Source organism: Cyanobium sp. Cruz-8D1 (assembly GCF_024345975.1).
Lineage (GTDB): Bacteria > Cyanobacteriota > Cyanobacteriia > PCC-6307 > Cyanobiaceae > Cyanobium.
The window spans coordinates 1-53,157 of the sequence record NZ_JAGQCD010000023.1 but is presented as its reverse complement, the minus strand read 5'-3'; the positions used below and the strand labels follow the sequence as shown (position 1 = coordinate 53,157).

Genomic DNA, 53,157 nt, shown 5'->3' with positions numbered 1-53,157 from the left:
AGGTCGTGTCCCACGGCCCGGAAGCGGGGATGGGGCGCCAGCCGGATCACCAGATAGAGATCGCCGGGGGGACCGCCGGCGATGCCGTCGCCGCCCTTACCTGGAACCCGCAGCCGCTCCCCCTCCACCACTCCGCGGGGCACCCGGATGCGGCCGCTGCGGGTCTGCGTCTCGACTCGGCCATCGGCCCGCAGGGCCGGAACGCTGAGCGAGAACGACACCTCGGTGCCGCGGGCCGCCTGCTCGAGGCTGAGTTCGGTGGCCACCTCCACGTCCTGGCCGCGGATCGGGAAGTCCGCCGCCTGGCGCCGGGGTCCGCCGGTGCCGCCACCGAAGCCGCCGAAGCCCATCCGCTCGAACAGATCGGCCAGGTCGACCTCCTGCTGGCCGCCGCCGCGTGAGAAGCGGGTCTCCCATTCCGGGGAGGGATGGAACTCCTCGCCGGGGCCATGGCGGCCGAGGTCGTCATAGGCCTGGCGCTTCTCCGGATCGCAGAGGGTCTGGTAGGCCTCGCTGATCTCCTTGAATCGCTCCTCCGCCCCCTCCTGTTTGGCGACGTCGGGGTGATACTGGCGCGCCAGTTTTCGGTAGGCCTTTTTGATCTCCTCGCCCGTGGCGTCGCGCTCAACTCCCAGGCTGGCGTAGTAGTCCTTGAACTTCATTCCAGCATCCCCGCCCGGCTCCCGAGATCCGCGGCCATCCTCCTATGCCCCTGCTGATCGCCCTGGCGGCGGTGGCCCTTCTCTATGCCTCGGTGGGCCACGCCGGTGCCTCCGGCTACATCGCTGTGCTGGCCCTGGCGGGTGTACCGGCGGCCGAGATCCGCGCGATCGCCCTGGTGCTCAACGTGCTGGTGGCCAGCGTCGGCACGCTGCAGTTCATCGCCGCCGGCCACTTCCGCCGTGATGTCTTTGTGCCGCTGGCCCTGGTGTCGGTGCCCGCGGCCCTGGTTGGCGGCGCCATCACCCTGCCGGCCGTTCTGCTGCGCCAGTTGATCGGGGTGGTGCTGCTGTTTTCCGCCTGGCGGTTGGCCGCCCATAGGACGCCGAGCGATCCGGAGGCGATGCGGCTGCCCCGCCGCCGGGTCGTGGCCCTCACCGGCGCAACCCTGGGGCTGCTGGCCGGCCTCACCGGCACCGGTGGCGGCATCTTTCTGACGCCCTGGATGATCCTGCGCTCCTGGCTGTTGCCGAAGCAGGCGGCGGCGGTGTCGGTGGCCTTCATCCTGGTGAACTCGATCGCCGGCCTGGCCGGCCTGCTGCTGCGCCAGGGCGTCGCTGCCCTGCCGGACCCTGGGGCTCTCGCGCCGCTGGCGGGGGTGGTGCTGGTCGGCGGCACGTTGGGTGCCTACGGCGGCAGCCGCCGCTTACCGTCGCCCTGGATCCGCCGGCTGCTGGCGCTGGTGCTGCTGATCGCCGCCTGGAAACTGCTCAGCGTCGGCGCCTGAAGCGCTCTCTCGGTGCAGCCAGCTCTGCCTGCCAGGTGTGCCTCAGCCGGCCTCCGCCACCTGCCGGAGCCGCTGCACCGCGTCGGCGACGGGCAGCAAGGAAACGTTCTCCACCGACATCGCCTGGGAGGACCCGAAAGGGTTGTCGAGATCGGTGATCAGCAGCAGCAGCTTGATCAGCAGGAAGCAGATCACGCCGATGAAAAAGAGGGATTCGGCGAAGGGCTCGATTCTCGAGAGCACAAGCCCGATGGTGAGAACCCCCGTGCCGATGTAGGCCATGCCGTAGACGGAAGGGACGAACGTCGTGCTGCGAATCACGTCGATGCGCTGCACGCCTCGGCGGATCTGGGCCAGTTCGAGCAACAGGCGTGCCTGCAGCGGTGCCGGATACAGGCAGCCGAGCTGCTCAATCGCTAACTGCAGTTCGTTGAGCCGCTCCAGCAGCGCCAGGGTCGGCCCGGCCTCCTGCATCCAGGCCAGGAGGGCTCCGCTGAAATCCGCCAGCAGCGCCAGGCTCCCCTTCACCTCGGCATTCGGCTGCAGCAACGGCAGGCCTTGCACCTCCAGGGCGATGCACTCCAGGGCGGCGGCCAGCTCACCCGGCAGCTTCTCCCCTTCCTTGTAATCGGTCAGAACCCCATTCAGGAGGAAGCCCAGCAGGAACACCTCGGAGGCCACCAGGGCCGAGAACAGGGGATTCGGGGTCAGCACCTCCCAGTGCTGCCGGTGCACCAGAACCCTGCAGGCTTCGATGCCCAGCAGCAGCAGGCTCACCCGGCCGAAGAACCAGACGCGCCTCAGCTGAGGCATGGCACTGGAGTTCATCGACGCCTGGCGAACCGCTGCCAGTCTGGGCGGTCACCCCGGCGGTTGGATCAGTCCTTGATCTTGGCCACCTCCTCCTTGGCCCGCTTCAGCACGTCGCCGGTGAGGGGAACGAAGCCCAGTTCGGCGGCCTGCTGCTGGGGACCTTCCTCCAGAGCCCAAAGCAGGAAGGTGCGCACGGCTTCGGCCTTCTTCTCCCCCTGCCCGCCCTGGTAAGCCAGGATCCAGGTGAAGGCCACGATCGGGAAGCTTTCGGCTCCTTTTGGATTGCAGCCTTCCCCACCCAGGCGCTCATCGAGGGTGATGTTGTTCAGCGCCGCCGCTCCGGTCTTGGAGTCAGCAAGCACAAATTGCCCGTCCTTGTTTTGCAGCGCCGCCGGCTTCACATCACCGCGCAGGAAGGCCTGGTTCACATAGCCGAGAGAGCCGGGGGTGTTCTGGATCAGGCCGGCCACGCCTTCGTTCCCCCTGGCGCCCAGCCCCACGGGCCATTGCACCGCCTTGCCGACGCCCACCCGCTGTTTCCACTCCGGCGAGAAGCAGGCCAGCGAATTGGTGAAGTTGAAGGTGGTGCCGGAGCCATCGGAGCGGTGCACCACTTTGAGGGGTCTGGACGGACAACCCAGGGCGCTCCAGTTGGTGATCTTGCCGAGGAAGATGTCGGCCAGCTGGGTCTGGGTCAGCTTGAGATCGGGGCAGTTGGGATTGTTATAGGCCGGGCTGATCGTGCCGCCCAGCATCGGGATCTGCACGGCGCCGCGCTGGCCGGCCATGCCCTCTTTGAAATTCGCGTCGCTGAGCTGTTCGTCAGTGGCGCCGAAATCAACCGAGCCGGCCAGGAACGAGCGCACCCCCTGCCCGGAACCCACCGACTGATAGTTCACCAGGTAGCCCTTGGCGGCCTTGTAGTCGGCCGCCCAGCGCTGGTAGGCCGGAGCGGGGAAGGAGGCTCCGGCGCCGTTGAGCGACGGCAGCCGGCGACCACCGCCGCAGGCACCGATGCTGAGCGTCAAAGCGACGAGCCCGATCGGCAGCGACGCTCGACGCAGATGGGCGACGGTCAGCTGGGGGGGAATGGACAAGGGATTCACAACGTGTATATGGGTACATCTAACCCGAGACTGGGTGGGCTTTTGGTTAAGGCGTGGCGACGAGGTAACGAAAGCGACAGCGCCATGGCCGCCAAGGGCTCACTGGTCCCGCTAGGGCGCCTGCTCCTCCTCGTCTTCACGCGGCAGCGGTGGCAGGGGCGGGGGGGGCACCGGCAGCACCTCCAGCTCGGGGGGATTTGGCGGGGTGTCCGGTCCGATCAGGTCCACGGCGGTGCGTTGCACCACCAGCCGGAAGCGCAGGGGCGCCTGGGTTTTGTTGATGAAGTCCTGGACGCCGGCGACTTGCCGGGCCGTGGGCAGGGTCGGATCGGTCACGCGCACCCGGGCCCGGATCAGCGGTGGGTTCTGCTGCCAGTTGATGGAAATGCCCACCAGATCGATGGCGGGATCGCCCCCGAGGGTGATCGTGCTGCTGCGCAGCCGTTGCTCGATCACCGCCTCCAGCTTCTGGGCCTGGTTTTCCCGCTGGGATCGGCTCACCAGGGCGAAGAAACTGCTGCCCAGGGGGATCACCAGCAGGGCGGTGAGGGCCACGCTGGTGAGGCCCAGCCGGCTGTGGAACAGCCGGCGGCGGTACACCTTCTCAAGAATCCCCAGGGCTGCCATCGCCCCCACCATGATCCCGAGAAGGTTTGTGGCGAACAGCAGCAGCGCTCCGTAGGCCTGCGCCCAGAACGAGGAGGCCAGCAGGATCCCCACCACGCACATCGGTGGCACCAGGGCCACCGCAATCGCCAGACCGGCCAGGGCCGAGATGGCCTCCTTGCGCAGCTTGGCGTACATCGCTACGGCTCCGGCCACCAGCGCCACCCCCAGATCCAGCAGGTTGGGGCTGGTGCGGTTCATCACCTCGCGGCCGAAGCTGGAGAAGGCCACCAGACGGCCCACCGCCATCGCCAGCAGCACACAGATCACCACCCCCAGCATCAGGGTGCACAGGGCCCGCAGGAACATCGGCAGCCGCCCCCGCAGGATCTCGAAGGCCATCGCCTGCAGCGGCATGATCCAGGGGGCCACCACCATGGCGCCGATCACCACCCCCGTGCTGTTGGCCAGCAGGCCCAGGGTGGCGATCAAGGTGGCGCCCACGGTGAGCACCACGAACACCTGGTTGAAGCTGGCGTCGTGTTCGAACTCCTGCCTCAGCGCGTCAAGCCGTCCCTCTTCCGAGATGGTGGTGGGGGAGTTCATGGCCGGAGCGCTGGCGATGGGTCACCCAGCCTGCTGCGTCTCCGGGATACCTTCAAGCCCCTGCCCAGACCATCACCGTCTCCATGGCACGGCTGAACCCTGCGGTTGCGAGCTTGGTGCTGGCGGCCCTTGTGCCACTCGCCGCCCGGGCGGAGACCTTGCCGTACCAGCGGCTGGTGGACGCGTTCGAGCAGCGCGGCTTCCACGTACTCGGCAGCCACCCCCGCTGCGCCGAGCGCGGTCTGTACGGGCTCTACCTGCGCGAGAGCCGGCGGATCGTGGTCTGCCCCCGTGGCAACCTCAACGACACGCTGCTGCATGAGGGGTGGCACGCGGTGCAGTCGCGGTGTCTGCGGGGGGAGCCGCTGCTGGGCGAGGAGGAACTGCGCCGGGGCCTGAGCCGTCGCGACCAGCACGACCTGGCCCGGCTCTACGGCGAAGGCCGCTGGCAGCGGGAAGCGGAAGCCCGGGTCATGGCTCGCCGCGATCCTGCGTCCTACTTCCGCCTTGTGGACGAGCTCTGTGGCCCACCAGCTGCCCCACCAGCCGCGGCGCCGCCCCTGAGCGCGCCTCAGGGCCAGGCCGTGAAACGCACCGGCTCGTAGCGGGCGATCGACACCGTCCAGCCCCGGATCGCCAGGGTGCTCAGCTCGGCATGGAAGTCGGCGGTGGCGCCGCCGCCGACCCAGCGGGCCTTGAGCCGGGGCAGCTGTTCCTGCAGCGCTTCCAGCGGCAGCTCCACCAGCAGCAGGCTGGGCTCCCCGGCGGCCCGCCGCAGGGCGCCGGCCTCGCTGCGCTGCCAGAGGCGCAACAGCAGTTCCAGCACCAGGGTGCGGCCGTCGTCGCCGGGATCGGGCGCCTCGGCCGCCGTTACGGGCAACGACTTGCCATTCAGCGGCAAGGCCCGCTGGCCCTCCTGTTCCAGCAGGGCCAGCGCCACCAGATAGGGAGCTTCCGCCAATGATCATCGCCTGCACAGACTCCCCAGCCTGCAAGATCGACAACGGCCTGGCGACTGGCGAGCATGGCGGTTCGTGGGCTCGCCCCACGCCACCCGCCCCGGATCCATGGACAGCTTCGACGGCAAGATCATCGTGGGCAGCGAGGAGTGGTGCAGCTTCCCCGACGCCGGGCTGCCGGCGATCAAGGCCCGGGTGGATTCCGGTGCGGCCACCTCCGCCCTCCATGCCACCAACATCGTTCCCTTCGACCGCGATGGCCGTCCCTGGGTGAGCTTTGAGGTGCACCCGCTCCAGGACGATCGGGTGGTGGTGGTGCGCCACGAGGCCCCCGTGGTGGCCAAGCGGGAGGTGCGCAACACCAGCGGCGTCCCGGAGAGCCGCTACGTGATCCGGGAGCGCCTAGTGCTCGGTGAGCAGAGTTGGGAGGTGGAGCTGACCCTCGCCAACCGTGATGCCATGGGCTACCGGATGCTGCTCGGCCGCCAGGCCATGGTGGGCCGGATCCTGGTGGACCCGGAGGGCAGCCACCACCTGCGATCCCTCAGCGCCGAGGAGAGCCGCGCCCTCTATTGTCATGTCCGCAAGCGCGACGACGGCCTGCGGATCGTGCTGCTGGCCAGCAACCCCGATCTCTACAGCAACCGCCGCCTGATCGAGGCCGGCGAGGAACGCGGCCACCACATGCAGTTCCTCAACATCCGCCAGTGCTACATCCGCCTGGATCCCCGCAATCCCGAGGTCCACTACCGCGGCGGCGACGTGCTCGGCACGGTGGACGCCGTCATCCCGCGCATCCGCCCCAGCGTCACCTTCTACGGCTGCGCCGTGACGCGGCAATTCGAATCGATGGGGGTGCCGTCCCTCAACAGCGCCCACGCCATCACCGTCTCCCGCGACAAGCTCTTCGCCTCCCAGGAGTTCGTCCGCGCCGGGCTCAACACGCCCATCACGGGTTTCGCCGATTCCCCCCTCGACACCGTGGACCTGATCCGCATGGTGGGCGGTGCCCCCCTGATCGTGAAGTTGCTCGAAGGGGCCCAGGGCAAGGGCGTCGTGCTCGCCGAGACCCAGAAGGCGGCGGAAAGTGTCATCAATGCGCTCCAGAGCCTCGACGCCAACCTGCTGGTGCAGGAGTTCATCAAGGAGGCCGGGGGCACGGATCTGCGCTGCTTCGTGGTCGGCGGCAAGGTGGTGGCCGCCATCGAACGCCGGGCTGCCGAGGGGGAGTTCCGGGCCAACCTGCACCAGGGGGGATCGGCCCGGACCGTGCAGCTCGACGCCCCTGAAAAGCAGATGGCCATCAAGGCCTGCAAGGCCCTGGGGCTTGATGTGGCCGGTGTCGACATCCTTCGCTCCCACCGCGGGCCCCTGCTGCTGGAGGTGAACTCCAGCCCTGGACTCGAGGGGATCGAAGCGGCCACCGGCCTGGATCTGGCCGGCAAGATGATCCAGAAGCTGGAACGCAAGCTCGGCTGGGGGCGTCCTGCGGCCCAGGAGGCCGCCGTCGACGTGAGGTCGTGATCGAAGCTGCTGGTGCCATCCCCTACCTGGAGCTGGAGGCCGTCGAGGCCTGGCTGGGCCCCCGCCGCGTCTTCGAGGATCTCTGCCTGCGGCTGCACCACGGCGAGCACACCGTGGTGCTCGGCCCCAACGGCTCCGGCAAGAGCTCGCTGGTGAAGCTGCTCAGCCGTGAGCTCTATCCCGTGGTCAAGCCCGGCTCCCTGCTGCGGATTTTCGGCAGCGCAACGGTGAATCTCTGGGAGCTGCGCGGCCGCATCGGCCTGGTGTCCCAGGACCTGCAGGCCGCCTACGGGGGCCGGGTGCCTGCCGCTGCTGTGGTGCTCTCCGGCTTCTTCGGCTCGGTGGGACTCGGCCGCAGCCAGGTGGCCACCGAGACGCAACGCCGGCGCGTGGTGGCGCTGATGGAGCAGCTGGGGCTGGCCGAGCTGGCCGAGCGCCCCTACGGCCAGCTCTCCGACGGCCAGCGGCGGCGCCTGCTCCTGGCCCGGGCCCTGGTGCACGGCCCTGAGGTGCTGGTGCTGGATGAGCCCACCAACGGCCTCGATCTCAAGGCGAAACACCAGCTGCTGGCGATCCTGCGTGACCTGGCCCGCGCCGGCACCACCCTGCTGTTGGTGACCCACCAGATCGAGGCGATCCTGCCGGAGATCAGCCGTTGCGTGCTGCTGCGTGAGGGGAAAGTGGTGGGCGACGGCCCCAGCGACGCCCTGCTGCAGGACGCCCCCCTCAGTGCCCTGTTCGCCACACCCCTGCGGGTGTGCGAGGCCAACGGCTACCGCCAGGTGCTGCCGGCGGCTTGAGCCGCCATCATTCGGGACATGTGCCGTGGCTTCCGGGTGCCCCGTCTGATCCGACTGCTGCTGGCCTTCCTGATCGCCTGCCTGCTGCCGCTGATGGGCCTGTCAACGGCGGCGCTCTGGGCTGCGCCGGCGGCCGCTCCCCCCGCCACGGGCCGGCCGTCCTATGTGCCCCTGGAGAGCCAAGCGTTCCACGGCCAGCTGCTGGAACTGCAGCAGCAATGGATCGATGCCCCCCTCAACCAGGTGGTGGGAGACAGCCCGCGGGCCACCTTGCTCAATTTCTACGTGGTGATGGCCCAGGTGAGCCGCGACATCGCGCGGATCGAGGCCAAGGCCATGACGACACCCGGGCTGTTCTGGTCGAGCGCGGTGCAGAGCGAACTGGAGCTGATCACCAGCTATTTCGATGAGGCGGTGAAAGCCCTGGATGTGTCGGAGATCCCGCAGAGCATCCGGGCGGATTTCGCCGATGAGTATGCCCTCAAGCTCAAGGTGATTCTCGATTATGTCTTTACCCACAGCCGCAAGCCTTTCGAGATCCCTGATGCGGCCGGGATGAAGGCCTTGAACGAGGGGCGGGTGAATCCGACGGCCAGTTGGACCATCCCAGGCACGTCCATCACCCTGACGGATGTGGGGGATGAAGGGGGGCGAGATCGAGGCTTTCTGTTCTCGACCTACACAGTGGCCCAGATCCCCAGCCTCTATGAGGAGATCAAGGATCGGCTGAGGCCATCCGACAGCAGCTCCACGTTGCTGACGCCAGCGATCTATGACGCTTTCAGCCTCAGGCCCGGCCATATCCTGCCGCCCAAGTGGTACCTGATGCTGCCCAGGGGCTTCCGGCAACGGGTGCTGCAGTCCCAACTCTGGGACCAGACCCTCTTCCAGGTTGTGGTTGGCCTGCTGGCCCTGGCGACCTACGCCGCCGTTCAGCTTCGCTTGGTGCTGGCCCTGCTCGGCACCTATCGGCTGACCCAGAGGGACGCCAGGGAACTCCTTACAGCCATGGAAGTCTGGAAACTCGACAACATCGCCTGGCATCGGGTGCTGCTGGCGGGGGTGGCCTTGCCCCTGACCCGTCTGGTGGAACTGCTGCTCGATCACTACGTCAACATCACTGGCCTGCCCCTGCAGGTGCTGGTGTATCTGCTTTACACGATCTATTTCTGCTGGGCGGGATTATTCAGCTTCTTCCTGATGGAGGCCCTGGGCCGCAGCCTGGCGGAATGGATCACGATGCTGCGGGGCCGCCGCAACGCTCTGCAACTGAGCCGTGTCAGCAATCTGGTGATGCCCGTGTGCCGGGTGCTGGGGGCCATCATCGGCATCTCCCTGATCTATCGGCTGCTGATCCTGCTGGGGTTGCCGGCCTCCACCGTGCTGGCCTTTTCCGCCGTGCCCGGCCTGGCCATCGGCCTGGGGGCCTCGAAGCTGCTGGGCAATCTGTTCGCCGGTTTGTCCATTCAAACCGACCGCCCCCTGCGGGTGGGTGAGTTCTGCCGCATTGGCGCCAATCTGGGTTACGTCACCAAAATCGGGCTGCGCTCCTTGGAGCTGCAGACCCATGAAAGTCGCATCACCATTCCCAATTCGATCGTCGACGAGGAGACGATCGTCAACTACTCCCTGCGATCGGTTCTGGCGCAGGATGCGGTGCTCCATGTGTTTGAGTTACACCTCCCGTTGCCAACCGATCTCACCCCCGATCAGCTGGACGACCTGTTGCATTACAGCCGCTTATTCCTCAGTGAGCTGCCGGATTTTTCCGCCACCCAGGTGTTCCTCGATCAGACGGCACAGGACGGGGAGTTGCTGCTCCGTTGCTGCGGGCAGATCCAAGCCCCCAACTGGACCGATTACCTCACCTTGCGGGAAGCGGTGCTGCTGCGATTGCGGCAGCTCCTGGATCAGGTGACCCGCTCCCGCATGGTGATCGGCGTGGCCTACAACACCACCCAGGAGCAGCTGCAGCGCATCCCGGAGCTGATTGCCGGTCTGTTCGATCGCGAACCCCTGGCGGCCTTCCGTGCCTGTCGCCTGATGGCCATCAGCGACTTCAGCTACGACTTCACCTACGACTACCGCTCCTCCCAGCCCACCTATGCGGCGTTCAAAGATGAGGTGGCCCGGCTCAACCGGGCCCTGCTGGCCCTGTTCGCCGCCGAAGGGATCGAGATCCCCTATCCCACCCAGGCGGAGGTCCAGCTCGATGAATGAACGGACACTCCACACCCTGGCGGGCTGCGGCCTGGTGATCGGTGCCTATCCCCGCTTCCGCTACGACGCCCGTGGCGGTGGCGGCGTGGGGCGGCTCACCGGGCGGGACGACAACGGTTTGCAGGCGCTCCGTTTCGAGCCCACTGCCTTGCAGATCCCGCCGCTCCACTGGCGCACCACCCGTTTCCTGGGCCTGCCGTTGCCCCCGGGGCTGGTGATCACGATTCACCCCCAGCGGCTTGAGGGGAGCCTGGATGGGGCCACCGGAGCAATGGCGCTGCGGTTCTGCGCCCGTTTCCGCTTCGCCATCGGTTCGCTCTATCGGGCTGCCGATCTGATCGTCGACACGACGCTCAGCACCGGCCCGGTGCAGGGCCGCCGCCACAGCGCCAGCGGCCAGCCCCTTGATGGCAATGGCCTGGCGCAGCTGGTGGGCGTGGCCACCATCGCCCCCAGCGGTGATCCGTTCCTCGACCGGTTCCTGGGCCTGCCCGATGAGGCCTTGGCGCTGCTGCGCTGCCGGTTTGGACCGCTGGCGCCGGCGGGCCAAGACTTACCTTGACCCCCTCAGCGCCCGATCCCGCCATGCATCCCCTGCCGTTGCATCTCGGAGCGGGCAGCGATCTGCGCGCCAGCCTCGAGCAGCTGGGGACCCAAGCCGGCGCCGCCGGGTTCGTGCTGGGTGTGGTGGGCGACCTCTCCCAGGCGGCCTTCCAGTGCCCGGGCCAGGCCGAGCCCACTGTGCTGGAGGGCCACCTGGAGATCATCACCCTGCAGGGCACCGTGGCGCCCCAGGGCGTGCACCTGCACCTGAGCCTGTCCGATGGCGAGTGCCAGGTCTGGGGCGGCCACCTCGAGCACGGCAGCCTGGTGCTCAGGGGCGCCGACCTGCTGGTGGGCTTCCTGCCCCCCGGCGCGCCCCAGGAGCCCGCAGCGGCCAGCCCTAGCCAGCCACGGGTGGAGATCGCCGTGCTCAGCGGTTGCCCCTTTTCGGCCCGGGCCCTGCGCATGCTGCGCACCCTTGGCATCCCCCATGGGGTGCAGCTGGCCGACGACGAGCACATCCGTCAGGAGGTTGCTGAACGCAGTGGCAGCGGTTCGATGCCCCAGGTGTTCATCGACGGCCAGCCCATCGGTGGCTACGACGCCCTGGCCGATCTGCACGGCCGCGGCGCCCTTGACCATCTGCGCTGAGGGGGCGCCCCTACCGGGATAGGTCAGGCAACTGCGCCTTTAGCCGGGCCAGCTTGGGTTGGTCATGGATGACGACGTAGGGGTGGGCCGGGTTGCGGGCGACGAAGTTCTGGTGGTAGGCCTCGGCGGGAGTGAAGCCCCGCCAGTTCTCCACAGTTGTGGCGATCGGCCGCGGCAGCGCACCGGAGCGGTTCAGCTGGGCGATGTAGGCCGCGGCCACCCGGCCCTGCTCCGGGTCGGTGGGGAAGATCGCCGAGCGGTACTGGAAGCCCACATCCGGCCCCTGGCGGTTCAGCTCGGTGGGGTCGTGGGCGACGGCGAAGAACACCTTCAGCAGCTGGCCGTAGCTCAACCGGGCCGGGTCGTAGCTGATGCGGATGCCCTCGGCGTGGCCGGTGTCGCCGCCACTCACCCGGTCGTAGGCGGCGGTGGCCGGGCTGCCGCCGGTGCAGCCGGTCACCACCTCGGTGACGCCTTTGACGCGCTCGAACACCGCTTCCATGCCCCAGAAGCAACCCCCGGCCAGCACCGCCGTGGCGCGCGGGCCGGCGGCTGTGGTGAGGCGTGGCGACAGTCGCATCGGTGGGGAAGCGGGTGCTGCAAGCACTACCGGCCAGGGCCCCCGGCGGATTCCCCCGTAAGGTCGACCCAAGAGATGGAACCTCCATGGCAGCTCGCCTCGCCATCGGCCCGGTGGACGTGAGTCCCGAGGTGCGCGAGTGGGTGGATGGCGAAACCCTGCAGCGTCTGGTGGCCCGCCACCGTCGCGGCGACTGGGGCGTGGTCGATGCCCGCGATGCTCGCGACAACACCATCGCCGCCTATCGCCAGCAGGGTTCGCTGCGTAGCGTCTTCGATCTCGGCCAGGGCCTGCAGGTCTGGATCCTCACCCATGAACTCGGCACCGACCGGCTGCACACCCTGGTGCTGCTCCCGATCGATGAGTAGGCCCCGGAGTGCGGTGATGGCCGTTCATCGTCCCGCTTGCCCCGACTGTCAGGTCTCTCGAGAGTGCTTAAGATCCATGCCGGCATCGTCCTTATGGTTTCTTTTGTCTGGTTGTGTTGCCGGGCCTCTGCCAGGACGCGGCGAGCTCCGCGACCTCGCTTCAGTTGCCCACGTTCGCGAGCACTCCCATGGCCCGTGCCGGTGTCCAGCATCCCGTGCGTCAGCGCCAGCAAAAGCGCCTCGCCGAAGTCCCTGGCCGCTTGGCATCCTGAGCTTTTTCTTGTCCTTTCTCAATCCTTCGTGGTGAAGGAATGTATGGATCTTTCCCCAGTCACTTCGCGCTGTAACGATCCCAGTTTCTTCGCTCTGAATTCGGTAAGAATCGCTACTTGACATCGTCGGCAGGCATGGCCTTCCGGGGAGCTCTTTTTGTCGTGCTCCTGCATTGATTCCTACCAGAAGCCGCCAGCTCCCCTGCCCATGGCGATGTTCTTCTCTCTGCCCTTTGCGTTGTTTTCCCCATGGCCCTGGTCCAAGCCCCTTCCCTTGGCATCGAGCGTTTCGCGGATGATCGCAACAAGGAGAACTGGTCGAAGGCGTCGCCGCAGGATCGTGACGGCATTATCCGGCTGGTCTATCAGCAGGTGTTGGGCCAGCAGTATGTGATGCAGAATGAGCGCCTTGCCGGTGCCGAATCCCTGTTCCGAAACGGCTATCTCACCGTGCAGGAATTCGTGCGTACCCTCGCGAAAAGCGGACTCTATCGCGCCCGTTTCTTCGAATCCTGCAACCCTTACCGCTTCATCGAGCTCAACCACAAACATCTCCTCGGCCGGGCTCCCCACAACAAGGCCGAGATGCTGCACCACTTCACGATCCTGCAGGAGCAGGGCTAGGACGCCGAGATCGATTCCTACATCGACAGTGCCGAATATCAGGAGCGCTTCGGCTCCGACGTGGTGCCCTATCTGCACGGCTGGGACTATTCCGCCGGCCACCAGGGTCAGCAGTTTTCCTGGCTGATGCAGCTGGCCGGTGGAGCGGCCGCCTCGGTCAAGGGAGACAGCGCTGGCACCCGCTTCAAGCTCGGCCGGGCCCTGCACCAGGATCGGGCCGTGACGGTGTCGGTCAAGAGTCCCCGCTTCAGCGGTGAATCCTTCTTCCAGGCCAACCTGGTCCAGGGGGGCACCAGTGTCGATGGTCCGGTGTCCCGGAGCGGCCAGCTCACCGATCCCTCCCGCGGCCACCGGGCAGAGGCCCTGGTGGTGTCGGCCGGGGTGCGCAGCACCAGCACATCCAGTGGCCGGGTGGCCACCATCACCGCCACCGGGCTGGTGAACAACGCCGTGGTGCGCAGCGGTGCCTATGTGATGCGGGTGCCCTACAGCCGCATGAACGAGGCCCTGCAGCGGGTGCAGCGTCTCGGTGGCCGGGTGGTGCGGGTCAGCGTCAACTGATTCAGAGCCCGGGGGGGTCAGGGCCGCAGGTCCACCCCCCGCCCGGCCAGCAGCTGGCGGCAGGCCATCAGGGCCGAGAGGCTCACCCCGGCGGTGCCCTCGCCGGGGTGGATGGCATCGCCGCACAGCCATAGGCCCGCCAGGGGGGTGCGGCTGGCCAGGCCGAAGGGCCCGAACCGGCTGGGGTGCTGGCCCAGGCCGCCCACATAGCCCCAGGGCCGGCCGGTCCAGCCCGCAAAGCCCCGGGGGGTGGCCAGTTCTCCGTGCAGCCAGTCGGCAGGCCCCACCCCCAGCCGTTGCTGCAGGCCCTCCTGAATCGCGGCCATCGCCCGCTGCTTGCGGGCCTGATAGTCGGCCTCCTCCCCGCCGAACCAGGCCCGGGCCGGGGTGAACACACTGGCGATCACCGTGGCCCGCCCGGCGGGGGCCCGGCCATCGCCGTCCTGGCTCACCGAGACGAACAGGGAGCCCGGTTCAGGGGCCGCCAGCTGCAGATGGCTGGGGCAGCCCGGCGGCAGCTTGTCCCGCTCGACGGCCCCGTAGAACACCAGGGCCCCGCTGGGTTCGTGCAGGGTCTCGAGCCGCCGGCCGTAGCTGGCTGGCAGGCCGTCCCCGAGCAGGGCCGGCAGGGTCTGGGGGGGCAGGGTCACCACCACCTCAGCGGCCGTCAGGTTGAAGTCTGCCTCCGCTGCCCCGGGGTCGCCGGGACGAGCCGATGGGCGCCGGCCCGAGATCTCCCAGCGCTCGTCCGGCCGGGCGGGCGGCCGCAGTCGTTCGACGCGGTGGCGCAGCCGCAGCCGACCGCCATGCAGTGCCAGGGCTTGCTCAAGGCTGTCGCTGAGGGACTGCATCGAGCCCTCCAGATGCCAGAGGCCCAGCGGCTCCTGCACCATGGCCAGCACCGTGGCCCCGTAGAGCGCGGCCGTGCGATTGGCGGGCTCCTGGGAGTAGAGCTTCAGCTGCAGATCCAGGAAGCGCCGCAGCCGGGCGTCGGCGGCGCAGCCGCAGATCCGCAACAGGTCGGCCACCGTGGCGGTGGTGAGCAGGCCGCTGGCCAGCGTCCCTGGCCCCACCGCCCCCAGCAGTTGGCCCAGATCCCACCAGCTGCGGGGCGGCAGCACCGGATCTTGCGAGGCGAAGGCCCAGTTGGCCCGGTGTACGGCGTCGCAAAGGGCCCAGAAGCGGCCACTGCCAGGAAACTGTCTCAGCCGTTCCTGGTGCCAGCGCTCCGGGTCGCGCCAGATCGACACCGGCTCGCGGCCATCACCCAGGTCCACCACGCAGCCGGGATCCAGCGGCACGGCCGCCGGCGGCGCCACCCCCAGATGGCGGAACAGCCGGGCGTGGATGCCGGCGGGGGTGACGCCACCCTCCTCCAGGCCGGCCACCTGGGTGGCCCCGACGTCGAACACGTAGGGCCCGCGCCGAAAGGTGCCGGCGCAGCCGCCGCTCTGGCGGTGGGCCTCCAGTAGCTCCACATCGAGCCCCTGCTTTGCCAGCAGTGCAGCCGCCGTCAGGCCGGCGATCCCGGCGCCCACCACCACCACATCCGCCCTGGACCCGTCGCTGGAGAGCAAAGCTGCTTGGAGGCCTCGATGTCGATGCTGGCAGGGAGGGTTGGTGGGCGTGGGCCCCTTGTGCCCTTGGCGGACGCTGGGCGCCAGGAGTGAAGATGCAGTTAAGAGGCGGATGCGATTCAGATGAGAGGCCAACAAGGTCCGACCCTTCGGTCATTCCATGCATGTTCTGTAATCGTTAAGGCGTTGCCATGGCCGATGGTCGTCTCCGGAGGGCTGGCAAGAGAGCTGCCGCAGCCCCGGATGATCGCTGAGACTCCTTGCCGTGCAGTGGGAGTGATCTGGGGATGCCTGCCTGTGCCCCACCTTGCTCGCCCTGCTGCGGCCGGCCATGGATGCTGCCAGCCCATTACCACCAGGGGCACCCGACTTAACAGAAGCTGTGTTAAGGTGAAGGTTCGCTATAGCCTTTCGGCGAAACCATCCCTCAGCACCCCCCTTCCATGACTCGTCCTCTCACCGGGCTCGGCACTCTGAAGAGCGTTCCGAGTCCCAGGATCCGCACCAAGGCACTCATCGGTGCTGCCGTGGTCACTGCTTTTGCTTCCGTCCTGTCGGCCGGTTCGGCAAATGCCGCCGCACACATAACCACCTGCGCAGACGCCAAAGACCTCACTTTCGGCGACAAGACAGTCAGCGGTATCGTCTGCACTGATGTGGGCGGTCTCACCGAGATTCGACTTGGTTCTTTTGGTGTTACTTACGACTTAGGTAGCACCATCGATCCTCCAACCCAGAAGGGATCCATCGCCTACACAATTAGCATTATTGAGCCCGGGTTTGAATTCGCTAGGGTTGGGCTGGACTCTGGATGCATCAATCCACTTGTTGGAGGCTGTACAGTCACCAAGAATTTTACTTGGACTTCTGGATCGGATTCATTGGTTTCCATTAATGGTTTCCCTGCGCCCATTGAATTTGAGTTTGCAGCAGGGGTCACCCTTCTCAAGGTTGAAGATATTTTCTCCGCGAAGGACGATTCTGCTATCTCGACCGTAAACAACTTCTTTGCCCAAAGGCCCGCTCCGACCCCTGGGGAGCCTGTTCCTGGACCCCTTCCCATCCTTGGAGCTGGTATGGCCTTCGGCTTCAGCCGCAGGCTGAGGTCTCGGATCAAGTCCTCCGCAACAATGGCCTGAGCCGGATTGTAAGTCACCATTTGAAACAAGCCCATCAAGGCAATCCCTGACAATAGTCAGGGATTTTTTATTGGGCATCTTCACAATTGTTACCCTGCTAAGTTTGTGCAGGGTTGGCTCTCTCCTGCCTCTGATGGGGTTCAGGGGAGTAGGGATCGTGGATGACGGAAGACCATCTGGATGTCAAGAGTAATTAAGAAAGTAATCGTTGATCGGCCTGCTTTCTGCTAGCGCAATGTCTTGCGTCAGTTTGTCCATGACGAAACTTGGAGCTAAGCGTGGCATCCATCTGAAAGCATCAGCTGCGCGGCCGATCATCTTCCCAGTCCATCCACTCCTTGGCAATGATGTCACCGTGATGACCGCGACCGCGCTGGGTAGCTTTGCCAAATCTTCTCTGATTGCGCACAAGAAGACTCTCCAATAACGTGGAGTGATCGGGGGATCGGCGGCCGATGGCAGCAAAGCCGAGGAAAAAGATCAGCATCCTCAGGGTGTTTGCGAGCGCCAACCCCAAGGAGCGTTGCCAAAGTGAGGACATTTTGTTGCCGAGCTCATACTCGGCACGTTTTGTGTTGGCACTGATGCCCTCTGCCAACCTTTCCCTGATGACGGGGAAAGGTTGGGGCAACTGCTCGGGCAGAGCTGGCTTGTTGCCAGGGATCTGCTCGTAAGCCCTGCGTAGTTCCGCCGGGGTGGTGGCTTTCCTGATTGCCTCAACAGAACTGGCTGCCTGGGCGATGAGTTGGCTGGATTCCTGCTTCCTTGCCTGAAGCAGCTTCACACCTGAATAGATTTGAACGGGGATCAGAAGCAGATATCCCATCGCTACCCAACTGGCCAGGCGCCGCAGCAGCGTTGCGCGGCTAGCCAATTGCTTGGAATGGGGATTGAGAACGGATGCACCCGCCACTAAGATGGCTCCAGTGAGCGGCGTGATGCCTCGGCTCACGAGAAAGCCGATCATTTTGTCCAGCCAGGCCGGCTGCAGGAGGGCCACGGGCCAGGCTTGAAAGATGAGTTCGACCAGGAAGTAGGCCAGGATGGCTACTCCCGCCGAATGCATCACCGAGGCGAATTCAACGTGCAGCTGAGGGGATGATTCTCGGGAGTCCCGGGGACTAGTGGTCGGGGACATCCTTGCCGTTCCTGTCTGTAATGATGATATTAGTATGGTATCGATTCAACAGCTTGGTCAAGGGTCTTTCCCGTGATTTTGGTGGACGGGGTGCTTGATGGTTGGATGGATGGATGTGGTCTGGTTGATGCCTTGCACGTGATGGGCTGAGGTGGGCCTTTTGGGACAGGCTGGAATCACCCATGGCCGCTTCCATGCCCCATCCCGATACCCTCCCCTCCTGGCTCGCCGAGCACCTCGGCGTGGATCTGGTGGGCTGCACTCCGGTGGGCGGCGGCTGCATCCACAGCGCCTGGCGTCTGGATCTGGCCGATGGCAGCCGGCTGTTCGCCAAGACCAACGGGGCCGCCTCCTTGCCGCTCCTGGAAGCGGAAGCTGAGGGCCTGCAGGCCCTGAGGACGGCGACGGGGCAGGAGGGGCTGCAGGTGCCTGTCCCCCTGATTTGCGCAGTGGCGGGCCCATCGGCCGTGCTGGTGCTCTCCTGGCTTGCGCTGGAGAGCGGTCGTTCCGCAGCAGATGCGCTGCCCTGGCGCCACTTGGGGGCTGCCCTGGCTGGCTTGCATCAGCGCAGCCTCACGCTCCACTGCGTCGCAGCGGATCGGGTCGGGTCGGCCTTCGGCTGGCCCCGGGACAACGTCATCGGCGCCTTCCCCCAGCGCAACGGCTGGGACGCGGACTGGGGCCGCTTCTTCGTGCAACGGCGTCTGGCGCCCCAGCTGGAGCACCTGGCCCGCCGCGGCACCCCCCTAGGGCAGGCCCAGTTGCTGTTGGAGCGTGCCGGCCAGTGGCTGGCGGAGCATCAGCCCGAGCCGTGCCTGGTGCACGGCGACCTCTGGAGCGGCAACGCCGCCATCTGTGCCGACGGCCAGGGGGCGATCTTCGATCCGGCGGTCTACCGGGGCGATCGGGAGGTGGACCTGGCCATGGCGCGGCTGTTCGGGGGCTTTCCCGAGGCATTCTTCGCTAGCTACGAGGGTGCCTGGCCCCTGCCGCCAGGCCATCGCTTCCGCCGTGATCTCTACAACCTTTATCACCTGCTCAACCACGCCAACCTGTTCGGCGGCAGCTACCTGGGCCAATCCCAGGCCCGCATCGATGCCCTCTTGGCCCCAGGGGCGGACCGGGAAAGGGGGTGATGCTGCGGGGGCGTCAGCTCAGGTATTCCTTGCGCAGGGTCTGGAGCTTGGCCATCACGGCCGAGCGCTTGTCACCCGTGGTGAGGTTCTTCCAGCTCCAGCGGCCCACCACCACCAGTCCGAGCAGTTCCAGCAGGCCCGGCACGATCGGCAGCAGGTTGATGGTGTCCAGCACCCCCTTGATCAGGATCTGGGCCACGATCACGGCCAGCAGGACGCCGGAAGCCTTGCCGATGCGGCCCACCTGGCTCCAGTCCACCTTGTCAAGGGTTTCGTTGACCTTGCTAATCACCTCGCTATAGCGCTCGGTGAAATCCACCTCGGCGGCGCTGGTGGTGGTGTCGTCCTGCATGGTCTCCTTCTCCTCGGTCGTGCTGTCGATCATGGAAGGAGAGGCCTCCTGACGGAATGATGCATAACGTACCGGTGTGAACCCACAGACGCCAGCGGAACTGTGCATCGGTCGTCAGGCGCTGACGCTGCTGGAGGCCGTCCTGGTGGCGGCGGCCCCCGAAGAGGGCTGTGCCCTGCTGCTCGGGGGCCGGGATCCCTGGTGTGTTCGCCGCGTCTGGCCCTGCCTCAACGTCTGGGAGCCGGCCGCCGACCGCTGTCGTCGCTTCGCCCTCGATCCGCGCGAGCAGCTGCTGGCGCAGAAGTGGGCCCGCACCAGGGGGCTGAGCGTGCTGGGATCGGCCCACAGCCATCCGCTCTCGGAGCCCGTGCCCTCGGCCCTCGACCGGTCCCTGGCCTTCACGCCCACCCTGATGCTGATCCTGGGGCAGGGGCCCGTCGCCGGGGGGGCGCGTTCCCTGGCCTGCTGGTGGTTGCCGGAGCAGGGTCGCCCCCGGCGGTTGACATGGAGAATGGACGATTAGTGCGTCGTCGGTCTCCACCGCCATGCTTCCTCCCGACACCAGCGCCGTCCAACTCAGCCCCGATGAGGTGGTGCGCTTCTCCCGCCACCTGATCCTGCCGGAGATCGGCATGGAGGGGCAGAAGCGGCTCAAGGCGGCCTCGGTGCTGTGTGTCGGCACCGGCGGCCTCGGTTCGCCCTTGCTGCTCTATCTGGCCGCCGCCGGCGTGGGCCGGCTCGGCATCGTCGATTTCGATGTGGTGGATCACAGCAACCTGCAGCGCCAGGTGATCCATGGCACCAGCTGGGTGGGCAAGCCCAAGATCGAATCGGCCAAAGCCCGGATCCATGAGATCAATCCCCACTGCCAGGTGGATCTCTACGAAACAGCCCTCACCAGCGAGAACGCCCTCGCGATCATCGCCGGCTACGACATCGTCTGCGATGGCACCGACAACTTCCCCACCCGCTACCTGGTCAACGACGCCTGCGTGCTGCTGGGCAAGCCCAACGTCTACGGCTCCATCTTCCGCTTCGAGGGCCAGGCCACGGTCTTCAACTTCGAGGGCGGCCCCAACTACCGGGATCTCTTCCCCGAACCGCCTCCGCCGGGGATGGTGCCCTCCTGCGCCGAAGGGGGTGTGGTGGGGGTGCTGCCCGGAATCATCGGCGTGATCCAGGCCACCGAAACGGTCAAGCTGATCACCGGCATCGGCACCAGCCTCAGCGGCCGGCTGCTGCTGTTCGATGCCCTCAAGATGAGCTTCCGGGAGCTGAAGCTGCGCCCCAATCCGGAGCGTCCCGTGATCGAGGCGCTGATCGACTATCAGGAGTTCTGCGGCGTGGGCGGCTCGGCCCCCGGCCAGGAGGAGGCGGGCAGCGTGCCCACCATCAGCGTGATCGAACTCAAGACACTCCTCGATGGCCCGGACGACGACCTGCTCCTGCTCGACGTCCGCAATCCTCCGGAGACCGAGATCGCGGTGATCCCCGGCGCGGTGCTGGTTCCCCTCGATCGCATCGAGAGTGGCGATGCGATTGAGGAGGTGCGCCGCCTGGCGAACGGCAAGCGGCTCTATGTCCATTGCAAGCTGGGCGGCCGTTCCGCCAAGGCCCTGATCGCCCTCGGCCGCCACGGCATCGAGGGGGTGAACGTGCAGGGTGGCATCGACGCCTGGAGCCAGGAGGTGGATCCTGACGTCCCGCGCTACTGAGCCCCCCACCCCGGCCAGGCGGCGCTGGCTGGAGCGGCGGCGTCAGGAAGCCCGGCGCCTGATCGCCCTCGAGAAGCGCTTCCTGCCGCTGCTGCTCTCGGCCCTGCTGCCGATCCTGGTGATGCCGTTCACGGCCACGCGGGCCTGGCCGGCCAACCTTCTCCTGGCCCTGGTCTTCAATCTGCTGATCCTGCAGTCGATTCTCACCCTGCCGGTGATCGCCGGGGTGACCTATGCCCGGCTGCGACAGGAGATCTTCCGCTGGGTCGGGATGGTGGGCGGCCTGGGGCTCTGGGTGCCGGTGCTCACCGGCACCTGGCCCGGCGGTCTGTTCCGTGCCGTGGAGATGGTGCTGCTGAGCCTCTTCTTCCTGGCCACCTCGATGCGGCTGGTGCGCCTGCTGGCCCGGGTGCCCCGGGTCAATGGGCAGGTGATGGCCGGTGCGGCGGCGGGCTATCTGCACCTGGGCCTCACCGGCGGGGTGCTCGCCACCGCCACCCAGGTGCTCGTGCCCGGCAGCTTCAGCCTCGGGGCTGCCGCCAGCCACCAGTTGCTGCTCGACCGGCTCACCTACTTCAGCTTCGTCACCATCGCCGGCGTCGGTTATGGCGACGTGCTGCCGGCCAATGCGGTGGGGGAGCGCTTCGTGATCCTCCTCAGCATCGCCAGCACCCTGTATGTGGCCCTGCTGGTGGGCCTGCTGCTGGGGCGGTTCATCGCCTCGGAGGAGGTGGAGATGCTCGAGGAGGACGAACTGGAGCTCGATCAGGTCGATGGATCCGGGCAGCCCTGATCGGCAGCCCCCTGATCGCCAGGTTCAGTAGTCGACGCCGCGTTTGAGATCCACGCCCCGCTCGGCGTAGTGCTTGTGGCACACCATCTCGGAGTGGACGCTGGCCAGATCGAAGTAGGCCGGCCGGCTCTTGCAGCGCCCCGTGATGATCACTTCGGTTTCGGTGGGCTTGCGCAGCAGGGTCTGGACGATCGGCTCCACCGGCAGCAGTTCCAGATCCACCGTGGGGTTGAGTTCGTCGAGGATCACTGTCTTGTAGAGGCCGCTGGCGATCGCGGCCCGGGCGATCTCCCAGGCCCGTTCCGCCTCCACGTAGTCGATCGGCTGCTGCTGGCCGCGCCAGACGATGGCGTCGCGGCCCGAGCGCAGGTGATCCACCAGATGGGGGTAGCTCTCCCGCAGGGCGGCGATCGCCGCGTCCTCGGTGTAGCCCGCCCCGCCCTTGAGCCACTGCAGGATCAGCACCCGGTGACTCTTGTCCTGGCTGATGCCGCGGCCGATGGCCTGCAGGCCCTTGCCCAAAGCACTGGTGGATTTGCCTTTGCCCTCTCCGGTGTAGATCTCCAGGCCTTCCAGCCCCTGCTGGGGCCCGCTGTGGGCCCGCATCTCCGAGTGCAGATCGGCCAGCTGTACCAGCGGCCTGGGGGCGCCCCGGCCGGTGCAGATCATTTCCATGCCCGCCGGCTTGGTGGCCAGGGTGCGCACCACCTCCTCGGTGTCGAGCAGGCCCAGGTCGAGCACGGGGTTGAGTTCGTCGAGCACCACCACCGAATAGAGGTTGCTGGCGATCGCCCCCTTGGCGATGTCCCAGCCCCGCTGGGCCTCCTGGTGGTCGAAGCGGGTGGCCTCCGCGGCGCCGAAGTAATCCCCCCGGCCAGTGCGCACCTGGTCGATCAGGTGGGGAAAGCCCTGCTGCAGGGCCTCGATGGCGCTGTCCTCGTCGTAGGCGCGGCCGGGACCCTTGAGAAACCGCAGCAGCAGCACCCGGGTGCGCTTCTGCTCGCAGATGCCGAGCCCGATGGTGCGCAGCACCACCCCCAGGGCCGCCTGGCTCTTGCCCTTGCCTTCCCCGTCGTACACGTGCAGCTGGCCGTGGGCGCGCTCCTCGCTGCCGGCGGCGGTGCGGATGCCGATGCCCCGCCCGGTGCCGCGCTGGGGGGTCTGGGTGCTGCGGGCGGCGGGGGTCATGGGTGGGTGGTTCTGATCCGGATGCTACCCAGCCTTGCCAGGATCTACGCCATGCCCATCTCCGGCCGCCTCCACCTGCTCGAAGCCCTGCCCGGCCCCCTGGAGCGGGGCCTGGAGGCGCTCTGCCGACAGCTCGACGGCTTTGCCCAGGTGGTGGTGGCCTACTCCGGCGGTGTCGACAGCGCCCTGGTGGCCGCCCTGGCCGGCGACCGGCTGGGGGAGCGGGCCCTGGCGATCACCGGCGTTTCACCGGCCCTGGCCCCCCATCTGCGCCGGGAGGCCAGCGACCAGGCCCGCTGGCTGGGCCTGCGCCATTTGGAGCTGGCCACCGCGGAGCTGGCCGACCCCACCTACACCAGCAATCCGGAGGAGCGTTGCTACGCCTGCAAGCGGGAGCTGCATCGCCTGCTGGCCCCGATCGCCGCCGCCGCCGAGGGGGCCCAGGTGCTGGACGGGGTCAACCTCGACGACCTGGGCGATCACCGGCCCGGCATCCGTGCTGCCCGGGAATTCGGTGTGCGCTCGCCCCTGGCCGAGGTCGGCATCGACAAAGCGGGGGTGCGTCAGCTCTCCCGTGCCCTGGGCCTGCCCTGGTGGGACAAGCCCGCCCAGCCCTGCCTGGCCTCCCGTTTCCCCTACGGCGAGCCGATCAACGCCCCACGGTTGGCCCGGGTGGCGGCGGCCGAGGACTGGTTGCGCCAGCGCGGCTTTCCCGAACTGCGGGTCCGCAGCCAGGGGGAGACGGCGCGCATTGAATTCCCCGCCGCCGGTTTACCGGCGGCGCTGGGGTGTCTGGCCCAGGGTGAACTACGCCCCCAGCTGGTGGAGGCCTTCAGGGACTTGGGCTTCATCGCCGTGGCCCTGGATCTGGAGGGGCTGGTGAGCGGCAAGCTGAACCGCTCCCTGGGGGGGGGGCGGGACTGACCGACACCCCCCCCCAGGTTGTGCCCTGCCCCGCGCTCAGGCGCTGGCCAGGAGGGGTTCCCTCTGGCTGTCGATCAGGGCCTCGGGTGTTTCGCGGCGGAAGCTGGTGAGCTTGTGCCGGCGGGAGCCCAGCTCCTCCCACAGGACCTGACAGGCCCTCTCGGGCATGGTGTGGTCACCGCAGGTGAACACATCCACGGCCGCATAGCCCGATTCGGGCCAGGTGTGGATGGAGATGTGGGACTCCGCCAGCAACGCCAGGCCCGTGACGCCCTGGGGTTCGAAGCGGTGGGTGATCAGGTTGAGCAGGGTGGCACCAGCCCGTTTGGCTGCTGTCGTGATGGTGTCCCTGAGGAAAGCTTCGTCGTCGAGCCTTGCGCAATCGCAGTCGTAGAGCTCGAGGATGCAGTGTTTCCCTACCGCGTCGGTGGTGTCGCCTGGAGAGGAGACGGGTTGTGCAATGGCGTGGATGGGGGAGGCGGCGGGCTTCCATCCCGGGTTGGGATGCAGGCTGGAAAGGGTTTGGTTCATCGAATCCGATCAAACAGGTCTCACCATACGCGGCAGGAGCGCGGATCAGTGGTTCGCCAGGTCGCCTGCGGCGACAGGGAGATCGGGCCTCAGGCCACCAGGGCGCCGCTGCGCAGTTCCACCACCTGGCTCTGGGCCCGCCAGCCGCTGCTGAAGGCCTCCAGATGGGTGGCACTCACCAGGCACTGGTGGCCGTCCCCCACCGCCTCCAGCAGCAGCTGCTGGCGAGACGGGTCAAGCTCGGCCAGCACATCGTCGAGCAGCAGCAGCGGCGGCTGACCCACCACCTGGCCCACCAGGTCCAGCTCCCCCAGCTTCAGGGCCAGCACCAGGGTGCGCTGCTGGCCGGCGGAGCCATAGCGCCGTGCGGCCTGGCCGCCGATCAGCAGCGCCACCTCGTCCCGGTGCGGACCCACCTGGCACTGGCCCAGCCGTTCCTCCTCGGGACGCTGCTGACGCAGTTGTCCCGCCAGGGCCTGGCGCCAGGGTCCCTCCTCGTCGCTGGCCTCCGCTAACAGGGTGCCGCTGATGTAGTCGAGCTGGAGCGGTTCGGCGGCCCCGCCGATGCGCTGCTGCCAGGCCACCGCCAGGGGCTCCAGGCGCCGCAGGGCCCGCTGGCGCCGGCGGTGCAGGCGGGCGCCAACCAGGGCCATCTGCTCATCAAAGGCGTCCAGCAGCTCCTGCCGCTGGCCGGCCGCCAGGCCCCGGCGCAGCAGCTGGCTGCGCTGCCGCAGCAGCCGCCCGTAGCGGCTCAGCAGGGCGCCGTAGACGGGTTCGAGCTGCAGCACCACCCGGTCCAGCCACTGGCGCCGCAGGGCGGGCTCCCCCCGCACCAGGTCCAGGTCGAGGGCACTGAAGCCGACACAGCGCAGGGGGCCGATCAGGTCAAGCTGCCGCTCCAGCCGTTTGCCGTTGCGGAACGCCTGGCGACCGCCGCTGCGGCGCAGCTCCAGCTGCAGGCTGTCCGCCTCGTCGGTGAGGGCGCCCAGCCGGCACCACGGGTGGCCATGGCCGATCAGATCCCGGTCAACGCTGCAGCGGTGCGAGCGCAGGCTGGTCAGCAGTTCCACCCCTTCCAGCAGGTTCGACTTGCCCTGGCCATTGCTGCCGGTCACGAGCAGGCGGGGCGCCTCCAGCGTCAGCTGCAGGCCGTCGATGTTGCGGAAATGCCGGAGGTCCAGGCGGTGCAGCCGGATGGTTCTGGGGCGGTCAGCCGCTAAGGTACCGCCATCGGAGGGAAAGGTCCTGTGGACTCCAACCGCCGTGGCAGGGCATGTAGCTCAGTTGGATAGAGCGTCAGATTCCGGTTCTGAATGTCGGGGGTTCGAGTCCCTCCATGCTCGTCAGCCCCGTCCCTTTTGTTCGTCATGCTTCGGCGTGGTTCCGAAGGTCCAGGCCCATGGCCCGGATGCCACCGGGATCCACCACGAACCCCGCCCGGGCGAGGGCGTTGAGGGCCTCGGGTGGGGCTGACAGGGAGATGCTGCAGCCGCTCAGTTCCCGCCGCAGGCGGGCCAGGGCGGCCTGCACCAGGGTCCCGATCACCTCATTCCGGCAGGGATCGGCCGGATCGGCCACCAGGTCCCAGAGATTGGCGTTGAGGGCCTGATCGCTGGTGGCCCGCACGAAGCCCACCAGCCGGCCGCCCGGGTCGAGGACCACCAGGTGCCAGGCGCTGCGCGCCAGCACCCGCTCCCAGCGGTCGCTGCTGCGGGGGGCGTCGCCGCAGGCCTCCAACAGGCGGTTGAGGCCGGCCGGTTCGGGGTTGTGCTGCTGCAGCAGGGTGTAACCCTCCCGCAGGCGTGGGGTCGAAGGCTGGCTGCGGAAGGGGATCAACAGAGAGTTCAGGGAATCAGCCCGTGTTGCGCATGCCTGCGGCGATGCCGTTGATGGTAAGCAGGGCGCCGCGCAGCAGTTCGCTGCGGCTGTAGGTGCGGCCGTCGCCAGAGCCGCCCGGCCCGTCGCTCGGCCCCTCGCTCATCGGCGGTTGCCGTTTCTGCTCCCGCAGCCGGCGCAGCAGCGCCACCTGCAGATAGCCCAGGGGAATGATCGTGCGGTTGCGCAGGTCGACCGACAGCTGCAGGGCCGGGTCGCCGTCGAGGAGCCGGCTGTGGTTGCTGATGCGCAGCACCAGGGAATGGGTGAGCGCGAACTCGCTGGCGATCGACGCGAAGATCTGCTCGAACACCTCCTTGTTCTGGGGACGCCCCAGGGAGGTGACGTAATGGCCGGCCAGCTCCAGGTCGACCTTGGAAAGGGTCATCTCCACCTTGGAGATCAGCATGCGGAAGAACGGCCAGCGCTGATAGAGCAGCTGCAGCAGCTCCATCTGCTCCCCATCGGCATCGAGTTCGGCCTGCAGGGCCGTGCCCACCCCGTACCAGCTGGGCAGCAGGAAGCGGCTCTGGGTCCAGCCGAACACCCACGGGATGGCCCGCAGGCTGGAGAGATCCTTGGCACCGCTCTTGCGCCGTGCCGGCCGGCTGGAGATCTGCAGCTTGCTGATCTCCTCGATCGGTGTCACCTGCTGGAAGAAGGCCACCAGGTCGGGGTTGTCGTGCACCAGGGCCCGATAGTGGTCGCGGGAGCGGGCCGCGAGCCGCTCCATCAGCACGTTCCAGGTGGGGGTGTCGTCCACCGGGGTGCTGACCATGCTGTTCTGGAGCACGGCGGTGGTGACCGTCTCAAGGTTGTAGAGGGCCAGTTCGGGCAGGGAATACTTGGAGGCCAGCACCTCCCCCTGCTCGGTGATCTTGATGCGTCCCTTGAGGGTGCCACTGGGCTGGGCCAGGATCGCCTGGTAGGCGGGACCGCCACCCCGGCCCACCGAGCCGCCGCGGCCGTGGAAGATGCGCAGGGCGACGTCGTGGGCATCGGCGAGCGACTGCAACGCGATCTGGGCCCGGTGGATCTCCCAATTGCTGGAGAGGAAGCCGGAATCCTTGTTGCTGTCGGAGTAGCCCAGCATCACCTCCTGCAGGGGCTGCTCGCCATCACTTGTACTGATCAGCAGCTGGCGGTAGAAGGGATCGGCGAACAGGCGACCCATCACGGCCGGGGCCCCCTGCAGGTCTTCCACTGTTTCGAACAGCGGGATCACCAGCAGGGCCGATTTCTGGGCCATCGGATCCACCAGCCCCGCCTCCTTGGCCAGCAGCACCACCTCCAGCAGGTCGGAGACCGTGTGACTCATGGAGATCACGTAGGTGCGGCAGATGCGGCGGCCGAATTCCTGCTGCAGTCGCTGCAGCATCCGGAACACGGCGAAGGTCTCGGCCGTGGGGGCGCTCCAGCGGGCCGCCGGCGGCAACAGGGGGCGGCGGGTCTTGAGCTCGTTCAGCAGCCACTCCACCCGCTGCTCCTCGTCCATCTCCCCGTAGGGCACCGGCAGCAGCAGGTAGCGGCTGAGTTCGTCGATGGCGTCGCTGTGGCGGGTGCTCTCCTGGCGGATGTCGAGGCTGGCCAGGGAGAAGGCGAAGATGTGCACCTGGCTGAGCAGGTCCTGCAGGGCTTCGCAACTCAGACCCGTGGCATCGAGGCTCTCCTTGATCAGCTCCAGGTCGGTGCGGAATTCCTCCACCGAGGCGTAATGCAGCTCCTGGGGAGGGGCCGGCTCCATCAGGCTGGTGAGCCCGGCTTCATGGCCAGAGGAGCCGTCGCAGGGGGATTCCCAGCCCGCGTCCGCCTGCTGTTGGTTGCGCTGCTGGGTGAGCCGCAGCCGCTCAAGGGTGTAGCTCAGCTTCAGCCGGTAGGGCTCGAGCCGGTAGCGGGCGGCCCGTTCCTCATAGATCTCCGGGAAGCGCAGCCGGTCCATTTCCAGGGATTCCAGCAGGGCGGCGCTCACCTGGCTCCATTGCATCGAGATGCTGAGCTGGTCGCGCAGGATCGACACCGCCTGGATGTAGCGGGCCAGCATCAGCTGCCGCTGGAAGCAGGCCGTGCGCCAGGTCACATCCGGCGTCACCGAGGGGTTGCCGTCCCGGTCGGAGCCCACCCAGGAGCCGAAGGTGCAGAAGGCGTCCCGGGGGGGCTGCACGTCGGGGTAGCTGGCCGCCAGGGCGGCGCGGATGCGCTGACGCAGCTGGGGCAGAGCATCGAAGAGCACCTGCTGGAAGTAGTGCAGGGCGTAGTCCACCTCGTCGATCACCGACGGCTTGAACTGGTGCAGCTCATCGGTGCGCCACCACAGCCGGATCTCCTCCTCCAGCTGCTGGCGCAGCCGGTCGTTGTCGTCCGGATTGCCCTGGCCGTTCACCTGCAGCTTCTGGATCAGGGCCGCCACCCGCCGCTGCTTGTGCCGCACGGTGTGGCGCACGATCTCGGTGGGGTGGGCGGTGAAGACCAGCCGGATGTCGAGCTCCCGCAGCAGGTTCTCGAGCTGGCCCGGTGGCACGTTCAGGGCCCGCAGGCGCTCGAACAACTGGCGGAAGGTGGCCGGATCGCTCTGGCTGGCCAGGGCAGGCAGGAAGGGGTCATTGCTGGCCGGGGCGGGGGCCCGTTTGATGCTTTCGAGGTAGCTGTCTTCCTCGATGTGCTGCTCGAGGATGTTGACGAGCTGGAAATAGAGGGAAAAGGCCCGGGCCGCGGCGATGCCCTCGGCCAGATCCATCGCCTTGATCAGCGCCACGATGCCGTCGGTGTCGACGGCGGAGCAGGCCTCCGGATCAAGACCCGGTGCCACCGGGCCGCTCAGTTCCTTGAGCCGCAGCAGGCGATCCACCTGCTCGGGCGGGCATTCGCTGCGCAGCACTGTCTGCCAGAGATCCTCCACCAGTTCGAGCCGTTCGCTGAGCAGCCGGATCACCCCGGGGGAGGCCTCGGCCGGAACGACCGAAGGCTCGGTCAGGTGGAGCCGCATGGGGGCGGTGGGAGCGGGGGTGCTGTTCATGATCCTCCTGGAACCTGGGCGGCTTCTGTCGCGAGCCATGCGTCCAGGGCCTTCTCCCGTGTCTCGAGAGCCACGGCGTCGCTGCCGATGATGGCACCGATGCTTTCGCCGCGCCGTTCACGGGCGAGCCAACGCATCGCCTGGTTGCCCGTGGCGAGCAGCTCGTGCAGCGGGGCCAGCCAGCGCTCCAGCCCCAGCTCAGCCGCCAGCGCAGCCATGGTGTCCAGTTCGGCGGCGATCCAGGCGCGGGCTCCAACCGTCTCTCCGGTGCGCCAGTGCAGCAGCTCGGCCTTGAGGCTGGAGCGGGCCGCTGCTTGGTCGTTGGCATCGGCGATGGCTTCGAGTTCGCCTGCGGCGAGCTGGCTGGCGGCCAGGGGATCCTGGCCAAGGGGATCCCGCAGCAGCTGCTGCAGGCGCAGTTCGGTGAAGGCGGTGACCGCCAGCAGCAGCAGGGGGTCGTCGATCAGGTCGCAGATGCGGATCTCCAGGCGGTTGAGGCCATGGGGCCGGTCGTCACCATTGGGGCGCACTGAGGTCCACAGGTGGCGCACGTTGCGCATCGCCCCGGCGGCCAGCTGCTCCTCCATCCAGTGGATGTAGTGGCCGTGGTCACGGAACAGGGGCACCTGGGGCGGGGTGATCGGAAACTGCAGCCAACGCTGGGAGTGGGCCCCGGTGGCCACCCCATCGAGGAAGGGGGAGCTGGCGCTGAGGGCCAGCAGCAGGGACGCCTCGCAGCGCAGCAGCCGCAGGCCGGCGAACAGGGCGTCCATGTCCGTCAGGCCCAGGTTGATGTGGACACTGGCGGTCACGACCCGGGTGCCGTAGGTGGCCTCGATGTAGGCGTGATAAGCGTTATCGGGGTCGGAGCGCTCGAAGCGGCGGCTGTCCCCCAGGCTCAGGGTGCTGCCCGGCAGCAGGGTGAGCTGGCGGGGCTGGAGCCAGCGACGCAGGCGACGGCGCGGTTCGAGCAGCAGCTCCAGCTGGGTGGGGTAGGAGGCCTCAGGGGGAGTGACGTATTCCAGGTTGCGCTGGTCCGGTTCGGTCATGAAGCCCGCCAGCGCGGCGGCCGCTTCGGCCGAGCAACCCACCACCGTCCCATCGGCCCGGCCGGTGTACATCTCCACTTCAAAGCCTTTGAGCAGCAGGGGAGTGCTCATGGGGTGGCGTCCGCCGCGTCAGCCCCGGCCGGCTCCAGGCAGGCCAGGGCCTTGAGCATCCCGCGGGCCTTGTTGCGGGTTTCCTGATACTCCGCCTCCGGCCGGGAATCGGCCACGATCCCTGCCCCGGCCTGCACCTGCACCCGCCAGCCGCCGTCGGGGTGGGGCCGCACCACCATGGTGCGGATCGTGATCGCCGTGTTCAGCGCCCCGGCCAGATCCACGGCCCCGTAGACCCCCGAATAGGGCCCACGGGCGTCCGGTTCGAGGGCATGGATCAGCTGCATGGCGCGGATCTTGGGAGCTCCGCTCACGGTGCCGGCCGGGAAGGACGCCATCAGCAGATCCCAGATGTCGTGATCCTCGGTCAGCAGCCCCTCCACCTCGCTGACGATGTGCATCACGTGGGAGTACTTCTCGATCACCATCAGCTCGGTGACCCGCACCGTGCCCGCCTGGCAGACCCGGCCCAGGTCGTTGCGGCCCAGGTCGACCAGCATCACGTGCTCGGCCCGTTCCTTCGGATCGGCCAGCAGCTCCTCGGCCAGGGCCGCATCCCGCCGGGCATCCTCGCCGCGGGGGCGGGTGCCGGCAATGGGCCGCAAGGAGGCCTTCACCCCTTCGGCGCAGGGCTCGGCCTTCACCATCACCTCGGGGCTGGAGCCGATCAGATGCCAGTCGCCGAAGTTGAAGAACGCCATGTAGGGCGAGGGATTCACCATCCGCAGGCTGCGGTAAAGCTCAAAGGGGTCGTGGCTCACCCGGGTTTCCAGCCGCTGGCTCAGCACCAGCTGGAACACGTCGCCGGCGGCGATGTGCTCGGCGGCGGTCGCCACGGCGGCTTCAAAGTCGGCCTGGCTGCGGTTGCTGCTGGTAGCCAGCTCGGCGCCGCTGGCCTCGTGCCAGGCCAGGGGTTTCACATGGCCTGGCAGGGGGGCGTGCATGCGGGCTTCAAGGGCCGCGATGCGCGCCGCCGCCCGGTCGTAGGCCTCGCCGGGATCGGCTCCTGTCGAGAGATCCACGTAGGCCACCGCCGTGATCTGGCGCTTCACCTGGTCGAACACCAGCAGGCTGTCGGCCAGCATCCAGCAGCCGTCGGGTGGGGCCCCTTCGGCGGCACCGTGCACCGGCACACTGGGCTCGATCCACTGGATCAGCTCGTAGCCCCAGAAGCCGAACAGCTGGGCCACTTTCGGCAGGCCCTCCACCGGTCCGGGGCGCAGCGGCGCCAGGGCGTCGCGCAGCAGGGTGAAGGGATTGCCCTGAAGCTGTTCGCTGCGGCCATCCCGCCAGCACCTCTCGCCCCGGTCGCCGCGGCAGGTGAGGGTCCAGAGCGGGTCGCTGACGACGAAACTCCAGCGGCCCAGCTGCTCGCCCCCTTCCACCGATTCCAGCAGCACGCCATGGCTGCTTCCCGCCCCCACCTTCAGCCAGGTGGTCAGGGGGGTCTCCAGGTCAGCGGGCCAGCGCTTCCAGACGGGCAGAAGATTGACGGCCAAGTCAGCACCTGCTTCCGCACCGGCGATCCGGTCGAGGAAGGCGCTGCGATCAGAACCGGGCATCACGGCGACAGGCAGGCAAAAAAAACGGGGCTCTCGGCCCCGCCGTTATAGGTGCTGGCCGGGTAGGGCTCAGGCTTCGTAGGTTTCCTTGCCGCTGAACTTGAGGCTGGCGGGGTTGGGGTTGGCGCCGATGCTGCGGGGGGTGTGGCCCACCATGGCGCGCCCTTCGTTGACCTTCTCGGGGAAGACGCCGTCCTTGGGATGCAGGAATTCGGTGTCGCCACCGGGGTAGATCCGGTAGATCTTGTAATCCTCGATCCGGGGCTTGAACTTGGTGCGCAGCTGGGTGCCGAGGGCCAGGCACTGCTCCTTGCGGGCGAAGTACATGAGGTTGTCGCCTTCGTGCATCTCCGCGGCGCCGCCGGTGGGGAGTTCGAACGCCTGGGCCTTGGTGCTGCTCCAGGTGATGGCGTACTTCTCCTCGGTTTCGGCCGAGTTCAGCAAGCCACCGGTGCTGCCGATGGACTTCGGAAGTTGACCGTGGAGGGCCGTATCAGGCATGACTTGCAGACCGTTTCAGGCGGAAACTAGCACCGTGTTTTTCGCCTTCCCGGCGCCCCCGGCGGACTCTTCACACCCGTCAACAAACCCGGCCTGGCGCCTCAGCCGCTGTGCTCGGCGGCCGGGAAGAACACGGTCAGGTTGCTGCCGCCCCGCTCGGTGAGCCGGCCCCCGAGGCGGTGGAAGAGCCGCTGGGTGGCCTGGCGGCTGAGTTGCAGGCTGCCGGTCTGCGGATTCCAGCTCAGCACCGGCCCCACCGGCATCGGCACGGCGGCCGCCAGCCCATCGGCCTCGCGGCTCTCGGGGTCGTCGCTGCTGAGCTGCAGTTTCAGCCGCGACCCCGCCGGCAGCAGCCGCAGCCGCACCTCGCTGCCGCTGGGCAGGCTGCGGCTGAACCGGTCCATCAGTCCGCCGAGCATGGTCTCCAGCCGGCTGGGGTCGCTCATCACCGGCGGCAGGTCGGCGGCGATCTCGAGCACCAGCTTGAGCTCCCGCCGACCCAGCTGGCGTTGCCAGAACGCCTCCAGCTGATACAGGAGCCGGCTCAGGTCCGTGCGGGCCAGTTCGCTGTCGCTCAGGGGCTGGCCACTGCCGGGCTGACGCTGCAGTTCCGCTGCCAGAAAGATGAGGCCGAAGCGGTCGATCTGTTCGCTGCACTCTCCGTCGATCTGCTCCAGCCGCTGGCGCACCACCGCCGGCAGGTCGGTGCGGCGCAGCAGGGAGCGGATCAGGGTGCGGATCGTGGCCAGCGGGGTGCGCACTTCATGGGTGAGGGCCTCGAGCAAGGCCAGTTCGCTGCTCACCGCATCGCTGCCCTCGCTGCGTTTCTCACCGTGCACCAGCGGCTGCAAGGTGACGCTGGGGGCCATGGCGGCCAGCCGCTGGGCCAGCAGCGGCCAGAAGCGGGTGCCCAGATCGGGCGCGTTGCGGAGCGGGCCCAGCAGCTGCAGCCGGCGGCGCAGGCCCAGGCCCTCGGCCGGATCGTCCTGGGCCAGGCGGCGATCGAGCAGCTCCAGGGCGGCCGACAGGATCGAGGCCTCGAAGTGCACCACCAGTCGGCGCGCCTGCGGGGGACCATCGAGGGCCAGGGCCACCTGCAGCACCGGCGTGATCACCACCAGCAGCGGATCGGTGCCGTCGTCCTCGCGCAGGCTGAGGCGACGGAAGCCCCCTGGCCGTCCGGCCGTTCCCCGGGGGGCGCTTCCCTGGGGGGGCGTGCCTGGTTCCCCCGGCAGGGTGGGCAGGCCGGGCAGCAACGGCAGCCCCGATGGCATCAGGTTGCCCACCTCCGCGGGTGTCCAGACCCAGCCGTCCAGCCATTCCAGCAGGGAGGGTTCATAAAGGGCCGGCAGAGGGGCCGCCAGCCAGACGCCCGGCTGGGGTGGGGCCGCCCCGAGCAGATCGGCCTGGACGGTGGCCAGGGCCGCCCACCACTGGCGACGCACGCTGTCTTCGTCCCCTCGCCCCGCCGGTACGCCGTCCGCCAACAGTGCACGTAGTTCCCCGAGGCTCACCACCATCGCCGCAGGCTGCGGCTGCGCCTCGCCACGGAGGCGCAGAGCCCGAGGCTGATGCAGTTGACGAGCATGGCCGAACGGCCGTAGCTCAGGAAGGGGAGGGGAATGCCGGTGATGGGTCCGAGGCCGATGGTCATGTTGACGTTCACCACCACCTGGAACATCAGCATGGCGCCGATCCCCACCACCACGAGGGATTCGTAGTCACTGGCGGCACGACCGGCGATCTGCAGCAGGCGCCAGATCAGCACCACGAAGCCCATCACCACCAGCATCGAGCCGATGAACCCGGTTTCCTCCCCCAGGGCACTGAAGATGAAATCGGTGTGCTGTTCGGGAATGAAGCGCAGCTTGGTGAGCGAGCCGTTCATCAGGCCGGTGCCCCAGAGCTGGCCGGAGCCGATCCCCACGGTGCTCTGCAGCAGGTGGTAGCCGCCGCCGAGGGGATCCTGGGCCGGATCGAGGAACAGGGTGAGCCGGTCCCTCTGGTGGGGCCGCAGCCCGTGCTCCCACAGCCAGGGCGTCCCCACGGCGAACAGTCCCTGGACGGCCAGCACCAGCGCCAGTCCGATCGCCTTCCAGGGCAGGGAGCGCCAGGCCACCCAGCCCATCAGGGGGATCCAGCCCAGCAGCAGCCAGGGCACGGTCCCGGCCATGATCGCCGTGAACAGGGGTGAGAGCAGCAGCAGCAGCCAGGTGGCGGGCATGCCCGACCAGAACAGCATCACCAGCAGCACCGCACCGAAGACCAGTGACGTGCCCAGATCGGGCTGCACGAACACCAGCAACCAGGGCACGCTGATCATGCCCACCGGCCGCAGCAGATCGATCGGCCGCTCCACCGGGTACTTCGAGAGAACACCCGCCAGCAGCAGGATGGCGGCCACCTTGGCGAATTCCGACGGCTGCACGTAGAAGCCGCCGATGTTGATCCAGCTCTGGGCCCCGAGGGCGCTGACCCCGATGATCCGCACCGCGATCAGGCTCGCCACCATCAGGACGTAGATCGGCCACTGGAACCGGGCGATGCGCTCCAGGGGCACCCGGGACAGCAGCACGGCCAGCACCAGGCCCACCGCCGCGGAGATCCAGTGCTGGTACCAGTCGGTGGTGGCCTGCTGGCGCTGGGTGCTGGCGATCAGGATCCCCGCCAGCAGGGTGAGGGCGATCGGAATCCCCCACAGAATCGGATCGAAGCCGAGGCCACGCCGCTTCGCCCCCTTGGCGGCGAACCCACCGCGCCGGGGGCTGAGAACCGCCATCGTTTCAGGCGAGGGCCGGGCTGAGGGCGCAGCTGGCGCTCAGCCGCTCGGCGAGCTCGGTGAAGGCGCGGCCACTGACGGAGGTTGGTGCCGAGAGCACCACGGGCCGGCCCCGCTCCCCGCCCTCAAGCACGGGCATCTCCATCGGCAGCTGGGCCAGCAGGGGCACACCCGCCTCATCGGCCAGCAACTGGCCACCGCCACTGCCGAAGAGCGCGTAGCGGCGATCGGGCAGATCGGGGGGGATGAAGGCGGTCATGTTTTCCACCACTCCCAGCACCGACACTCCCATCTGCAGGAACATCGCCAGGCCGCGGCGGGCATCCTGCAGCGACACCTGCTGGGGCGTGGTGACGATCACCACGCCGGCCATGGGTACGGCCTGGGCAAGGGTGAGCTGGGCGTCGCCGGTGCCGGGTGGCAGGTCCACCACCAGAACGTCGCGCTCGCCCCAGTTCACCTGATAGAGGAACTGGCGGATGATTCCGTTCAGCATCGGTCCGCGCCAGACCACCGGCTGGTTCTCCTGGATCAGCAGGCCCATGGACACCATGACGAGGCCGCAGCTCTCGATCGGCTCCAGCACCTGCTCATTGCCGCTGCCCGACACCTGGGGGCTGCGGTCGGCCACGCCGAGCATGGTGGGGGCATTGGGGCCGTAGATGTCGGCATCGAGCAGGCCCACCCGCAGGCCCGAGGCGGCCAGGGCACAGGCCAGGTTCACGGCCACGGTGCTCTTGCCCACGCCACCTTTGCCGCTGCTGACGGCGATCACCTGGCGCACGCCGGGGATGCCCTGCCGTTCCGGCAGCTGGCCCCCACCGGGGCCGTGGCCGGCGGCGCCGATCGGCCCCGACGAGGGGGAGGCGGCGGGTTGGGCCAGTTCGATCTGCACCTCGTTGATCCCCTCCACGGCCAGCAGGGCGCTGCGGGCCTCGGCGGCGATGCGCTCCCGCTGGCTGGCGGCGAAGCCCGGCAGGGCGAGGCGAAACACCGCCCGGCTGCCCTGGTGACGCAGGTCGGTGATCCAGCCGAGCTCCACCAGGCTGCGGCCGCTGCCGGCATCGCGGAGCGGCTGCAGGGCCTTCAAGAGGGTGTCGGCGCTGGCCATTCGTCGACGTTACGGGCTTTCCAGACCGGGATCCTAAGGGCCGTGCCCCGGGGGGGGGAGGGGGCGGCTCAGGCACCCCCATGGCGGCCGACCGGAACTTCCGCAGCCCATGACAGAGGCTCTCGAACCCTTGTGAGACCCCCCGGCGGGCTGAAAAGGTGTGCGGATGTTCCGCGTCCGACGCGCTGCCGTTCCATGGAGATGCCACCTGCCGATTCCCGCAGCCGCGCCAAGGCCCTGCTGATGGGCCTGCAGGATTCCATCTGTGCCGGCCTGGCCAGCCTCGATGGTGAAGCCGGCTTTGAGGAACAGAGCTGGGAGCGGCCGGAGGGCGGCGGTGGCCGCTCCCGGGTGATGAAGGACGGCCGGGTGTTCGAGCAGGGCGGGGTCAATTTCTCCGAGGTGGAGGGCGAGCGCTTGCCTCCTTCGATCCTGTCCCAGCGCCCCGAAGCGGAGGGCCACCGCTGGTTCGCCACCGGGACCTCCATGGTGCTGCACCCGCGCAGTCCCTTCCTGCCCACGGTGCACCTCAACTACCGCTATTTCGAGGCCGGGCCGGTGTGGTGGTTCGGCGGTGGCGCCGACCTCACCCCCTACTACCCCTTCCTGGAGGATGCCCGTCACTTTCATCGCACCCTCAAGGGGGCCTGCGATGGGGTGGATCCGGCCTACTACAAGGTGTTCAAGCCCTGGTGTGATGACTACTTCTTCCTGAAGCACCGGGGTGAGACCCGGGGGGTGGGCGGGATCTTTTACGACTACCAGGACCCCGGCGGGGTCCTCTACAAGGGCGGCGATGGCGAGGGTCCGGCGGCGGCGGCCAGCACGGCCATCGGGCCCCTGCACCAGGACTGGGAGCAGCTGTTTGCCCTGGCCTCGGCCTGCGGCAACGCCTTCTTGCCGAGCTATGTGCCGATCGTGGAGCGCCGCCAGGGGCTGCCCTGGGGCGAGGTGGAGCGCCAGTTCCAGCTCTACCGCCGGGGCCGCTACGTGGAGTTCAACCTGGTGTTCGACCGCGGCACGATCTTCGGCCTGCAGACCAACGGCCGCACCGAGTCGATCCTGATGTCGCTGCCGCCCCTGGTGCGCTGGGAGTACGGCTACATGCCAGAGGCCGGCAGCCGGGAGGCCCTGCTCACCGACCTGTTCACTCGTCCCCAGAACTGGCTTGAAGACCCGTCCCTGGAGGAGCGCTGCCGACCCCACCAGGCGGTGGGCTGAGCGGCAGGGCGGTGGTGGGGCTGCGGCCCAGGCCGTTCTCCAGGGCCGTCACGATCCGGCTGGCGATGGCCATCACCGTGTCGGCACGGCTGGCGGGGTTGCGCAAGGAGCGCTCCAGACTGCCTTCCAGTTTGCCCACCTCCAGCAGGGCAATGCCGCGCCTGGGTCCCCCCAGGCCGCCACGAAAGGCCATGGGAAAGCCACCGAAGGCCTCGGCGAGGCTCTCGTCGAGACGGCCGAAGGGCCGATGCAGCGGCGGGATCAGCCCCGATCCGACGCCGGTGGGGCCCCAGGCATCGAAGTGGATCTCCAGGGCGTAGCCGCCGCTGGCGGCGTGCTGGCGGCCCACACTCCAGTTGGTGCGGGGATCGTCGCCGTCGCTGATGCTGCGGAAGGGGGGGCGGTAGGTGCTGATGCGCAAGCCCCGCTGCTGGCCCAGGGCCACCACCGTCTCGGCGACGACCATGTTCCAGTACAGCTCATCGCTGATGCCCGGGTACATCGGCGCCGCCCCAGCGGCTACGGCGGCGCCAGGGGTTCCTGAGCCAGCCATGCCCTGGGAATCGGCATGGCCGGCCAGCACCAGGATGGGGGTGTCCGGATCGATGGGGCGGAGGCCGATCCAGTCCCGCGGCAGGGGGCTGCGGGGCCCGGTGATCGGATCGACGCTGGCCAGTGCTGGGGCGGGCCTTTGGCTCGGGCCACCCGTCAGCATGGGTTCGGCGCTGCGAGCAGGTGCCGCCAGGGGGCCGAGGCTGCCGATCAGAAGGGCTGGCCCCACCAGCCAGGCCGCGGGAAAGGGACGCATGGGCTCAGATCGGGGAGGAGAGCAGGGAGCCGTCGCTGGCGAGCTGGAGTTCGGGCCCCAGCTCCCGTTCGATGGCGATCAGTTCGTCGCGGTGGCCCCGCAGGCGCAGGGTGCTGCCGCTGCCGGCGCCCTCGTTCATCAGGCGCAGCTCCAGGCTCTCGGGCCGGGCCGCCCGTCGGCGATAGATAACGCCTGCCATCGGACCCACCAGGGCCAGCAGCAGGGGCCACCAGCCGAGGGAGGGCAGCACCTGGCGCAGCACCAGGCCCAGGCAGGCGGCCCCCACGCTGCCCAGCAGCGAGAGCAGCAGGGCGAGGGGAAGGCTGGAGCGCACCTGGCCGCGGAAGCGCAGCAGCTGGCGCTCGGGGTCGCCGGTTTCGGTCTGCCAGCCCCGGGCCGTGAGCCAGTTGGAGAGGCCCTCGAGCACCTGCACCGGCGGCTGGGGGGAGTGCACGTCCACCACCGTGGTGCGGTCCTTGCTCGCGGCCCTCAGGAAGAAGACCAGGCCAATGGCCATCAGCAGCGTGAGCAGGAGGGTGGAACCCAGGGTGGGCATGGCGGCGGAACTTTGGCGGCTCGCATTCTGGCCCGACCGGGCCGTTCGGTGTCCGCGCTGGGCCACGATGGCCCCAAACTCCTTGTCCCACGATGGCCCAGACCCCTGCCAGCGTCAGTGCCAGCCCTGGCCCACCGGCCCGTTTCGCCGTCTTCGACCAGGACCTCGACGACGCCTGGCAGGAGCTCTACGGCAAGGCCCGGGCCCTGGCCATCGACACCGAGGCCATGGGACTGGTCCATGGTCGCGACCGCCTCTGCCTGGTGCAGATCTGCGATGACGACGACAACGTCTGCTGCATCCGACTGGCACGGGGGCAGACGCAGGCGCCGCGGCTGAAGGCCCTCTGCGAGGACCCGGCGATCGAGAAGGTGTTCCACTTCGCCCGCTTCGATGTGGCCGCGCTGGCGGAGAACCTCGGCATCGCCGTGGACCCGATCTTCTGCACCAAGGTCGCCAGCCGCCTGGCCCGCACCTATGCCCCGCGTCACGGCCTCAAGGACGTGGTCAACGAGCTGGTGGGGGTGGAGCTCGACAAGCAGGCCCAGAGTTCCGACTGGGGCCGGGTGGAGGAGCTCAGTGACACCCAGCTGGCCTACGCCGCCGGTGACGTGCGCTGGCTGCTCGCCGCCCGGGACCGGCTGGAGGTGATGCTGCGCCGGGAGGAGCGTTGGGAGCTGGCCCGCCGTTGTTTCGCCTGCGTGCCGGTGTTCGCCGCCCTCGACCGGCAACGGTTCCACCAGGTCTTCGAACACTGAGTCCGGGCGTGCTGATGCCGCCTGCCGTGGTGCTCAGTCCTCGATCATGAACAGGTCGTCTTCCCCCACCGAGCGCAGCTGGCCATCGAACAGCTGGCCCCTGTCGAGGCCACTGGCCCTGGTTTCCTCCAGCAGCCGCTCCGCCAGGGCCAGCTTGGCGGCGGTGTCCCGCAGGCCCTCCTTGGCCGCCTGGATCTCCACCCGCCGGCGGGCCGACGCCAGGCTGATGCCCAGTTTCGTGGCCAGATGACCGCAGGCGGCGTTGAAGCTGCGGTCGGGGATGCCGGGCATCGGTGCGTGGGACAAGGGGGCGGTCGAGCCCATCATCCCCCTACCCCGGCAGCAGCCGCTCCCGGATCAGGGCCGCCAACCTGGCGCTGCCGCCGGACGGTCCCATGCGTCGCCGGCCGATGCGGCCCAGCCGGGCCCGCTCGTGGTCGTCGTCGAGCAGGGCGATCAGCCGCCGTTGCAGCTCCCTGCTGCCATGGCAGGGCTGCACAGCGCCCCCCAGGAGCCGGCTCTGGCGGCGGGCGAAGCCGGCCTTGAACTGCGGGCCTGGCCCCGGCAGCGACAGGGCCGGCACCCCCAGACCCACCAGCTGTTCGGTGGCGGTGCCGGCGGTGGCCAGTCCCAGCTCCGCCAACGGCGCCCAGGCCGCAAACCGGCCCGGCCCCACCAGCAGCTCAAGCGGGCCGCGCCGCCAGAGGGCCGAGGCACCCGAGTCCTCCGGCGGCGCCCCTGGGATGAAGCCCGCCGCGCTGAGGGGGGCGGCCAGCTCGGCGTCACTGGGGCGGGAGCCGGTGGCCAGCAGCAGGCTGATCGGCTGGGTCGCGCTGGCGGCAGGCAGGGCGGCGAGCAGGCCGCGCAGGTTGCCCAGGGCCTCGGGCAGGCGGCTGCCGGGCAGCAGCAGCAGGCGGCGCCGTCCCTGCAGCCAGCCGGGAAGAGCCCCAGGGGCGGGAGCGAATCCATCCATCATTGGATTGCCCGGGGCGACGGCCCGAACCCCGTGGCGCCGCAGCCCCCTGGCGGTGAGGCGATCGCGCACCGCCACCAGATGGCAGCGGCGGTGGCCCATCAGGGACCACTCCCAGGGATCCCATTCGCTGCCCTTGGCCCGGTGGTAGCCATCGGCCAGGGGGGAGCGGCCCCAGCCGGCGGGAGGCGGTGAGGCCCAGGTGTGATCACTCTTCGGGGTGCCCAGGAAGCCGTACGGCCCCCCGCCTGCCCAGGCCAGCAGCAGGGGCAGAAGGTCGCCCACCGCCAGGATCGGCCAACCCTGCCGGCCCCAGCGGCGCACGATCCGCCATTGGCGCCAGCTCAGCAGCGGCAGCCCTGCCGCCAGATCGTTGAGCAGTCCGCGCAGGCTCTGGTTGCTGAAGCCGCCGCTGGGCAGCGGTAGCCGCGGGCCGACCCGCCGCAGCTCTCCGGCCGCTTCGGCACCGGCGTAGGCCTGGCCCAGACCCACCAGGGGCAGCACTTGCACCTGAAGACCAGGGACCTGATGCCGGAGGGCCTCGATCAGCCGCAGGGCGATCAGGTCCTCCCCATGGCCGTTGCTCAGAACCAGCAGACGGGGGGTGGACATGCCATGGCTGATACGATCCGCTGCGGGGAGTTTGCTCCCCGGCAGGCGGCATGGCCAAGTGGTAAGGCAGAGGATTGCAAATCCTTTATCCCCAGTTCGAATCTGGGTGCCGCCTCTGCAACAACCGATGTTCTCCTGCTCGCCCCCTGCGCAGGAGTCACGGGACAACGACCGGCGATCGGTGGCAGACTGAGACAGCCCTGTCAATGAGGATTGAGGTGGGAGCCAACACCACGGAACAGCCGGATCCGTTCGTGGCGCTGCTCAGCGAAGACTGCCTGGAGATGATTGAAAAGATCCAGGCCTATCGCGAGAGGATCCAGCTTCCTTCCACGCCCACGGCGATTCTGGAAGATGCCATCATCGAGTATTACACCGCTCTCAAAAGAGTAGGCAACTGGTAACGGCCCGGGCGTGAGGTGAATGCTTTCTCGGAATTCATTGTTGCTGATCTTGAGTCCTTGATTGGGGGTTGCGAGGGCCTGAACCGACGATCAACTCAGCCCGCTTTCTGTGCAGGTTCATGGAGGATTCCGTGAGCACCACCCATTGGGCCAGGGTGGAGCAATGCTCCTCAAAGGGGGGGCGGTCCAGACGCAGTGGGCGCCAGGCCCCGGCCACGATGTCCTGATTGAGCTCCGAATGGGGCAGATCATCGTTGGTGATGATCAGCCAGCGGTACTGGGCCTTGAAATGGTCGAGGTACTCCCGCACCAGTTGGTTGGGAAGATGTTGCAGGACATCCTTCACCAGGATCAGATCGGCGGCCGGCAGGCTGGCCAGGTCCTCAAAGAGCTGGAAATGAATCGTGTCGCTGGCGTGGCGGTCGATGTTGGCAGCCACCACGGAATCGACGATGTCGATCCCCGTATAGGTGATGTCACCCCAGTGGATCAGCCGGGAGAACTGCCAGTCGCCACAGCCGAAATCGACGACGCTGCGGATGTCATTGAGCTGCAGAAAGCGCTGCAGGGTAGCGATGTACTCGCCGTTGAACTCAGGTCTGGACCCATGGCCTGAGCCGCCCCCCCAGGTGTCGCGTTGGTAGATGCGTGTGAAGGCGTCCTTGGTCGACATGCCGAATGGTGGGTACCCGCACCCTAGCGGCGGGGTCCCTGAGGTCCGTCGCGTCGGCTCAGGGAAGCACGCCCATCAGCAGGGAGATAAGGGCGAAGCCGACGACACCCAACAGGGCCAGCAGCGATGTGGACTGGGGCATGACCACCATCTGAACAAACCAATAATAAAGAGAACCTGAAGAGGGGCGGGGCTGTCTGTGGCGTTCGTTGCCGAACGTCATTTCCAACCGGTCCAGGGGGCGGACCCTGTCAGGGAGAGGCGTCCGCCTGCCACTGCTGGCCCTCCGGGCCGACGGCCTGGCAGCGGAAGGCGCGCCCATCGAGCTGGCAATGGCCGCTGGCGAGCTGCGCGGTGGTCAGACCCATGGCGGCCGTGGCCGCGCTGAAGCCCGCCCGGCCCACGGCGCTCACCCGCAGCCGCAGGGGCCAGCGTGGCTCGCAGCGGCTCGCTCGACACTGCATGCCCCTGGAGCCTTCTTCCAGGACCCCGGCGAAAACAAGCTGGCGATCAAGAAGGGCACCGCTGCTGCCGGGTTGCAGAAATCGGACGGTGAGCAGGCCCTCCATCTGCTGATCCAGCCGCAGCACCCGGCAGCTGGTCGGCGGCGGCGGCGGTTGGGCCTGGCTGGAGCTGCTGACGATGCGGCAGCGCCGCAGGTTCCCTTCCCACCGGCCGAAGTCCTCGCCGGGCAGGTCCTGGGCCTCCAGGGCCGCCCATGGACCAGCCAAGGCCAGCAACAGCGCCAGAGCCGCCCGACGTCCCCGGCAGGGCCGGAGCCTCAATAGCCCGAGTCGGCGACGCAGATCCCCTGGCAGCTGATCCCGTTGCTGGCCGTTCGGCCGCAGTGGCAGCAGAGCACCGGTTCGGGGGCAGGCCCGCAGGGCAGGCTCTCGGCGCCCCGTGGCCCGTTGGCGCCAGCTTCGCTGGGGGGAAGCGGCGGCCGGACGCCCGGATGGCTGGTCATCGCATGTCCCCTCGGGACGGTTCGGTTCGATCATGGCAATGCTGTGAGAGTGTCGCGATCGTCTTGGTCGACCCTTCCCACCCCTTGTCAGCGCCTGAGCCGTCGGCTGTCACCGGGGTCGGGGTGGGCACCTGGGCCTGGGGGAATCAGTTTCTCTGGGGCTACGACCCTGCCCAGGACGCGGAGCTGGCCGCCTGCTTCCGCCGGGCGGTGGACCTGGGACTGAGCGTCTTCGACACGGCCGATTCCTATGGCACCGGTCGCTTCGGGGGGCGTAGCGAGTCGCTCCTGGGCCGCTTTGTCGAGGCCCTGCCGCCGGACCGGCGAGAAGGGCTCACCGTGGCCACCAAGCTGGCCCCCTTTCCCTGGCGCCTGGGCCGACGGGGATTCGAGCCGGCCTTCGAGGCGTCCAGGCGGCGACTGAGGGGCCATCTCGACCGGGTCCAGTTGCACTGGAGCACGGCCCGCTACGCCCCCTGGCAGGAGGGGGCGCTGCTGGAGGGGCTCGCCGACCTCCTCGAGCAGGGGCGGGTGGGCAGCCTGGGGGTCTCCAACCTGGGCCCTCGTCGCTTGCGCCTGGTGCACGAACGGCTGGCCAGGCGGGGGCTGCGGCTGGCCAGCCTGCAGGTTCAGCTGTCCCTGCTGGCGCCCGACGCCCTCGGCGTCGATGGGGTGGTGCCGGTCTGCCGGGAGCTGGGCATCCAGCTGCTGGCCTACAGCCCCCTGGCCCTGGGCCTGCTGAGCCGGCCGCCGGGTGAGGGCCAGGGCCTTCCCCCGGGACCCCGGGGCCTGCTGTTCCGCCGGCTGCAGCCCCGCATCCAGCCCCTGCTGCAGACCATGGAGCGGATCGCCCGCGCCCACGACGCCCCGATGGCGGCCGTGGCGATCAACTGGTGCCGGGCCCATGGCGCCCTGCCCCTGGTGGGGTTGCGCCGCGTCGACCAGGCCGAAGCGGCGGCCGCGGCCACCACCTGGTGCCTTGACGACGGGGAACGGAGCGATCTGGACCGGGTGGCGCAGCGCTGTGAGGGACGCATGCCGGCCAACCCGTTCCAGAGCGGCTGAGGGCCTCAGGCGCTGAGGGCGTCGGCCGGATCGGGGCTCAGCACCACCGGCAGGGCTGCCGGCCGTGGCTGGGGGGCCTCGGCCCGCTGCAGCAGCCGGACCACCTGGGGGTCGGCCGGTTCGCCGGCGAGGCTGCCGTCTTCGCTGGGGCCGCAGGCGCTGAGGGCCTCTTGCAACAGGGAATCGAAGGTGGAGCCCGGCAACCGGTGGCGGGCTAGTTCCAGGAAGGCGCGGGCCAGGGATTCGCCCGCGGCCGCCCGCAGCGCCGGATTGGAACGCCTCAGTTCCTGCTCCTGGGCGATGGAGTTCAGGAACCGCTGGGTGATGTCCCGCTTGGTGGTGGCCCTGATGCGGGTGTCCTGGTCGGCCTCGCTCAGGAAGGTCTGGGCTTCCAGTTCCTGCAGGCGGCGGTTGAGGCTGTCGAGGACGTCCTGGGCCTCCTTATTGATATGGGTGAGCTGGCCGTCGGAGAGGCGGGGCAGGTCGGCCACGTAGACCTTGCCGTGGTCCCGCAGGGTCAGGAAGGTTGGCCGCTGGCCACCCGTGCCCTCACGCTGCTGGACCATGGCGGCGCTGTCACGCAGGCGGGGACGCGGCTGCTGGGGGCGCTGGGGCGGGATCGGGCCGGCCGAGCTACGGCGGCGGGTGATGCGTCTGGACGTATCGAACATCGGGCAACGAAATCTTGGGAGCGTCTTGGGAGCGAGAGCGGTCTGGTCGTGACGGAAATCACGCGAATGACCCTAGGGACATGGGCGGGTTCTGGACCGCCGTCGCTTCAGTGCGGCAATCCGGCCAGGGGGGGCTCCCCTGGCTCACCTGCCGCGATCCTGCCGAGTTCCCAGGCCTGATGGCCCGAGGACCGGCAGATACTGATGATGCCAGGCAAGGCCGCCTCTGGCACCACCAGGCAGAAACCGACCCCCAGGTTGAAAGTGTTCCACAGATCGGCCTCCGGCACCTGGCCCCGCTCCTGCAGCCAGCGGAACAGGGGCGGACGCTCCCAGCTGTCCGGGTCGACCACGGCATGGACCCCCGGAGGCAGGCAGCGGGGCAGGTTCTCGGGCAAGCCGCCACCGGTGATATGGGCCATGGCGTGGAGTGGCAGCCCGGATCGGCGCAGGTCCTTCACCAGCGAGGCATACAGAAGTGTCGGGGTCAGCAGGGCCTCGATCAGTCCTTGCCCGGTTGCCGGCAACAGGGTGGCGGCGTCGACGGCTTCGGCCTCCAGGATGCGCCGCACCAGGCTGAAGCCATTGCTGTGGACGCCGCTGCTGGCCACCGCCACGATCCGGTCTCCCGCGCTCACCCTGGCCCCGTCGATCCGTTCCTCCTCCTCCACCACCGCCACGCAGAACCCGGCGAGGTCGTAGCGGCCGGCGCCGTAGAAGCCAGGCATCTCGGCGGTTTCGCCCCCCAGCAGGGCGCAGCCGCTCTGGCGGCAACCGTCGGCGATGCCGTCCACCACTTCGGCCATGGCCTCGGGGCCGAGCTTGCCGGTGGCGATGTAATCCAGGAAGAAGAGCGGGTCCGCGCCGCTGGTGATCACGTCGTTGACGCACATCGCCACCAGATCCAGGCCTACCCCGTGGTGGGCGCCATGGGCTTGGGCGAGCTCGAGCTTGGTGCCCACCCCATCGGTGCCGGCCACCAGCAAGGGACGTTTCATGCCGGCCGGCAGACGGCAGAGACCGCCGAAGCCCCCCAGTCCACCGATCACCTCCGGTCGCCGGGTTGTCTCGACACTGGTTCTGATGCGTTCAACGAAGGCGCGGCCGGCGGCGACGTCCACGCCGGCAGAGCGGTAGTCCATGGGGCAAGGGTCAGCGCTGCACCGATCCTGCATCGGCATGGGGCGGCGGGGCTCGCCCGGAGAGCCCGGGGCATGGACAATCGTGGGATTGACCCATGTTCCCATCGCCTCGGCTTATGTCATGGATCAAATTCGCTGATGTTTCGCTAGCGCCGGTGGGCCAGTGAGGCCAGTGGACGGCAGGAAGGGTGGCAAAGATGAAGAAAACTGATCGGTGCAGAGGTCTGTCTGCAGCGCATTGGAGCCCTGCGCAATTCGGATAGTTTTCCTGGGTCGTCATTTTTTCTTAGGAATTCGCCTGGCCATTTCGGTCGCGTTCGACTCCATCACCACCCTTTTTGGCTGGGTTGACGTCAATGCCCGAATGCCGTGATCAGGACACTCCATTCCTTGATCACGTGCTCCGCCGGTGTCTTTCGCTTGTCATGCGAGTCACTCAACTCCTGGGCGCCGCCGCCCTCCTCTTCACCAGCAGCATCGCTCCGGCCCAGGCCGGCTCCCTTACTGCCCTGCAGGCCCCAGGGAGTTCCGTTGCCATCCGCCCCGCCGACTTTCCCTCCACCTGGGACCGCTTCGTCGAGGACATCCGCACCCTTCCCACGGCGAGCAATCTGATCGCCTCCGCCGGCACGGTGAGCACCGGTCAGGCCAGCTGGTACGGCCCTGGCTTCTTCGGCAACCGCACCGCCAGCGGCGAAGTCTTCCGCCCCGGCACGCTCACCGCTGCCCATCGCACCCTTCCTTTCGGCACCAAGGTGCGCGTCACCAACCTCTGGAACGGACGTTCCACCGTGGTGCGCATCAATGACCGTGGTCCTTTCCACGGCAACCGGGTGATCGACCTGGCCCACGGAGCCGCCCAGGAACTGGGCCTCACCGCCAGTGGCGTTGCCCAGGTGAAGCTCGAAGTGCTGCCCTGAGCGTTCCTGTCGTCTCCGACTGGCCTTCGTCCGTTCAGCCCATCCGCCAGATTGGCGGATGGGCTTTCATTCTTTGCCGGTGCGACTGCTTCAGACCAGGGCTGAGCTGAACGACTGGTGCCGTGAGCAGGCCGGCCGGCCGCTCCACTTCGTCCCCACCATGGGCAGCCTGCATGCCGGCCACCAACAGTTGCTGCACCGGGCTTGCGAAGCCGTGCCCGCAGGCCGGCCGGCGGTCCTGCTCAGCGTGTTCGTCAACCCGCTCCAGTTCGGACCGTCCGGGGATTTCGACCGCTACCCCAGGGATCTGGCCGCCGATGCCGCCCTGGGGGAGGCGGCCGGTGCCGAGGCCCTGTTTGCCCCATCGGTGGCGGAATTGTTCCCCGGCGGTGAGGCCCAGCTCACCGGGGTGGTTCCACCGGCCGCGCTGCGGCAGTCCCTGTGCGGTCCCGGTCGGCCCGGCCATTTTGAGGGTGTGGCCACGGTGGTCTGCCGGCTGCTGGCCCTGGTGCGCCCCGATCGCCTCCTGCTCGGGGAGAAGGACTGGCAGCAGCTCACGATCCTGCGCCGCGTGCTGGCCGACCTGGCCCTGCCGGTGACGGTGCAGGGCTGCGCCACCGTGCGGGAGGCCGATGGGCTGGCCTGCAGTTCCCGCCATCGCTACCTGGGCGCCAGCGAGCGCGTTCAGGCGGCGGCCCTGCCCGCGGCCCTGGGAGCGGCGCAGAGACTCTGGCGCGGGGGAACCACCAGCGCGGCGCTGCTGACGGCCTCGGTCGGCAGCGCCCTGGAGATGGCGGGCCTGGCGGTGGAGTACGTGCAGCTCGTGCAGCCCTCTACCCTGAGCCCCGTGACCGCCGCCGGCGGGATCTCCCTGTTGGCCGCGGCCGCCCGTTGCGGCAGCACCCGGCTGATCGACCATGTTTTTCTGATGCAACGCCCGCCGATCGTCGCCATCGATGGCCCCGCCGGGGCGGGCAAGAGCACCGTGACCCGGGCCTTCGCCCGCCGCCTGGGTCTGCTCTATCTCGACACCGGCGCCATGTACCGGGCCCTCACCTGGTGGGTGCTGCATCAGGGTGTGGACCCGGCCGATCCCGCCGCCATCGCCCCGCTGCTCGACGACCTCGATCTGCAGTTGGAGAGCGATGCCGGCGGGGAGCAGCGGGTGCGGGTGAATGGCCACGAGGTGAGCGAGGCGATCCGCGGCCCTGAGGTCACCGCCATGGTGTCCACCGTGGCGGCCCATGCCTGTGTCCGGGCCTCCCTCACCGCGCAGCAGCAGGCCATGGGCCAGCGGGGCGGATTGGTGGCCGAAGGGCGCGACATCGGCACCGCCGTTTTCCCGCAGGCGGAATGCAAGGTGTTCCTCACCGCCACGGTGGCGGAGCGGGCCCGCCGCCGGGCGGCGGATCTGGCCCAGCGCGGCTTCGCCGTGCCGCCCCTGGCGGAACTGGAAGCCCAGATCGCCGAGCGTGATCACCTGGATTCCACCCGGGCCGAGGCCCCCCTGGGTCAGGCGGCCGATGCGGTGGAGCTGGTCACCGACGGCCTCGGCATCGATGCCGTGATCCAGCACCTGGTGGATCTGTTCCGAGAGCGGGTGCCGGAGGAGGCCTGGCCGGGCCCTGGGCCCTCCGGAGCCCCCTAAGCCCCTAAGCCCTAGCTTGCTCGTTCAGCCTTCAAGGTCTCGATCAGGCCCCCGCAGGCGTCCTCCAGCAGGTCCAGCACCCGATCGAAGCCCTCCTCACCGCCGTAATAGGGATCGGGCACCTCTTCGATGTTGTGGCGACGGCAGTACCGGGTGAGGGGGCCGATCTCAGCTGTGCCCTCCCCTCCCCCGGCCAGGCTTCGCACCGCCTTCAGGTTCTGCCGGTCCATCGTCAGCACGTGATCGAAGCGGCTCAGGTCGCTGCGGCTGATCTGGCGGGCCCGGCTGGGCAGGGCGATGCCCCGCCGGGCGGCGGCGGTGCGCATGCGCTCGTCGGCGGGCCGTCCCACGTGCCAGTCGCCGGTGCCGGCGGAATCCACCCTGAAGGCGTCCTCCAGTCCCTGGAGCCCGATCAGGTGCAGGAAGACCCCCTCGGCGGCTGGGGAGCGGCAGATGTTGCCGAGGCAGACGAACAGGAGGCTGGTGGGGCGTTCCATGGCGACAGGGGAGGGCGGCTCAGGGGGGGTGGTCATCGGGCGTTCACGCGTTTCAGGGCCACACCGGCCCTCAGGCGCACCACCAGCGTGTCCTCCCGTTCCGGATCCAGGAGCTGCCCCAGGCTTGCCTCGGCCCGATCGCTGTGGGGATGGCCCGGGGGCAGGGGCAGGGCCAGCCCCTCGAGCCCCACCGCCACGGCATAGCGCACGACCCATTCACCATCGCCAAGGCCGCTCTCGAGGCCCGCCAGGCAGCGCTCACGCACCTGCTGCCGTTCCTCCACAGACAGAGACTCCAACCGCAGGGCCCCCAGACCCCTGGCGGCGGCCCGGCGCACGCTGGGGCCGACGTCGGTGGCTAGGGCGTCCTCGAGCACGTCCAGCCCGCGGATGTCGCCGATCCCCGCCAGCGCCCGCACGGCCCAGGCCCGGGCGCCGTAGTTGTGGGCATCGAGATTGGCCAGCAAGGGCCCCACGGCGGCCGGGCCAAGGGCGATCAGCCCGTCCACGGCGGCCACGGCCGCTCCCGGATTGTTGAACCCCAGCACCTGGACCAGGTGGGGCACGGTGGCCAGGGGGTCGTCGCAGGCGATCAGCCGGCGGGTGGCCAGCACAAGTTCCTCCGCACTGCCGGCCAGCTCGAAGGCCCGGATCCGATCGGCGGCGAGCCTGGAATCTCCGCTTGCGGCCGTCATCAGAGCAGGGCGTCCATCGCCATCAGCACGGCCTCATCATCGCTGCCCGTCTCGCTGCCCGACGCGCTGCCGCTGCCGTTCTCCACCAGTCCCCGCAGGGCGATCAGTTTGAGACTGTTCTCGGCCAAGGTGCGCCGGATGGGCTCGAGGGCGGGACGCCATCCCACCGCCCCCAGATCCATCAGGGCCGCACGGCGCACCTGCAGCTGGGGGTGCTGCAGCAGCTGGAGCAGCTCGTCGGCCCAGGCCGTCTCTCCGGTGAGCTGCAGCAGGGCCCGGCAGGCGGCACTGCGGACCAGGGGGCGCCCATGGCCGGTGAAGGGCTCGATCACGGCCAGGACGTCCGGTTCGGCCACGCCGATCGCCCCCAGGGCCTCCAGCAGCGCCTCGCAGGGTTCCTGCAGCCGCGGGCTGTCGCTGCGGTTGGCGCCGGCGACGTCGGGCCCGCTGGCCAGGCGGCGGGTCAGGAGCGGCACCGCTTCTACCGCTCGAAGCTCGCCCAGGGCACGGGCCGCGGCCTCCCGCAGGCCGTCGTCGGCATCGTCGAGCACCACCAGCAACTCGCTCACCGCCCGCCCATCGGCGATCTTGCCCAGGGCCCTAGCGGCATTGCGGGCCACGGCGTTGTGCTCCACGCCGGCGCCGACATCCCGTGGCTGGCGCTGGCGGAGGGCCGCCAGCAGCAGGGGCACGGCCTCGGGATGGCGGCTGCGCATGCGCCCCAGCCACCAGGCCGCGTAGTACTGGCCCGATTGGTCGTCGGTCTGGCGCAATTGCTCCAGGGCTTCGGCTTCACTGATCGGTTCACCGTTACCGGCCATGGGCTTGATAACGCTCGAAGAAGGGAATGGGGGAATGCTGCCACCCCCGCGGCCAGGGGGAATCAGCTCAAAAAAAAGGGTCCCCGAAGGGACCCAGGGGAATCGAAGAGCGAAGCGACTCAAACGAGGGCGCTGATGGCGTAATCGATGTAGTTGTTGGCGATGACGCCGGCGTCGCCGGAGACACCGTGGTTGGCCTTGATGTAGGTCAGGGCTTCCACGTACCAGGAGGGGGAGAGCTCGAAGGTGCGGTTGATCTCGTCGAGACCGGCCACGAGGTACTCATCCATGGGGCCGGTGCCACCAGCGACGAGGCAGTAGGTGACCATGCGGAGGTAGTAGCCGATGTCACGGGCACACTTGGCCTTGCCGCGGGCGTCGGAGGCGTAGTTGCTCCCCTGCATCTGGGTGGTGTAGGGGAACTTGTTGTAGACGGCCTGGGCGGCGCCGTTCACCAGGGAGTCGGCGTTGGCGGTGAGGGCCTTGGCAGCTTCCAGGGCGTTCTTGGCGCGCTCGAAGCGACCGAAGGCAGCGTTGAGCTCGGTGTTGGACAGGAAGCGGCCCTGGGAATCAGCGGCTGCGACGGCCTCGGTGAGGGGAGTCTTCATGAGAAGGGGGTTGGGTGGGAAGGAGAACCGGAAGAGGAAGCGCGATCAGGCGACAGCAGCAGCTGCGCGATCGAAGTAGGTGCCGATTTCGGACATCAGGGAGGCGCAGTCGCCTTGGGTGATGCCGTTGCGATCGTTGGCGATGGCGATGGCGGCGTCCTTCATCTTGCGGATGCCTTCGGCCACGGAAGCGCCGGGGACGCCGAGGGCCAGGTAGGTCTCGCGGAGGCCGTTGAGGCAGCGATCTTCCAGGACGGAAGCGTCACCGGTGAAGACGGCGTAAGTGACGTAGCGGAGAACGATCTCCATGTCGCGCAGGCAGGCAGCCATGCGGCGATGGGTGTAAGCGTTGCCGCCGGGGGCGATCAGGGCGGGCTGTTGATCGAACAGCTCGCGGGCGGCGTTGGTGACGATCTTGGAGGCGTTGGAGGTGATGCGATTCACGGAATCCATACGCTTGTTGCTCTCGGCAACCATCGACGCCAGGGCGTCGATTTGACCAGCGTTGAGGAATTCGCCGCGGGCATCAGCCTGAGCAACGACCTTGGTGAAGGCGTCGAACATTGAGTTAGCTCCTGTTCTCGACGTCGAACGTCGGGATTTGGGTGGGTAAGGGGGTGGGAACGCCGAAGACGTTCACCTGTGCTGGGCACGGGCCTATTGTCAGAAAGAATGGCTCCAGAATCCCTGAAGTTTACAAAGGGTCATCGGTAGTGGCTCGATTCCTCTGCGCTCAAGTGAGTGCAGTCAAACCATGAAAAACCCCCTTCGGCGTGAGGCCGAGGGGGTGAAGTCGTGGAGGAGAAACCTGCGACCTTGCGGTCAGTTCACCGGGCTCACGCTGGCGACACGGCCACCCTGGCGGTGGATCATCTGCTGGGCCTCCAGCAGTTTGTCAAAGGGCACGAAACGAACGGTGTTGCTGCGCTTGTGCAGGCGGTACTCGCTCAGTCCGGTGACTTCGATGCGATACACTTTGGCCTTCTGGCCGATTCCCTTGGCCATCTTGGTGATCGATTCATTGGCCACCCGGCTGGGCTGGTAGGCCGATCCCTTGGCGTTGGGGCTCACCACCGGAACGGCACGGTCCTGGTGCAGGGCTTTGCCGAGTCGGAAGTTGGTGCCGGCGGTATCCCCTTTCACTGAAGCTGCCGCGCCCCGGGCCAGTTGCATCAGCCAGGAGAACTGACGCCCCTGCTGGCCGGCTGAGTAGTCCCAACCCGTCAGATAGGGGACAACTTCTTCCCCGAAGCGTTCCTGATATTCAGCACTGTCGATATAGGAATCGATCTCAGCTTCCACACCCTCTTCCTGCAGGATGGTGAAGTGATGCAGCATCTCAGCTTTGTTCTGGGGGGCGCGGCCCAACAGATGCTTGAAGTTCAGCTCGATGAAATGGTAGGGATTGCAATTCTCGAAGAACTTCGACCGGTACAGGCCACTCTTGGCCACCGCACGCACAAACTCGCGCACACTCAGATAGCCGTTACGGAACAGTGACTCCGCGCCCTCAAGGCGCTCGCTCTCCATGATGTATTGACGACCGAGCACCTGCTGATAAACCGTGCGGATGATGGTGCTCTTGTCCTGATCGGACGCATTGGACCAGTTTTCCTTGTTGCGGTCGTTCGCGAAGCGTTCGATGCCCAGATAGGGCGCATTGACGAGGGTCATGGATGGCGGGCCAGAAGGGGGGAGGACTGCACGCGTACGGTGCACCGGCTCGATCTTATGAGGAAGTCAGCACAGGCTTTCTCGAGACTGTTCGATCTTTACAGCGCCCGATCCAGCGCGGGGCCTTCGCGTTATGGAAATGCCAAAAAAAAGGGTCCCCGAAGGGACCCAGGGGAATCGAAGAGCGAAGCGACTCAAACGAGGGCGCTGATGGCGTAATCGATGTAGTTGTTGGCGATGACGCCGGCGTCGCCGGAGACACCGTGGTTG

55 protein-coding genes, 2 tRNA genes and 2 pseudogenes (1 of these 59 only partly in view) are annotated in these 53,157 nt (G+C 68.2%); 24 read left to right on the top strand and 35 right to left on the bottom strand.

What is annotated here, in order from left to right; translation table 11 throughout:
• Nucleotides 1-662, bottom strand: partial view of a DnaJ C-terminal domain-containing protein gene (locus KBZ33_RS13995; RefSeq protein ID WP_254952826.1) — the 5' portion only. It extends 301 nt beyond the left edge of the window; 662 of the gene's 963 nt are visible here — the first part of the coding sequence; the start codon lies at nt 660-662; the stop codon falls past the left edge of the window.
• Between the two features lie 44 nt (nt 663-706).
• Between KBZ33_RS13995 and KBZ33_RS13990 the strand changes: the two genes are divergently transcribed.
• Nucleotides 707-1,447, top strand: coding sequence for a sulfite exporter TauE/SafE family protein (locus tag KBZ33_RS13990; protein ID WP_254952827.1), 741 nt, complete (start codon nt 707-709; stop codon nt 1,445-1,447).
• A gap of 42 nt (nt 1,448-1,489) precedes the next feature.
• On the opposite strand, the gene KBZ33_RS13985 is transcribed toward KBZ33_RS13990, so the two are convergent.
• From KBZ33_RS13985 to KBZ33_RS13975, 3 genes are all read right to left on the bottom strand, one after another.
• Complete coding sequence (locus KBZ33_RS13985; RefSeq protein ID WP_254952828.1) at nt 1,490-2,260, bottom strand: hypothetical protein; 771 nt, start codon at nt 2,258-2,260, stop codon at nt 1,490-1,492.
• A gap of 65 nt (nt 2,261-2,325) precedes the next feature.
• Nucleotides 2,326-3,357: a phosphate ABC transporter substrate-binding protein PstS gene (pstS, locus tag KBZ33_RS13980; protein ID WP_254952829.1), complete on the bottom strand. Its 1,032-nt coding sequence runs from the start codon at nt 3,355-3,357 to the stop codon at nt 2,326-2,328.
• Between the two features lie 120 nt (nt 3,358-3,477).
• Complete coding sequence (locus KBZ33_RS13975; protein ID WP_254952830.1) at nt 3,478-4,578, bottom strand: DUF389 domain-containing protein; 1,101 nt, start codon at nt 4,576-4,578, stop codon at nt 3,478-3,480.
• An 83-nt stretch (nt 4,579-4,661) separates the two neighbouring features.
• On the opposite strand from KBZ33_RS13975, the gene KBZ33_RS13970 reads away from it, so the two are divergent.
• A complete protein-coding gene (locus KBZ33_RS13970; protein ID WP_254952831.1) occupies nt 4,662-5,183 on the top strand; it encodes a hypothetical protein in 522 nt (173 codons plus the stop codon).
• Here KBZ33_RS13970 and KBZ33_RS13965 read toward each other — a convergent pair.
• Entirely contained in the window at nt 5,150-5,539 is a 390-nt protein-coding gene (locus KBZ33_RS13965) for a hypothetical protein (RefSeq protein ID WP_254952833.1), read from the bottom strand. The genes KBZ33_RS13970 and KBZ33_RS13965 overlap by 34 nt on opposite strands.
• Before the next feature lie 106 nt (nt 5,540-5,645).
• On the opposite strand from KBZ33_RS13965, the pseudogene KBZ33_RS21855 reads away from it, so the two are divergent.
• The 6 genes and pseudogenes from KBZ33_RS21855 to KBZ33_RS13940 all read left to right on the top strand — a co-directional run.
• Nucleotides 5,646-6,047: pseudogene (locus KBZ33_RS21855) on the top strand (ATP-dependent zinc protease); the annotation flags it as partial.
• A 90-nt stretch (nt 6,048-6,137) separates the two neighbouring features.
• Nucleotides 6,138-7,061: a 30S ribosomal protein S6--L-glutamate ligase gene (rimK, locus tag KBZ33_RS13960; protein ID WP_396108535.1), complete on the top strand. Its 924-nt coding sequence runs from the start codon at nt 6,138-6,140 to the stop codon at nt 7,059-7,061.
• Nucleotides 7,058-7,861 (top strand): ABC transporter ATP-binding protein, encoded by an 804-nt coding sequence (locus KBZ33_RS13955; protein ID WP_254952836.1) that lies wholly within the window; start codon nt 7,058-7,060, stop codon nt 7,859-7,861. Before rimK ends, KBZ33_RS13955 begins: the two co-directional genes overlap by 4 nt.
• Before the next feature lie 18 nt (nt 7,862-7,879).
• The gene (locus KBZ33_RS13950; RefSeq protein ID WP_254952837.1) at nt 7,880-10,081 is read left to right on the top strand and encodes a mechanosensitive ion channel family protein; all 2,202 of its coding nucleotides are present in this window, start codon (nt 7,880-7,882) and stop codon (nt 10,079-10,081) included.
• Nucleotides 10,074-10,643, top strand: coding sequence for a hypothetical protein (locus tag KBZ33_RS13945; RefSeq protein ID WP_254952838.1), 570 nt, complete (start codon nt 10,074-10,076; stop codon nt 10,641-10,643). Before KBZ33_RS13950 ends, KBZ33_RS13945 begins: the two co-directional genes overlap by 8 nt.
• Nucleotides 10,644-10,666: 23 nt before the next feature.
• Nucleotides 10,667-11,275 (top strand): PCC domain-containing protein, encoded by a 609-nt coding sequence (locus tag KBZ33_RS13940; RefSeq protein WP_254952946.1) that lies wholly within the window; start codon nt 10,667-10,669, stop codon nt 11,273-11,275.
• A 10-nt stretch (nt 11,276-11,285) separates the two neighbouring features.
• On the opposite strand, the gene msrA is transcribed toward KBZ33_RS13940, so the two are convergent.
• Entirely contained in the window at nt 11,286-11,906 is a 621-nt protein-coding gene (gene msrA / locus KBZ33_RS13935; RefSeq protein WP_396108533.1) for a peptide-methionine (S)-S-oxide reductase MsrA, read from the bottom strand.
• Nucleotides 11,907-11,941: 35 nt separating this feature from the next.
• Here msrA and KBZ33_RS13930 point away from each other — a divergent pair, with 35 nt between their 5' ends.
• Both KBZ33_RS13930 and KBZ33_RS13925 read left to right on the top strand, forming a co-directional pair.
• Nucleotides 11,942-12,223, top strand: a complete 282-nt coding sequence (locus KBZ33_RS13930) for a hypothetical protein (RefSeq protein ID WP_254952840.1) — start codon at nt 11,942-11,944, stop codon at nt 12,221-12,223.
• A 521-nt stretch (nt 12,224-12,744) separates the two neighbouring features.
• Nucleotides 12,745-13,680 (top strand): annotated as a pseudogene (locus KBZ33_RS13925) (phycobilisome rod-core linker polypeptide).
• A gap of 17 nt (nt 13,681-13,697) precedes the next feature.
• Here the strand turns inward: KBZ33_RS13925 and crtD are convergent.
• Nucleotides 13,698-15,257: a C-3',4' desaturase CrtD gene (crtD, locus tag KBZ33_RS13920; RefSeq protein WP_254952842.1), complete on the bottom strand. Its 1,560-nt coding sequence runs from the start codon at nt 15,255-15,257 to the stop codon at nt 13,698-13,700.
• Nucleotides 15,258-15,700: 443 nt separating this feature from the next.
• Between crtD and KBZ33_RS13915 the strand changes: the two genes are divergently transcribed.
• Complete coding sequence (locus KBZ33_RS13915) at nt 15,701-16,396, top strand: hypothetical protein (RefSeq protein WP_254952844.1); 696 nt, start codon at nt 15,701-15,703, stop codon at nt 16,394-16,396.
• 298 nt (nt 16,397-16,694) lie between these two features.
• Here the strand turns inward: KBZ33_RS13915 and KBZ33_RS13910 are convergent, their stop codons facing one another.
• Nucleotides 16,695-17,462 carry a hypothetical protein gene (locus tag KBZ33_RS13910; RefSeq protein WP_255011807.1) on the bottom strand — a complete coding sequence of 256 codons (768 nt, stop codon included), beginning with the start codon at nt 17,460-17,462 and terminating at the stop codon, nt 16,695-16,697.
• 266 nt (nt 17,463-17,728) lie between these two features.
• Between KBZ33_RS13910 and KBZ33_RS13905 the strand changes: the two genes are divergently transcribed.
• Nucleotides 17,729-18,670 (top strand): fructosamine kinase family protein, encoded by a 942-nt coding sequence (locus KBZ33_RS13905; protein WP_254952846.1) that lies wholly within the window; start codon nt 17,729-17,731, stop codon nt 18,668-18,670.
• Between the two features lie 13 nt (nt 18,671-18,683).
• Here the strand turns inward: KBZ33_RS13905 and KBZ33_RS13900 are convergent, their stop codons facing one another.
• Nucleotides 18,684-19,055 carry a CAAD domain-containing protein gene (locus KBZ33_RS13900; protein WP_254952848.1) on the bottom strand — a complete coding sequence of 124 codons (372 nt, stop codon included), beginning with the start codon at nt 19,053-19,055 and terminating at the stop codon, nt 18,684-18,686.
• 43 nt (nt 19,056-19,098) lie between these two features.
• Here KBZ33_RS13900 and KBZ33_RS13895 point away from each other — a divergent pair, with 43 nt between their 5' ends.
• From KBZ33_RS13895 to KBZ33_RS21620, 3 genes are read left to right on the top strand one after another with little or no spacing between them, the layout of a single operon-like run.
• Nucleotides 19,099-19,545, top strand: coding sequence for a M67 family metallopeptidase (locus tag KBZ33_RS13895; protein ID WP_254952849.1), 447 nt, complete (start codon nt 19,099-19,101; stop codon nt 19,543-19,545).
• Nucleotides 19,546-19,567: 22 nt separating this feature from the next.
• Nucleotides 19,568-20,737 carry a molybdopterin-synthase adenylyltransferase MoeB gene (gene moeB / locus KBZ33_RS13890; protein ID WP_254952850.1) on the top strand — a complete coding sequence of 390 codons (1,170 nt, stop codon included), beginning with the start codon at nt 19,568-19,570 and terminating at the stop codon, nt 20,735-20,737.
• The gene (locus KBZ33_RS21620; protein ID WP_254952852.1) at nt 20,685-21,530 is read left to right on the top strand and encodes an ion channel; all 846 of its coding nucleotides are present in this window, start codon (nt 20,685-20,687) and stop codon (nt 21,528-21,530) included. The genes moeB and KBZ33_RS21620 overlap by 53 nt, the downstream gene beginning before the upstream one ends.
• 24 nt (nt 21,531-21,554) lie before the next feature.
• On the opposite strand, the gene KBZ33_RS13880 is transcribed toward KBZ33_RS21620, so the two are convergent.
• Complete coding sequence (locus tag KBZ33_RS13880) at nt 21,555-22,718, bottom strand: cob(I)yrinic acid a,c-diamide adenosyltransferase (protein WP_254952853.1); 1,164 nt, start codon at nt 22,716-22,718, stop codon at nt 21,555-21,557.
• Between the two features lie 51 nt (nt 22,719-22,769).
• On the opposite strand from KBZ33_RS13880, the gene larE reads away from it, so the two are divergent.
• A complete protein-coding gene (gene larE, locus KBZ33_RS13875) occupies nt 22,770-23,642 on the top strand; it encodes an ATP-dependent sacrificial sulfur transferase LarE (RefSeq protein WP_254952854.1) in 873 nt (290 codons plus the stop codon).
• A 36-nt stretch (nt 23,643-23,678) separates the two neighbouring features.
• Here larE and speD read toward each other — a convergent pair whose 3' ends face one another.
• Complete coding sequence (gene speD, locus KBZ33_RS13870) at nt 23,679-24,173, bottom strand: adenosylmethionine decarboxylase (protein ID WP_254952856.1); 495 nt, start codon at nt 24,171-24,173, stop codon at nt 23,679-23,681.
• A gap of 89 nt (nt 24,174-24,262) precedes the next feature.
• Nucleotides 24,263-25,354, bottom strand: coding sequence for a DNA replication/repair protein RecF (gene recF / locus KBZ33_RS13865; protein WP_254952947.1), 1,092 nt, complete (start codon nt 25,352-25,354; stop codon nt 24,263-24,265).
• Between the two features lie 88 nt (nt 25,355-25,442).
• Here recF and KBZ33_RS13860 point away from each other — a divergent pair.
• Nucleotides 25,443-25,516: transfer RNA gene (locus KBZ33_RS13860), tRNA-Arg, on the top strand.
• A gap of 22 nt (nt 25,517-25,538) precedes the next feature.
• Here KBZ33_RS13860 and KBZ33_RS13855 read toward each other — a convergent pair.
• The 8 genes from KBZ33_RS13855 to KBZ33_RS13820 all read right to left on the bottom strand — a co-directional run bounded on the left by KBZ33_RS13855 (nt 25,539) and on the right by KBZ33_RS13820 (nt 36,174).
• Nucleotides 25,539-26,009, bottom strand: a complete 471-nt coding sequence (locus KBZ33_RS13855; RefSeq protein ID WP_254952857.1) for a GNAT family N-acetyltransferase — start codon at nt 26,007-26,009, stop codon at nt 25,539-25,541.
• Nucleotides 26,010-26,025: 16 nt separating this feature from the next.
• Nucleotides 26,026-29,031 carry a phosphoenolpyruvate carboxylase gene (gene ppc, locus KBZ33_RS13850; RefSeq protein WP_254952859.1) on the bottom strand — a complete coding sequence of 1,002 codons (3,006 nt, stop codon included), beginning with the start codon at nt 29,029-29,031 and terminating at the stop codon, nt 26,026-26,028.
• Nucleotides 29,032-29,057: 26 nt separating this feature from the next.
• The gene (gshA, locus tag KBZ33_RS13845) at nt 29,058-30,221 is read right to left on the bottom strand and encodes a glutamate--cysteine ligase (protein WP_254952860.1); all 1,164 of its coding nucleotides are present in this window, start codon (nt 30,219-30,221) and stop codon (nt 29,058-29,060) included.
• The gene (locus KBZ33_RS13840) at nt 30,218-31,783 is read right to left on the bottom strand and encodes an anthranilate synthase component I family protein (RefSeq protein WP_254952861.1); all 1,566 of its coding nucleotides are present in this window, start codon (nt 31,781-31,783) and stop codon (nt 30,218-30,220) included. The genes gshA and KBZ33_RS13840 overlap by 4 nt, the downstream gene beginning before the upstream one ends.
• Before the next feature lie 69 nt (nt 31,784-31,852).
• On the bottom strand, nt 31,853-32,284 hold the full coding sequence (locus KBZ33_RS13835) for a photosystem I reaction center subunit II PsaD (protein WP_254952863.1): 432 nt from the start codon (nt 32,282-32,284) through the stop codon (nt 31,853-31,855).
• A 101-nt stretch (nt 32,285-32,385) separates the two neighbouring features.
• Entirely contained in the window at nt 32,386-33,804 is a 1,419-nt protein-coding gene (locus KBZ33_RS13830) for a sensor histidine kinase KdpD (protein ID WP_254952864.1), read from the bottom strand.
• Nucleotides 33,795-35,063 carry a rod shape-determining protein RodA gene (gene rodA, locus KBZ33_RS13825; protein WP_254952865.1) on the bottom strand — a complete coding sequence of 423 codons (1,269 nt, stop codon included), beginning with the start codon at nt 35,061-35,063 and terminating at the stop codon, nt 33,795-33,797. The genes KBZ33_RS13830 and rodA overlap by 10 nt, the downstream gene beginning before the upstream one ends.
• Nucleotides 35,064-35,067: 4 nt before the next feature.
• Nucleotides 35,068-36,174 carry an Mrp/NBP35 family ATP-binding protein gene (locus KBZ33_RS13820; protein ID WP_254952866.1) on the bottom strand — a complete coding sequence of 369 codons (1,107 nt, stop codon included), beginning with the start codon at nt 36,172-36,174 and terminating at the stop codon, nt 35,068-35,070.
• Between the two features lie 195 nt (nt 36,175-36,369).
• Here KBZ33_RS13820 and hemF point away from each other — a divergent pair, with 195 nt between their 5' ends.
• Entirely contained in the window at nt 36,370-37,395 is a 1,026-nt protein-coding gene (hemF, locus tag KBZ33_RS13815; protein ID WP_254952867.1) for an oxygen-dependent coproporphyrinogen oxidase, read from the top strand.
• On the opposite strand, the gene KBZ33_RS13810 is transcribed toward hemF, so the two are convergent.
• Nucleotides 37,322-38,203 (bottom strand): dehydrogenase, encoded by an 882-nt coding sequence (locus KBZ33_RS13810; RefSeq protein WP_254952869.1) that lies wholly within the window; start codon nt 38,201-38,203, stop codon nt 37,322-37,324. The two genes, hemF and KBZ33_RS13810, sit on opposite strands and share 74 nt — an antisense overlap.
• A gap of 4 nt (nt 38,204-38,207) precedes the next feature.
• The gene (locus tag KBZ33_RS13805) at nt 38,208-38,759 is read right to left on the bottom strand and encodes a cofactor assembly of complex C subunit B (protein WP_254952871.1); all 552 of its coding nucleotides are present in this window, start codon (nt 38,757-38,759) and stop codon (nt 38,208-38,210) included.
• 92 nt (nt 38,760-38,851) lie between these two features.
• Here KBZ33_RS13805 and KBZ33_RS13800 point away from each other — a divergent pair, with 92 nt between their 5' ends.
• Nucleotides 38,852-39,517 carry a ribonuclease D gene (locus tag KBZ33_RS13800; RefSeq protein ID WP_254952872.1) on the top strand — a complete coding sequence of 222 codons (666 nt, stop codon included), beginning with the start codon at nt 38,852-38,854 and terminating at the stop codon, nt 39,515-39,517.
• Between the two features lie 33 nt (nt 39,518-39,550).
• Here KBZ33_RS13800 and KBZ33_RS13795 read toward each other — a convergent pair whose 3' ends face one another.
• Nucleotides 39,551-39,808 (bottom strand): hypothetical protein, encoded by a 258-nt coding sequence (locus KBZ33_RS13795; protein WP_254952873.1) that lies wholly within the window; start codon nt 39,806-39,808, stop codon nt 39,551-39,553.
• 40 nt (nt 39,809-39,848) lie between these two features.
• Nucleotides 39,849-41,102 carry a lipid-A-disaccharide synthase-related protein gene (locus tag KBZ33_RS13790; RefSeq protein WP_254952875.1) on the bottom strand — a complete coding sequence of 418 codons (1,254 nt, stop codon included), beginning with the start codon at nt 41,100-41,102 and terminating at the stop codon, nt 39,849-39,851.
• A 44-nt stretch (nt 41,103-41,146) separates the two neighbouring features.
• Here KBZ33_RS13790 and KBZ33_RS13785 point away from each other — a divergent pair.
• Together KBZ33_RS13785 and KBZ33_RS13780 are read left to right on the top strand one after the other, a co-directional pair.
• A tRNA-Cys gene (locus KBZ33_RS13785) sits at nt 41,147-41,217 on the top strand.
• A gap of 103 nt (nt 41,218-41,320) precedes the next feature.
• Entirely contained in the window at nt 41,321-41,506 is a 186-nt protein-coding gene (locus KBZ33_RS13780) for a hypothetical protein (RefSeq protein WP_254952876.1), read from the top strand.
• A 34-nt stretch (nt 41,507-41,540) separates the two neighbouring features.
• Here the strand turns inward: KBZ33_RS13780 and KBZ33_RS13775 are convergent, their stop codons facing one another.
• From KBZ33_RS13775 to KBZ33_RS21850, 3 genes are read right to left on the bottom strand one after another with little or no spacing between them, the layout of a single operon-like run.
• Nucleotides 41,541-42,179, bottom strand: a complete 639-nt coding sequence (locus KBZ33_RS13775; protein WP_254952884.1) for a trans-aconitate 2-methyltransferase — start codon at nt 42,177-42,179, stop codon at nt 41,541-41,543.
• Between the two features lie 58 nt (nt 42,180-42,237).
• Nucleotides 42,238-42,402: a hypothetical protein gene (locus KBZ33_RS13770; RefSeq protein ID WP_255011805.1), complete on the bottom strand. Its 165-nt coding sequence runs from the start codon at nt 42,400-42,402 to the stop codon at nt 42,238-42,240.
• 28 nt (nt 42,403-42,430) lie between these two features.
• Nucleotides 42,431-43,180: a hypothetical protein gene (locus KBZ33_RS21850; RefSeq protein ID WP_396108519.1), complete on the bottom strand. Its 750-nt coding sequence runs from the start codon at nt 43,178-43,180 to the stop codon at nt 42,431-42,433.
• A gap of 50 nt (nt 43,181-43,230) precedes the next feature.
• Here KBZ33_RS21850 and KBZ33_RS13755 point away from each other — a divergent pair, with 50 nt between their 5' ends.
• Nucleotides 43,231-44,211, top strand: coding sequence for an aldo/keto reductase (locus KBZ33_RS13755; RefSeq protein ID WP_254952889.1), 981 nt, complete (start codon nt 43,231-43,233; stop codon nt 44,209-44,211).
• A 5-nt stretch (nt 44,212-44,216) separates the two neighbouring features.
• On the opposite strand, the gene KBZ33_RS13750 is transcribed toward KBZ33_RS13755, so the two are convergent.
• Nucleotides 44,217-44,882 (bottom strand): hypothetical protein, encoded by a 666-nt coding sequence (locus KBZ33_RS13750; protein WP_254952890.1) that lies wholly within the window; start codon nt 44,880-44,882, stop codon nt 44,217-44,219.
• A gap of 107 nt (nt 44,883-44,989) precedes the next feature.
• Complete coding sequence (gene purM, locus KBZ33_RS13745) at nt 44,990-46,024, bottom strand: phosphoribosylformylglycinamidine cyclo-ligase (protein ID WP_254952891.1); 1,035 nt, start codon at nt 46,022-46,024, stop codon at nt 44,990-44,992.
• A gap of 425 nt (nt 46,025-46,449) precedes the next feature.
• Here purM and KBZ33_RS13740 point away from each other — a divergent pair, with 425 nt between their 5' ends.
• Together KBZ33_RS13740 and KBZ33_RS13735 are read left to right on the top strand one after the other, a co-directional pair.
• Complete coding sequence (locus KBZ33_RS13740; RefSeq protein WP_254952893.1) at nt 46,450-46,944, top strand: septal ring lytic transglycosylase RlpA family protein; 495 nt, start codon at nt 46,450-46,452, stop codon at nt 46,942-46,944.
• A 58-nt stretch (nt 46,945-47,002) separates the two neighbouring features.
• Nucleotides 47,003-48,592: a bifunctional pantoate--beta-alanine ligase/(d)CMP kinase gene (locus KBZ33_RS13735; protein ID WP_254952894.1), complete on the top strand. Its 1,590-nt coding sequence runs from the start codon at nt 47,003-47,005 to the stop codon at nt 48,590-48,592.
• A gap of 11 nt (nt 48,593-48,603) precedes the next feature.
• Here KBZ33_RS13735 and KBZ33_RS13730 read toward each other — a convergent pair whose 3' ends face one another.
• From KBZ33_RS13730 to KBZ33_RS13705, 6 genes are all read right to left on the bottom strand, one after another.
• The gene (locus KBZ33_RS13730; protein ID WP_254952895.1) at nt 48,604-49,125 is read right to left on the bottom strand and encodes a low molecular weight protein-tyrosine-phosphatase; all 522 of its coding nucleotides are present in this window, start codon (nt 49,123-49,125) and stop codon (nt 48,604-48,606) included.
• Nucleotides 49,122-49,784, bottom strand: a complete 663-nt coding sequence (locus KBZ33_RS13725) for a HEAT repeat domain-containing protein (protein ID WP_254952896.1) — start codon at nt 49,782-49,784, stop codon at nt 49,122-49,124. The genes KBZ33_RS13730 and KBZ33_RS13725 overlap by 4 nt, the downstream gene beginning before the upstream one ends.
• Nucleotides 49,784-50,605 (bottom strand): HEAT repeat domain-containing protein, encoded by an 822-nt coding sequence (locus KBZ33_RS13720; RefSeq protein ID WP_254952897.1) that lies wholly within the window; start codon nt 50,603-50,605, stop codon nt 49,784-49,786. Before KBZ33_RS13720 ends, KBZ33_RS13725 begins: the two co-directional genes overlap by 1 nt.
• A 119-nt stretch (nt 50,606-50,724) precedes the next feature.
• Entirely contained in the window at nt 50,725-51,213 is a 489-nt protein-coding gene (gene cpcA / locus KBZ33_RS13715; RefSeq protein WP_015109240.1) for a phycocyanin subunit alpha, read from the bottom strand.
• 45 nt (nt 51,214-51,258) lie between these two features.
• On the bottom strand, nt 51,259-51,777 hold the full coding sequence (locus KBZ33_RS13710) for a phycocyanin subunit beta (RefSeq protein WP_254952898.1): 519 nt from the start codon (nt 51,775-51,777) through the stop codon (nt 51,259-51,261).
• Between the two features lie 258 nt (nt 51,778-52,035).
• Nucleotides 52,036-52,887: a phycobilisome rod-core linker polypeptide gene (locus KBZ33_RS13705; protein ID WP_254952899.1), complete on the bottom strand. Its 852-nt coding sequence runs from the start codon at nt 52,885-52,887 to the stop codon at nt 52,036-52,038.
• Between the last annotated feature and the right edge of the window lie 270 nt (nt 52,888-53,157).

Bases quoted from the DNA above. Each gene is read 5' to 3' on its own strand.
- KBZ33_RS13720 (WP_254952897.1), bottom strand. From the start codon at position 50,605: ATGGCCGGTAACGGTGAACCGATCAGTGAAGCCGAAGCCCTGGAGCAA.
- hemF (WP_254952867.1), top strand. From the start codon at position 36,370: ATGGAGATGCCACCTGCCGATTCCCGCAGCCGCGCCAAGGCCCTGCTG.
- moeB (WP_254952850.1), top strand. From the start codon at position 19,568: ATGCTTCCTCCCGACACCAGCGCCGTCCAACTCAGCCCCGATGAGGTG.
- KBZ33_RS13930 (WP_254952840.1), top strand. From the start codon at position 11,942: ATGGCAGCTCGCCTCGCCATCGGCCCGGTGGACGTGAGTCCCGAGGTG.
- KBZ33_RS13740 (WP_254952893.1), top strand. From the start codon at position 46,450: ATGCGAGTCACTCAACTCCTGGGCGCCGCCGCCCTCCTCTTCACCAGC.
- KBZ33_RS13730 (WP_254952895.1), bottom strand. From the start codon at position 49,125: ATGACCACCCCCCCTGAGCCGCCCTCCCCTGTCGCCATGGAACGCCCC.
- KBZ33_RS13735 (WP_254952894.1), top strand. From the start codon at position 47,003: ATGGGCTTTCATTCTTTGCCGGTGCGACTGCTTCAGACCAGGGCTGAG.
- gshA (WP_254952860.1), bottom strand. From the start codon at position 30,221: ATGAGCACTCCCCTGCTGCTCAAAGGCTTTGAAGTGGAGATGTACACC.
- KBZ33_RS13725 (WP_254952896.1), bottom strand. From the start codon at position 49,784: ATGACGGCCGCAAGCGGAGATTCCAGGCTCGCCGCCGATCGGATCCGG.
- larE (WP_254952854.1), top strand. From the start codon at position 22,770: ATGCCCATCTCCGGCCGCCTCCACCTGCTCGAAGCCCTGCCCGGCCCC.
- KBZ33_RS13820 (WP_254952866.1), bottom strand. From the start codon at position 36,174: ATGGCCAGCGCCGACACCCTCTTGAAGGCCCTGCAGCCGCTCCGCGAT.
- KBZ33_RS13810 (WP_254952869.1), bottom strand. From the start codon at position 38,203: ATGCGTCCCTTTCCCGCGGCCTGGCTGGTGGGGCCAGCCCTTCTGATC.
- KBZ33_RS13900 (WP_254952848.1), bottom strand. From the start codon at position 19,055: ATGATCGACAGCACGACCGAGGAGAAGGAGACCATGCAGGACGACACC.
- KBZ33_RS13940 (WP_254952946.1), top strand. From the start codon at position 10,667: ATGCATCCCCTGCCGTTGCATCTCGGAGCGGGCAGCGATCTGCGCGCC.
- KBZ33_RS13990 (WP_254952827.1), top strand. From the start codon at position 707: ATGCCCCTGCTGATCGCCCTGGCGGCGGTGGCCCTTCTCTATGCCTCG.
- KBZ33_RS13945 (WP_254952838.1), top strand. From the start codon at position 10,074: ATGAATGAACGGACACTCCACACCCTGGCGGGCTGCGGCCTGGTGATC.
- KBZ33_RS13770 (WP_255011805.1), bottom strand. From the start codon at position 42,402: ATGACGTTCGGCAACGAACGCCACAGACAGCCCCGCCCCTCTTCAGGT.
- KBZ33_RS13775 (WP_254952884.1), bottom strand. From the start codon at position 42,179: ATGTCGACCAAGGACGCCTTCACACGCATCTACCAACGCGACACCTGG.
- KBZ33_RS13970 (WP_254952831.1), top strand. From the start codon at position 4,662: ATGGCACGGCTGAACCCTGCGGTTGCGAGCTTGGTGCTGGCGGCCCTT.
- speD (WP_254952856.1), bottom strand. From the start codon at position 24,173: ATGAACCAAACCCTTTCCAGCCTGCATCCCAACCCGGGATGGAAGCCC.
- ppc (WP_254952859.1), bottom strand. From the start codon at position 29,031: ATGCGGCTCCACCTGACCGAGCCTTCGGTCGTTCCGGCCGAGGCCTCC.
- KBZ33_RS13985 (WP_254952828.1), bottom strand. From the start codon at position 2,260: ATGCCTCAGCTGAGGCGCGTCTGGTTCTTCGGCCGGGTGAGCCTGCTG.
- KBZ33_RS13790 (WP_254952875.1), bottom strand. From the start codon at position 41,102: ATGTCCACCCCCCGTCTGCTGGTTCTGAGCAACGGCCATGGGGAGGAC.
- KBZ33_RS13830 (WP_254952864.1), bottom strand. From the start codon at position 33,804: ATGGTGGTGAGCCTCGGGGAACTACGTGCACTGTTGGCGGACGGCGTA.
- KBZ33_RS13805 (WP_254952871.1), bottom strand. From the start codon at position 38,759: ATGCCCACCCTGGGTTCCACCCTCCTGCTCACGCTGCTGATGGCCATT.
- KBZ33_RS13905 (WP_254952846.1), top strand. From the start codon at position 17,729: ATGCCCCATCCCGATACCCTCCCCTCCTGGCTCGCCGAGCACCTCGGC.
- KBZ33_RS13800 (WP_254952872.1), top strand. From the start codon at position 38,852: ATGGCCCAGACCCCTGCCAGCGTCAGTGCCAGCCCTGGCCCACCGGCC.
- rodA (WP_254952865.1), bottom strand. From the start codon at position 35,063: ATGGCGGTTCTCAGCCCCCGGCGCGGTGGGTTCGCCGCCAAGGGGGCG.
- KBZ33_RS13880 (WP_254952853.1), bottom strand. From the start codon at position 22,718: ATGACCCCCGCCGCCCGCAGCACCCAGACCCCCCAGCGCGGCACCGGG.
- KBZ33_RS13705 (WP_254952899.1), bottom strand. From the start codon at position 52,887: ATGACCCTCGTCAATGCGCCCTATCTGGGCATCGAACGCTTCGCGAAC.
- KBZ33_RS13915 (WP_254952844.1), top strand. From the start codon at position 15,701: ATGACTCGTCCTCTCACCGGGCTCGGCACTCTGAAGAGCGTTCCGAGT.
- purM (WP_254952891.1), bottom strand. From the start codon at position 46,024: ATGGACTACCGCTCTGCCGGCGTGGACGTCGCCGCCGGCCGCGCCTTC.
- KBZ33_RS21850 (WP_396108519.1), bottom strand. From the start codon at position 43,180: ATGATCGAACCGAACCGTCCCGAGGGGACATGCGATGACCAGCCATCC.
- KBZ33_RS13975 (WP_254952830.1), bottom strand. From the start codon at position 4,578: ATGAACTCCCCCACCACCATCTCGGAAGAGGGACGGCTTGACGCGCTG.
- KBZ33_RS13840 (WP_254952861.1), bottom strand. From the start codon at position 31,783: ATGCCCGGTTCTGATCGCAGCGCCTTCCTCGACCGGATCGCCGGTGCG.
- KBZ33_RS13750 (WP_254952890.1), bottom strand. From the start codon at position 44,882: ATGTTCGATACGTCCAGACGCATCACCCGCCGCCGTAGCTCGGCCGGC.
- KBZ33_RS13835 (WP_254952863.1), bottom strand. From the start codon at position 32,284: ATGCCTGATACGGCCCTCCACGGTCAACTTCCGAAGTCCATCGGCAGC.
- KBZ33_RS13950 (WP_254952837.1), top strand. From the start codon at position 7,880: ATGTGCCGTGGCTTCCGGGTGCCCCGTCTGATCCGACTGCTGCTGGCC.
- KBZ33_RS13910 (WP_255011807.1), bottom strand. From the start codon at position 17,462: ATGCATTCGGCGGGAGTAGCCATCCTGGCCTACTTCCTGGTCGAACTC.
- cpcA (WP_015109240.1), bottom strand. From the start codon at position 51,213: ATGAAGACTCCCCTCACCGAGGCCGTCGCAGCCGCTGATTCCCAGGGC.
- KBZ33_RS13795 (WP_254952873.1), bottom strand. From the start codon at position 39,808: ATGCCCGGCATCCCCGACCGCAGCTTCAACGCCGCCTGCGGTCATCTG.
- KBZ33_RS13710 (WP_254952898.1), bottom strand. From the start codon at position 51,777: ATGTTCGACGCCTTCACCAAGGTCGTTGCTCAGGCTGATGCCCGCGGC.